A 56,226-nucleotide genomic window follows, 5' to 3' on the forward strand; every position below is an offset into this window, starting at 1 on the left:
AGTAGGACGTCGCCAAGCAAAATAAAAACACAAGTCTTTTGACTTGTGTTTTTTCGTGTTTCTTTTTACAATTCATAGTAATTTAAAAAATCTTTACTTAAAGAATCGTCCTTTTGATTAAAGACAGGGAAATGTGGCTAGGATAGTGAATAAGCAAAAGAGTTGCAAATTTTTTTAATACGTATATAATTAAAGTCAAAGATAGTCAAAGTCAATAAAGGTGGCGGATAAATGAGAAATATATCTGATATCATTGAGAAATATCTAAAGCAAGTTATTGACTTAAGCAATAATAATGCGATTGAAATCAAGAGGAATGAGGTCGCTGATCGATTCGATTGTGTGCCGTCTCAAATCAACTATGTAATCAATACCCGTTTTACGTTAGAAAGAGGATTTGTAGTAGAAAGTAAACGAGGTGGAGGAGGTTACATTCGCATTATAAAAGTCAAACTGCATGATGATATAGACATTATTGATCAAATGCTTCATATGATTGATCATAGCGTTGCACAAGGAAATGCTGAAAGTATGATTATACGTTTAATAGAAGAAGGAATTATAACAAATCGTGAAGCTAAACTTATGTTAAGCGTACTAGATCGTTCTGTATTATTAATGGATGTTCCTTCTCGAGATGAACTTAGGGCTCGAATATTATGCGCAATGTTAAGAACACTGAAATATAAATAAATATAACTTTTGTTAAGAATGATAGCTAAGATAATGCAGTTTAATATTGTAGGGATTTTGAAAGATGACATGTGCTTTTACTAAATGGATTAAGGAAAGAGAACAATCTAGTAATGTATGAAAAGTATCATGAGATAGATCGTTCCTGTTGTAAAGGTGGGGGATAGCGATGACTTGTCAAAACTGTAATATAAGACCAGCAACTTTACATTATACAAAAGTAATCAACGGAAAAAAGGCGGAAGTTCATCTTTGCGAGCAATGTGCAGAACAAAGTGGCTATACGTCTTTCTTTCAATCACCGCAGTCTAATTTTTCATTCCATGACCTATTAGCCGGATTATTGCATAGTGAACCGGCAATGTTTGAAGAAGGGCAAGATGCATTTTCAAATACAAATATATCAAGATGTCCGAATTGTAAGATGACATATGAACAATTTACAAAAGTGGGACGCTTTGGATGTGCTTCTTGTTACGATACATTTAAGGGGCATTTAAAACCGTTGTTAAAACGTCTTCACGGTGGGCATACGGATCATTGTGGAAAAATTCCTGAACGTATAGAAGGAAATATCTACTTAAAGAAAGAATTAGATGAACTAAAACTCAATCTGAAACAATATGTACAGAAAGAGGAATTTGAGAAAGCGGCTGAAGTACGAGATAAAATTCGAGGTCTTGTAAATCAGCTTAGTGAGCATAGAGAGGGGGAATAGTTCTATGTCACTGGACAGAATCATGAATGAAGCGATTAGTCCATGGATGAAGGGAGATGGCCCTGATTCTGATATTGTTTTAAGTAGTCGAATTCGTTTGGCTCGTAATTTTAAAAAATATCAATTCTCTACTATGCAAAACGAGGAAGAAGCTAAGCAGATTCATGAGTTATTTAAGAAGAAGTTTATAAAAAAACCTGTAGAACCTTTTGGGGAGTTTGAACTATTAAAAATGAATGAATTAAATCCTCTTCAAAGGAGAGTTTTAGTTGAGAAGCATTTAATTAGTCCAAATCTTGCAGGAACAGAATACGGAGCATGCCTACTATCAGAAAGTGAACATATAAGTATCATGCTTAATGAAGAGGATCATGTTAGGATTCAGTGCCTATTTTCAGGTTTACAGTTATCAGAGGCGCTTCAAAGTGCCAATCAAATAGATAATTGGATCGAGGAGCAGGTTGAATATGCTTTTGATGAATCGCTTGGATATATTACGAGTTGCCCCACTAACGTCGGTACAGGATTAAGGGCTTCGGTAATGATTCATTTGCCGGGACTGGTTTTAACGAAAAGAATTAACCGTATTATACAAGTAATTCAAAAATTAGGGTTAGTAGTAAGAGGAATATACGGTGAAGGTAGCGAAGCGTTAGGTAATATATTTCAAGTGTCAAATCAAATGACACTAGGGAAATCAGAAGAAGATATTATTGCAGATTTAAAGAGTGTCATTCAACAAATCATCCATCAAGAAAAAACGGCTAGAGAATTAATTGTACAAAATTCAAGCATTGAGCTTGAAGATAAAGTATATCGTTCTTACGGAATACTAGCTAACAGTCGTTTAATTCAATCTGCAGAAGCAGCCACTTGCTTATCAGATGTACGGCTTGGTATTGACTTAGGATATATACAAGGTATATCGAGAAATATTTTAACTGAGTTAATGGTTCTTACTCAGCCAGGCATTTTGCAACAATATGCAGGAGGACCTTTAGGACCAGAAGAAAGAGATTATCGAAGAGCAACCTTAATCCGTGAGCGATTACGAATTGAACAAAATTAAGCGCAAGTAGGAGGCGATTTCTATGATGTTTGGAAGATTTACAGAACGAGCACAGAAAGTATTAGCTTTATCTCAAGAGGAAGCAATTCGCATTGGGCATAATAATATTGGAACAGAACATATTTTACTTGGGCTTGTACGCGAAGGTGAAGGAATTGCAGCAAAAGCGTTAATTGCTCTTGGATTAAGTCCAGAGAAAGTTCAAAAAGAGGTAGAAGCATTAATTGGACGTGGAACAGAAGCTTCTCAAACAGTACATTACACACCTCGTGCTAAAAAAGTTATTGAGTTGTCTATGGACGAAGCTCGTAAGCTAGGCCATTCCTACGTTGGAACAGAACATATTTTACTTGGTTTAATCCGTGAAGGTGAAGGTGTAGCAGCACGCGTTTTAAATAATTTAGGTGTAAGCCTAAATAAAGCAAGACAACAAGTGTTACAACTCCTTGGAAGTAATGAAGCTAGTTCAGGTCACCAGGGTGGTTCATCAACAAATGCGAATACACCTACACTTGACAGTCTAGCACGTGATTTAACAGTTGTTGCACGTGAAAATCGTTTAGATCCTGTTATTGGACGTAGTAAAGAAATTCAACGTGTAATTGAAGTGTTAAGCCGTAGAACAAAAAACAATCCAGTATTAATTGGAGAACCTGGTGTAGGTAAGACAGCAATTGCGGAAGGATTAGCACAGCAAATTGTAAATAATGAAGTTCCTGAAACTTTAAGAGATAAGCGTGTTATGACATTAGATATGGGTACAGTTGTTGCTGGAACAAAATATCGTGGTGAATTTGAGGATCGTTTAAAGAAAGTGATGGATGAGATTCGCCAAGCTGGTAACATCATTCTATTTATTGATGAGCTTCATACGTTAATTGGTGCAGGAGGGGCGGAAGGTGCAATTGATGCATCGAATATTTTAAAACCATCTTTAGCACGTGGTGAATTACAATGTATTGGTGCAACAACTTTAGACGAATATCGTAAATATATTGAAAAGGATGCGGCATTAGAAAGACGTTTCCAACCAATTCATGTTGATGAACCAAACTTAGAAGAATCAGTTCAAATTTTAAAAGGTTTACGTGATCGTTATGAGGCGCATCACCGCGTATCTATTACAGATGATGCAATCGATGCGGCTGTAAAACTTTCAGATCGTTACATTACAGACCGTTTTTTACCTGATAAAGCAATCGATTTAATTGATGAGGCTGCATCAAAAGTGCGCTTACGTTCTTATACAACACCGCCAAACTTAAAAGAGCTTGAAGTGAAGCTTGAGGAAATTAGAAAAGAAAAAGATGCAGCTGTACAAAGCCAAGAATTTGAAAAAGCTGCTTCCTTACGTGATATGGAACAACGTTTACGTGAAAAGTTAGAAGATACAAAGCGTCAGTGGAAAGAGAAACAAGGACAAGAAAACTCAGAAGTAACAGTAGAAGATATTGCAAATGTCGTTTCCACATGGACACGTATTCCAGTTTCTAAACTTGCACAAACAGAGACAGATAAATTATTAAACTTGGAATCAATTTTACATGATCGTTTAATTGGGCAGGATGAAGCAGTTGTAGCTGTGGCAAAAGCTGTTCGTCGTGCGAGAGCGGGATTAAAAGATCCGAAACGTCCAATTGGCTCATTTATTTTCCTAGGACCTACTGGTGTAGGTAAAACAGAACTAGCAAGGGCATTAGCAGAATCTATGTTCGGTGATGAGGATGCAATGATCCGCATCGATATGTCTGAGTACATGGAAAAGCATTCTACTTCTCGTTTAGTTGGATCTCCTCCAGGATATGTTGGATATGAAGAAGGTGGACAATTAACAGAGAAAGTTCGTCGTAAGCCATATTCAGTTGTCTTATTAGATGAAGTAGAGAAAGCTCATCCTGATGTGTTTAATATTTTACTACAAGTATTAGAAGATGGCCGTTTAACAGATTCTAAAGGACGTACAGTTGATTTCCGTAATACAATTGTTATTATGACGTCTAATGTTGGTGCAGACGCATTAAAACGTAATAAACATCTTGGATTTAACGTACAAGATGAGAGCCGCGATTATTCAGATATGAAAGGTAAAGTAATGGATGAATTGAAAAAAGCATTTCGTCCAGAATTCTTAAACCGTATTGATGAAATTATCGTGTTCCATATGCTTGAGAAAAAACATATTCAAGAAATTGTAACTCTTATGGTGAATCAGTTAGTGAAACGCTTAAAAGAACAAGAGATTGAATTGCACTTAACAGAAGGAGCAATTTCAGCAATTGCTGATAAAGGATTTGATCGAGAGTACGGTGCTCGTCCGCTTCGTAGAGCAATTCAAAAACATGTAGAAGATAGACTATCAGAAGAACTGTTAAAAGGTGCTATTGAGAAAGGACAAAAAGTTATCTTTGATATAGAAGGAGAATCATTTGTCATTCATAGTGCGGAAAAGGTAAAATAAGTATAGACAAACAAAGAGGGCTACGCGATAGCCCTCTTTCTTGTACGAGAAGGATAAACGTTTGTAGATGAAAGTGAAGTGAACTATAAAAGATATGGCTAAAAAGAAAACAAAATTTACATGTCAAGAATGTGGTTATCAGTCGCCAAAATATATGGGGAAATGTCCTGGATGTGGTCAATGGAATACGCTTGTTGAAGAGATGGAACCAGTTGTATCATCAAGACGCCTTAATTATGCCAATGCAATTCAATCAGAAGTAACAAAACCAAGACGCTTAACAGAGGTAGAAACAAAGTCTGAGGCGCGTATTGAAACGAAATTTCAAGAGTTTAACCGTGTACTTGGTGGCGGGATTGTAGATGGATCTTTAGTACTTATTGGTGGAGACCCTGGGATTGGGAAATCAACATTGTTATTACAAATTTCATCGCAATTAGCAGATTCTTCATATGATGTACTATACATATCAGGTGAGGAGTCAGCAAAGCAGATCAAACTGCGTGCAGATCGTTTGCATGTAAAGGGTAGTAATCTATTTGTTGTAGCAGAGACTGATTTACAGAGAATTGCAGCGCACATTGAAGAGATGAATCCAGCTTTTGTTGTTATTGACTCCATTCAGACGATACATTTACCTGAAGTGACGTCAGCCCCAGGGAGTGTAACGCAAGTACGTGAATGTACAGCGGAATTAATGAAACTTGCAAAGACGAAAGGGATTCCTATTTTTATCGTCGGACATGTGACAAAAGAAGGGGCAATTGCAGGACCACGTATGCTAGAACATATGGTTGATGCAGTTCTTTATTTTGAAGGAGATCGTCACCATACATATCGTATTTTGCGAGCTGTGAAGAACCGTTTTGGTTCCACAAATGAAATGGGTATCTTTGAAATGAAGGAACTAGGTCTTGCAGAAGTACTAAATCCTTCTGAAATTTTCCTTGAGGAACGTCCAGTTGGAGTTGCAGGATCCACAGTGGTTGCTTCAATGGAAGGAACAAGACCGGTTTTAGTAGAAATACAAGCATTAATCTCCCCTACTAGTTTTGGAAATCCTCGAAGAATGGCGACGGGAATTGATCATAACCGCGTTTCACTTATTATGGCAGTGCTAGAAAAAAGAACAGGTTTATTGTTGCAAAATCAAGACGCATATTTAAAAGTTGCGGGTGGCTTGAAATTAGATGAACCAGCAATCGATTTAGCTGTCGCCTTAAGTATTGCTTCAAGTTTCAGAGATAAAGCTACTGCACCAGCCGATGCGGTAATAGGAGAAGTAGGCCTAACTGGAGAAATAAGAAGAGTATCAAGAATTGAACAACGTGTACAAGAAGCAGCGAAATTAGGATTTCAACGTGCTATTATTCCTAGAAAAAATTTGGGAGGATGGACAATTCCAGATGGGATTGAGGTAGTAGGTGTTTCTAATTTAGGAGAAGCGCTTCGTTTGACATTAGGAGGCTAGGCTATGGAGGAAAACAAGCAACGTGTCAAAAGTATGATTAATATTCTACAGCTTGTTGCCCCAGGAACACCACTACGCGAAGGGATAGATAACGTACTTCGTGCGCAAACTGGAGGGCTAATTGTTCTTGGGTATAATGAGCAGATTAAAAGTATTGTTGATGGAGGATTTCACATTAATTGTGCATTCTCACCGGCTAGTTTATATGAATTAGCAAAAATGGATGGGGCACTTATTTTAAATGAAACTGGGAGCAAAATTTTAATTGCAAATGCACAATTAGTTCCAGATCCATCCATTGATTCTATTGAAACAGGTATGCGTCACCGAACGGCAGAGCGTGTAGCAAAGCAGACGGCTAGCCTTGTTGTGGCTATTTCACAAAGACGTAACGTAATTACACTATATCAAGGGAACTTACGTTATACACTAAAAGATATAGGGGTAATTTTAACAAAGGCAAACCAAGCTATTCAAACGTTAGAAAAATATAAAGCTGTATGGAATGATGGGATTACGAATTTGGGCATTCTAGAATTTGAAGAGGTCGTTACAATGTCCGAGGTAGTCCACGTTTTACATAGTGTTGAAATGGTACTGCGTATTAAAAATGAAATAGTGAGCTACATTCATGAGTTAGGAACGGAAGGAAGGTTAATTCGTTTACAACTTACAGAATTACTAGCCGACTTAGAAGCAGAGGCAGCGTTATTAATTAAGGATTATTATCAAGAAAAAACGCAGGATCACCATCAAATTTTGAAAAAGTTACAAGATCTTGCAAATACACAGCTTTTAGAGGATAGCGATTTAGTTAAATTGCTCGGCTATCCAGGGCAAATGAGCTTAGAAGAAAGCGTGACACCGAGGGGATACCGAATCGCAAGCAAAATTTCTCGTGTTCCACCACTTATCATTGAAAATTTAATTAATCGATTTAAAACATTGCAAGGTGTTTGTCGTGCAACTATTAATGAATTGGATGATGTGGAAGGAATTGGGGAAGTTAGGGCGAAGAAAATACGAGAGGGCCTAAAAAGAATTCAAGAGCATCTCTATATGAGTAGACACAATTAAGAATATTACATTGATTCCATAATATAACGACACTAGAACATTTTTGTTATATGATATGGTATATTGGTAAATAAAACTATTTACAAAAAAACACGTCCGCTTTTGCATTCGGCGTTTTGATTAGCAAAACAATGGTTAATAATGAGTAGGAGGTGGTTGGATGTTAAAAAGGATCGTACAGCTCTTCTTTTTAGTGATCGGGGGAGCGTTAGGGATTTTTCTAATCCCAAAAGTTATTAATGTATTGGACGTTGGTGCTGTTCCTTTGCTTGAGGGATCGTATGTTCGTGCAATTATTGGTGCAATTATTTTATTTTTAACAACATTTTGGCTTGTGGATTATATTGTTCAACTTATTAAACATATCGAAGAAGCCCTTGTAAAGGCACCGGTAGCGGATGTTTTATTTGGTACATTAGGGTTGATCTCTGGTCTTATTGTTGCATATTTAATTTTGATACCAATTCGTGAATTCACGATTCCAGTCATTAGTACAGTATTACAAGTGTTCTTTACTCTTTTACTTGGTTATTTAGGATTCCAAGTAGGATTTAAAAAGAGAAATGAATTGCTAGGATTATTTACATTACCCCAGCGTGGAGGTAAGAAGAAAAACAATAGCGAGAACGAAGAGGTAGAGGTAGAAAAATCTACAACTCATTGGAAAATTCTCGATACAAGTGTAATTATTGATGGACGTATTGCGGATATTTGCCAAACGAAGTTTTTAGAAGGAACAATTGTGATTCCACAATTCGTATTAGAAGAGCTTCAGCATATTGCCGATTCTTCTGATGCTTTAAAGCGTAATCGTGGTCGCAGAGGATTAGACATTTTAAATCGTATTCAAAAAGAGCTACCAATTCCGGTGGAAATTTATGAAGGCGATTTTGAGGATATCCAAGAGGTGGATAGCAAGCTTGTAAAGTTAGCTAAAATCACTGGTGGAACTGTTGTAACAAATGATTTCAACTTAAACAAAGTTTCTGAATTACAAGGAGTAACAGTATTAAACATTAACGATTTAGCAAATGCAATTAAACCAGTCGTACTCCCTGGCGAAGAATTAAGTGTTTATGTTGTGAAAGATGGTAAAGAACAAAATCAAGGTGTGGCATATTTAGATGATGGCACGATGATTGTAGTAGAAGACGGTAGAGAATATGTCGGTTCGCAACTTAATGTACTAGTTACAAGTGTGTTGCAAACATCGGCTGGTCGTATGATTTTCGCAAAACGTAAATTATTAGAAAAAGCATTATAAGTAGAGGATTATTAATATGTATACGTTAATTATTCCAGCAGCGGGTCAAGGGAAACGGATGGGTGCTGGCAAAAACAAGTTGTTCTTACTTATAAATGGAGTACCTATCATTGTGCATACATTACGTGCTTTTGAAAAAGATAAAGCATGTAAACGTATTATCATGGCAATTAACGAAGAGGAACGCCCTTATTTTGAGGAGTTAATGCAGAAGTACCCGGTTGAAAAGCAGGTGCAATTTATTCAAGGCGGGGCCGAAAGACAAGATAGTGTGTATAATGCGCTTCAGTATGTGAGTGGTGTTGAATATGTTCTCGTACACGATGGTGCGCGCCCGTTCGTAACGAATAAGATGATGCAAGATGTATTAACTGCAGCAGAGAAATATGGTGCTTCCATTTGTGCGGTGCCAGTGAAGGATACCATTAAGAAAGTAGAACAGGGTGTTGTTGTTGAAACGGTAGAACGTTCTCAGCTTAAAGCGGTTCAAACACCGCAAGGATTTTCTGTTCTTCTTTTATTAGAAGCTCATAGAAGTGCAAAGCAAAGTTGTTTTCTTGGTACAGATGACGCAAGTCTCGTAGAACGTGTAGGGAAGAAAGTAGGCGTAGTAGAGGGGAGTTACTATAATATTAAAGTGACGACTCCAGAGGATTTACTAATTGCTGAAAGTTTCCTTCATGTTCAGAAGAAATAGAAGTGATGGTATTATAGTAAAGAAAAGCTCGGCAGTTGCCGGGCTTTTCTTTATAGAGATAGCAATATAATATAGAATTCATAAAGTAGTTTAGATTGAGGAGGATGTAAAGAATGTTTCGAATTGGACAAGGTTTTGATGTACATGAATTTGCGGAAGGTAGACCGTTAATTATCGGTGGAATTACAATTCCTCATGAAAAAGGATTAATCGGTCACTCGGATGCAGATGTATTGTTACATACGATTGCTGACGCATGTCTAGGAGCAATTGCAGCAGGAGATATTGGAAAACATTTTCCCGATACAGATCCTGCCTTTAAAGATGCGGATTCAGCCGTATTGTTAAAAAAGGTTTGGGAATTTGTGCGTGAACAAGGTTATGAGCTAGGGAACCTAGATTGTACAATTATTGCCCAAAAGCCAAAAATGGCACCGCATATTGAAAGCATGCGTAAACGCATTAGTGAACTATTAGAAACGTCTATTGATAATATTAATGTAAAGGCAACAACAACAGAAAAATTAGGATTTACAGGTAGAGAAGAAGGGATTGCTTCTCAAGCGGTTGTTTTATTACAGAAAAAATAGTGGTTTTTAATTCGTAAGATGGATAATCACGTTTTTTTGGTGTACAATTATAGAATGTGTTGACATTAAGATTGGAAGGTGTACCAACTATGGAAAAGCAAGTGAGAGTGCGCTATGCGCCAAGTCCAACAGGACACTTACATATCGGAAATGCGCGTACGGCATTATTTAATTATTTATTTGCTCGTCATCAAGATGGTAAGTTTATTATTCGTATTGAAGATACTGATGTGAAACGTAATGTTGCTGGTGGAGAAGAAAGCCAATTAAAATACTTGAAATGGCTCGGTATGGACTGGGATGAAGGTGTTGATGTTGGTGGTGAATTTGGACCATATCGTCAAACAGAGCGTTTAGATATTTATAAAAAATTATATAAAGATTTATTAGAGCGTGATTTAGCTTACAAATGTTATATGACAGAAGAAGAGCTAGAAGCAGAGCGTGAAGGTCAAATCGCTCGTGGTGAAACACCGCGTTATGCAGGAAACCACCGTGATTTAACTGAGGAGCAAATTAAAGGATTTGAGGCTGAAGGCCGTATTCCAAGTATTCGCTTCCGTGTGCCGGCTGATAGCGACTACACGTTTAAAGATCTCGTAAAAGATGAAGTTGCATTCCATTCAAATGATTTTGGTGATTTCGTTATCGTGAAAAAAGATGGAATTCCAACTTATAACTTTGCGGTAGCGGTAGATGATCACTTAATGGAGATTACACACGTACTTCGTGGTGATGATCATATTTCAAACACGCCAAAACAAATGATGATTTATGAAGCTTTCGGTTGGGATATCCCGAAGTTCGGTCATATGACTTTAATTGTAAACGAAAGCCGTAAAAAGCTAAGTAAGCGTGACGAATCTATTATTCAATTTATTGAGCAATATAAAGAGCTTGGATATCTTCCAGAAGCAATCTTTAACTTTATTGCATTACTAGGTTGGTCACCAGTAGGTGAAGAAGAAGTCTTCTCTCAAGATGAGTTTATCAAAATGTTTGATGCAGCTCGTTTATCAAAATCACCTGCATTATTTGATTCCCAAAAACTAAAATGGATGAACAACCAATATATGAAAAAACAAGATTTAGATACGGTTGTTGAACTAAGCTTACCGCATTTAGTGAAAGCGGGTCGCGTAGGTGAAAACTTAAGCGAACAAGAACAAGCGTGGGTTCGTGATGTAATTGCTTTATATCATGACCAAATGAGCTTTGGAGCTGAAATTGTAGAGCTTTCTGAAATGTTCTTTAAAGATCATGTTGATCATGAAGAAGAGGGACAAGAAGTATTGAAAGGTGAACAAGTACCTGAAGTACTTCGTGCATTTGCCGATCAATTAGAAGCTTTAGAAGTAATGGAGCCAGCGGCAGTTAAGGCGGCTATTAAAGCAGTTCAAAAAGAAACAGGGCATAAAGGTAAAAACCTATTTATGCCAATCCGTGTTGCTACTACTGGACAAACACATGGTCCAGAGCTTCCTAACGCTATTGCTCTTCTTGGAAAAGAAAAAGTTTTAAATCGTATTCAAAAAGTAATTGGTTAACATTTTCTAGGTTTAGCAATATAATAAGTATACCTAAAATCTAATAAGGAAAAGCGACGAGAAGGAGAAGTAGAAAATCAGGCTTTTTACAGAGAGAACCACCCTTAGGCTGGAAGTGGTTTATAAGCGGATTTTTGAAATGCCCCTTCGAGTCTTCTGTTGAACAGCGAAGTATTTCGCGGAACGTCTTAGGGCGCAAAGTAAACAGAAGCGGTGTAAACCGTTATCATGGATGAGTTTGAGGCTTCTTTAGCCTAAACAGAGTGGAACCGCGCTTATAAGGCGTCTCTGTCTATATGACAGAGGCGTCTTTTTTTTATACCATGTAAATGGTGTGAGTATAAGTTTTATCCCCTTGTATAAAGATTTAGGGGGAAGTGGGGAGTTAGTTCACTCGAAAAAAGCAGCCCATAAAGGGGAGGGAACATCGATGTTTAAGAGGCTTCGGGAAGATATTGAAGTCGTTTTTGAACAGGATCCAGCGGCAAGAAGTTATTTCGAAGTCATTTTAACTTACTCTGGATTACATGCAGTTTGGGCCCATCGAATTGCACATGCTTTTTATAAAAGGAATTTTTTCTTTATGGCACGTTGGATTTCGCAAGTTAGTCGTTTTTTTACTGGCATTGAGATTCATCCAGGAGCAACTATTGGTCGTCGTTTTTTCATTGATCATGGAATGGGGGTTGTAATTGGAGAAACGTGTGAAATTGGCGAAAACGTAACAATTTATCAAGGTGTCACATTAGGTGGTACAGGTAAAGAAAAAGGAAAGAGGCACCCTACAATTCAGGATAATGTATTAATTGCAACAGGTGCTAAAGTACTAGGTTCTATTACTATTGGAGAGAATTCTAAAATTGGAGCAGGATCTGTCGTGTTAAAGGAAGTTCCTGCGCATTCTACAGTTGTAGGTATACCTGGCCGAGTCGTTATTCAAAATGGAGTAAAGATTGGTCAAGAATTAAATCATTCTGATCTTCCGGATCCGATTTTTGATAAATTAAAGGTTATGGAAGTAGAACTTGATAAATTGAGAAAGCAACTTGAAGTAAAGGTAGGAAGGAAGGATAAAAATGACTATTCACATTTATAATACGTTAACGCGTCAAAAAGAAGAGTTTATGCCATTAGAAGAAAATAAGGTAAAGATGTATGTGTGCGGACCTACAGTGTATAACTACATTCACATTGGGAATGCAAGACCACCTATGGTGTTTGATACAGTACGCCGTTACTTAGAATATAAAGGATATGATGTGCAGTATGTATCTAACTTTACTGACGTGGATGATAAATTAATTAAGGCGGCAAACGAATTAGGTGAAGATGTGCCAACAATTGCAGATCGTTTTGTTGAAGCTTACTTTGAAGATGTAACGGCACTAGGTTGCAAACATGCAACGGTTCATCCACGTGTAACGGAAAATATGGATATCATTATTGAATTTATTCAAGAACTTGTGAATAAAGGGTATGCATATGAATCAGAAGGTGATGTGTACTTTAAAACGAAAGAATTCGAAGGTTACGGTAAATTATCACATCAACCGATTGCAGACTTACGTCACGGTGCACGTATTGAAGTAGGAGAAAAGAAACAAGACCCTCTTGATTTTGCTTTATGGAAAGCTGCGAAAGAAGGAGAAATCTTCTGGGAAAGCCCTTGGGGGAAAGGACGCCCAGGGTGGCATATTGAATGCTCAGCAATGGCGCGTAAATATTTAGGGGATACAATTGATATTCATGCTGGTGGTCAAGATTTAGCATTTCCTCATCATGAAAATGAAATTGCGCAGTCTGAGGCGTTGACTGGAAAAACATTTGCACGTTATTGGATGCATAACGGATATATTAATATTAATAACGAGAAGATGTCTAAGTCGCTTGGAAACTTCATTTTAGTTCACGATATCATTAAACAATATGATCCACAGTTAATCAGGTTCTTTATGCTATCGGTACATTACCGTCACCCAATTAACTTTAGCGAGGATTTATTGCAAAGTACTAATAATGGACTAGAAAGAATTAAAACAGCTTACGGTAACTTAAAGCATCGTATGGAAAGTAGTACGGATTTAACGGACCATAATGAAAAATGGTTAGCTGAAATGGAAAAGTTCCAGGTTGTATTCGAAGAAGCGATGGATGATGATTTCAATACGGCTAATGCGATTACTGAATTATATAACGTAGCAAATCACGCAAATCAATATTTGTTAGAAGAACATACTTCTAAAGTTGTAATTGAAGCGTATGTAAAACAACTTGAAACATTATTTAGTATTTTAGGATTAGAATTAGCACAAGAAGAGTTGCTTGATGAAGAAATTGAAGCACTAATCCAAAAGCGTATTGAAGCTCGTCAAAATCGTGACTTCGCACTATCTGATCAAATTCGCGATGATTTAAAAGGACGTAATATTATTTTAGAAGATACCGCTCAAGGTACAAGATGGAAAAGAGGATAAGAATGATTGATGCAAAGCAATTAAACAGCTTAGCTTTAGCATATATGGGTGATGCGGTATATGAGCAATATATCCGCTATCACCTCCTTCAAAAGGGGACAGTTCGCCCTAATCAATTACATCGCTTAGGGACGGGCTTTGTTTCGGCAAAAGCACAGGCGAAAGTTGTTTATCATTTATTAGAAACGGCATTTTTGACAGAAGAGGAAGAGGCGGTATTAAGAAGAGGGCGTAATGCGAATTCGGGTACTGTTCCAAAAAATACAGATGTACAAACATATCGACACAGTACAGCCTTTGAAGCGCTGATCGGTTATCATCACTTGTTGAATAATCGTGAAAGATTGGACGAGATTGTATATAAGGCGATTGACGTTTTGGAAGAAAAGGAAGGGAGCACATCATCATGAGTAGTGAATATATTATCGGACGTAACCCTGTAATTGAAGCTTTAAGAGCGGGGCGAGATATTAATAAAATTTTGGTAGCGGAAGGTGCTGCCAAAGGACAAGTGCAAATTGTACTAGCATTAGCAAAAGAGAATAAGGTTATTTTGCAACACGCACCAAAGAAGAAATTAGATCAATTGGTTGAGGGTAATCATCAAGGTGTAATTGCTCAAGTAGCTGCATATCAATATGCTGAGTTAGAGGATTTGTTTAAATTAGCAGAAAAACGCAATGAAGATCCGTTCTTCTTAATTTTAGATGAAATTGAAGACCCACATAACTTAGGCTCAATTATGCGTACTGCGGATGCAACAGGGGCTCATGGGGTTATTATTCCAAAAAGAAGAGCGGTGGGGCTTACAGCGTCAGTTGCGAAAGCGTCGACTGGGGCAATTGAATATATTCCTGTTGCACGTGTAACAAATTTATCGCGTACAATTGATGAATTAAAAGAACGTGGACTTTGGATTGCTGGTACAGATGCCAAAGGGAAAACAGATTACCGTAATTTAGATGGTAATATGCCAATCGGACTAGTAATTGGTAGTGAAGGAAAAGGTATGAGTCGTATTATTGGTGAAAAGTGTGATTTCCTAATTACTTTACCGATGGTCGGTAAAGTTACATCCTTAAATGCTTCAGTAGCCGCAAGTTTGTTAATGTATGAGGTATATCGTAAACGTCACGAAATTGGTAAATAAAAAATGAACGATATTTTAATCGTTGACGGTTACAACATTATCGGGGCTTGGGGAGACTTGAAGAAACTGCGGGATGTAGATTTACAGTCATCAAGAGACGCACTTATTGATAAGATGGCGGATTATCAAGGCTATACAGGCACAAAGGTAATGATTGTCTTTGATGCCTATACAGTCTATGGTATTGAAAAAAAGATGAAACAATCACGGGTGGAAGTAATATTCACGAGAAAAAATCAAACTGCAGATGAAAAGATAGAACAACTTGCGATTGAGCTTAGAAATATAAATACACAAATATACGTTGCAACTTCGGATTATACGGAGCAATGGATTATATTTGCGCAAGGTGCACTTCGAAAATCTGCGCGTGAATTAGAGTTAGAAGTGCAAGCGATGGAACAACAAGTAAGAAGGTGTACAAAAGACACGAAAGAAAAGCAACCCGCCATGCGAAAGATATTTAGTGAAGATATTACAGAAAAATTAGAAAAATTAAGAAGAGGAGAGCGTTGAAGCATTGACGCTCTTTATCTTTTTACTGTATAATATTGCTAAATATATAGCGGTCGGAGGGATCAGGGTGGAAGCAGGCTTCGTAAGTGTAGGCGACGTTACATTTCGTGATTTAGAGGATGAGGCAATCGTTGAGTTAGTTCGAAAAGGTAATACTGACGCTCTAGAATATTTAATTCACAAATATAAGAACTTTGTTCGCGCGAAATCAAGATCTTATTTCTTAGTGGGTGCCGATCGAGAAGATATTGTTCAAGAAGGCATGATTGGATTGTTTAAAGCTATTCGTGATTATAAAGGGGACAAGCTGTCTTCGTTCAAAGCATTTGCTGAACTGTGTATCACTCGACAAATTATTACCGCTATTAAAACAGCAACAAGGCAAAAACATATTCCGTTAAATTCGTATGTGTCTTTAGATAAGCCAATTTACGATGAGGAATCTGATCGAACATTATTAGATGTTATTTCGGAATCGAAAGTAACTGATCCAGAAGAGATGATTATAAGTCAGGAAGAATATACAGACATAGAATCTAAAATATCTGAATTATTAAGCGATTTAGAAAGAAAAGTGCTCTCTTTATACTTAGATGGTCGTTCCTATCAAGAAATTTCAGAACAGTTAAACAGGCACGTGAAATCTATTGATAACGCATTGCAGCGTGTAAAAAGGAAATTAGAAAGATATATGGAGATGAGAGAGAGCACAACTTTAAATTCATAGCAAGTGCCGCAGGTGTAAAATAATTCACCTGTTTTCTTTTTGTTAAGAGAGTGAAAGTCATGACATTGACATTGTCTTTTGTTGTATGATACATTTTTAGGGACAATGTTACAAGGTTGGTGTAACTAATGAGGAAAAAAGTTGTACTCTCATGTGAAGAGTGTAAAAATCGAAACTACTCTACGATGAAAGATACGAGCTCAGTAGAGCGACTTGAGATAAAGAAGTTTTGTAAAACATGCAATAAGCATACAGTTCACAAAGAAACAAAATAAATAATTGAAATAATAAACTGGAGGTCCCGTAGATGCGTTTAACGAACTTTTTCGGCGATGTAGGTCGCGAAATGAAAAAAGTAAGTTGGCCTAAAAAAGATGAATTACTCCGATCAACAACGACTGTTATCGCGACAGTTGTGTTCTTTGCGATTTTCTTCGCAGTGGTTGATATGGGCATTTCTTCTTTAATTCGGTTAATTCTTGGTTAATTCTTGAATAAGAAGCACTTATCCATGATATAATGTTATTTATAAGAACTGTGTAAAAGCCCGGTGAACGGGTTTTTTCATTTGCGCAAAAAAATGTACGTCAGGGAGGGAAGGACGCTCGTCCTAAATGAATGGAAAAAAGTTGGTATGTTGTCCATACTTATTCTGGATATGAAAATAAAGTAAAAGCAAACCTAGAGAAACGTGTAGAATCAATGGGTATGCAAGATAAAATTTTCCGTGTTGTTGTCCCGGAAGAAGTAGAAGTAGAAATGAAAAATGGTAAAGAAAAAATAACGAAAAGAAAAGTGTTCCCAGGTTACGTATTAGTAGAACTAATCATGACTGATGATTCTTGGTATGTTGTTCGTAATACGCCAGGTGTAACAGGCTTTGTCGGTTCTTCTGGTTCAGGATCTAAACCATCGCCTCTATTAGAAGAGGAAGTTGTTACCATCATGAAGCATATGGGAATGGACAATGAAGTGGTTGATTTCGAATTTGAACTTCATGAAACAGTGCGTGTAAACGAGGGGCCATTCGCGGATTATACAGGTGCGATTGAAGAAATTGATGTGGAAAAGAAAAAAGTTAGCGTGCTTGTAGACATGTTCGGTCGCGAGACTCCGGTTGAACTTGATTTCCATCAAATTGAAAAATTATAAAATGAAACTTGAAATGAATTGTAAAAAGTGATAATATCTTTTAAGTCAGTACGTCTTCGGTAACGGAGACGTTTTTTGAAAAAGATTTTATCATTATGATAAAATATGAAGTGGGAGGGCAAATCACTGCCCAATTGACCACATCACGGACTTAAGGAGGTGTGTCTCGTGGCTAAAAAGGTAATTAAAATGGTAAAACTTCAGATTCCTGCAGGTAAAGCTAATCCAGCTCCGCCGGTTGGTCCAGCATTAGGACAAGCAGGTGTTAACATCATGGGCTTCTGTAAAGAGTTTAACGCTCGTACAGCTGATCAAGCTGGTCTTATCATCCCTGTTGAAATTACGGTATTTGAGGACCGTTCATTCACTTTCATTACTAAAACTCCTCCTGCTGCTGTTCTTCTTAAGAAAGTAGCTGGTATTGAGTCTGGTTCTGGTGAACCAAACCGTAATAAAGTGGCAACTGTTAAGCGTGATAAAGTACGCGAAATCGCTGAAACTAAAATGCCTGACCTAAACGCTGCTAGCGTAGAAGCTGCAATGCGTATGGTTGAAGGTACTGCGCGCAGTATGGGCATCGTTATCGAAGACTAATTCGATTTGTTTTTTGTAAAAAAGGTTGCGGGTCTGGAATTCCAATTCGCAACCTTTATTATCGTAAATGATCATCATTTTTAAATAAATGGATGGGCGCACATCCTCGGGGGTTCCCGGAATGAAGGCGTAAACGTGGGAGGTTATTCCGCTAAAACCACATTCAAGGAGGAAACAAACATGGCTAAAAGAGGTAAAAAGTACGTTGAAGCTGCGAAGCTTGTTGATCGTGCATCTGCTTACTCTGCAACAGAAGCAGTAGAATTAGTAAAGAAAACAAACACAGCTAAATTTGATGCAACTGTAGAAGCTGCATTCCGTTTAGGTGTTGACCCTAAGAAAGCTGACCAACAAATTCGTGGTGCAGTTGTTCTTCCACACGGTACTGGTAAAGTACAACGTGTATTAGTATTCGCTAAAGGCGAAAAAGCAAAAGAAGCTGAAGCTGCTGGCGCTGAATTCGTAGGCGATGCTGATTACATCGGTAAAATCCAAAAAGGTTGGTTTGATTTCGATGTAGTAGTAGCAACTCCTGACATGATGGGTGAAGTTGGTAAACTTGGTCGTGTATTAGGACCTAAAGGTTTAATGCCAAACCCTAAAACTGGAACAGTTACTTTCGATGTAACTAAAGCTGTTAACGAAATCAAAGCTGGTAAAGTTGAATACCGCGTTGATAAAGCTGGTAACATCCACGTTCCAATCGGTAAAGTATCTTTCGAAGATGCTAAATTAGTAGAAAACTTCAAAACAATTGCTGACACGCTACAAAAAGCTAAGCCAGCTGCTGCAAAAGGTACTTACATGAAGAACGCAACTGTTGCTTCTACAATGGGACCTGGCGTACGCGTAGACGTTTCTACACTTGCGTAAAAATTGGAAGTTGACTTCATAAAGAAGTTTTAATATAATCATTTATGTTGTGAATTTTAATAGTGTACCGTAGACAGTAGGAGTCGATTCGACTTAATTTCCTACCTAGGTGTTAATATACGAAGCGGAATCTTTTTTCTGTGACTATATGCCTCCATGTCTACAAGTTGGGCATGGAGGTTTTTAGTGCACTTTCGGTACATCTTCTATATAATCTACAGGAGGTGTAATAACATGAGCAAAGTAATCGAAACTAAACAACAAGTTGTAACTGAAATCGCTGAAAAACTTCGCGCGAGTAAATCTACAATTGTTGTTGACTACCGTGGTTTAACAGTTTCTGAAGCAACAGAATTACGTAAAAACTTACGTGAAGCTGGCGTTGAGTTCAAAGTTTACAAAAACTCTTTAACTCGTCGTGCTGCAGAGTCTGCTGAAATGGCTGAGTTAAACGAATTCTTAACAGGACCAAACGCAATCGCGTTCAGTAACGAGGATGTAGTTGCTCCTGCGAAAGTATTAAACGACTTCGCTAAAAATCATGAAGCTTTAGAAATTAAAGCGGGCGTAATCGAAGGTAAACTTGTAACACTTGATGAGGTTAAAGCTATCGCTACTCTTCCGTCACGTGAAGGCTTACTTTCTATGCTTCTTAGCGTTCTTCAAGCTCCGATCCGTAACCTTGCACTTGCTACTAAAGCAGTTGCAGATCAAAAGGAAGAGCAAGGCGCTTAATTTTTTAAAAGATAATTACTTGTTATCTATAAAACAATACAAACCTATTTAAGGGAGGATATTTACAATGACTAAAGAACAAATCATTGAAGCAGTTAAATCTATGACTGTATTAGAACTTAACGACTTAGTAAAAGCTATCGAGGAAGAATTCGGCGTAACTGCTGCTGCTCCTGTAGCTGTAGCTGGTGGCGCTGGTGAAGCTGCTGCTGAGCAAACTGAATTTGACGTAGTACTTGCAAGTGCTGGCGCTCAAAAAATCAAAGTTATCAAAGCTGTACGTGAAATCACTGGTCTTGGCTTAAAAGAAGCTAAAGAATTAGTTGACAACACTCCAAAAGCAATCAAAGAAGGCGTTACTAAAGAGGAAGCTGAAGAAATGAAAGCTAAACTTGAAGAAGTTGGCGCTGCTGTAGAAGTTAAGTAATTAACTTTTGGTGCTTTAAAAAAAGCTCGCTCTTATGCGAGCTTTTTTTTTAACTGTAAAGAAAAGAGGTGGCCATATGGCAGACCATTATTTTTCTAACGACCCTTCTAGTAAAAGTGATCGTAAACGATGGGAAGTTACACTTCGTGAATCTCGATTTACTTTTTTATCTGACCATGGGGTGTTCTCGAAAAACGAAGTGGACTTTGGTTCTCGTCTTTTAATTGAAGCGTTTCAAATGCCAGATGTTAAAGGTAATGTGTTAGACGTAGGATGTGGGTACGGTCCAATCGGTTTGTCGTTAGCGAAAGAGTTTCAAAATCGTGAAATTCACATGGTGGATGTGAATGAAAGGGCCTTGGGACTTGCAAAAGAAAATGCCGCTAATAACAGAATTGAAAATATACGTATTTTGCAAAGTAGTGTCTATGAAAATGTAGATGGCAAGTATGCTGTTATTCTATCTAATCCTCCAATTCGTGCTGGTAAAGATATCGTGCATGAGATTTTAGAAAAGGCTGTGGAGTATTTAGTTTCAGGTGGAGAATTGTGGATTGTTATTCAAAAGAAACAAGGTGCGCCATCTGCGATGAAAAAACTAGAAGAAGTATTTTCTGAAGTTGAAGTTGTAGAAAAGAAAAAAGGATATTATATCATAAAATCAAAAAAGCGTTGACGGTTATTTTTGGCTATGTTAACATTATACAATGCCAATATATGATTTTCTGCGTTGAGAAAGATGTATATTTTTGCTTCTCTTGGAAAAGATAGTAAAATCAGCAGATTATGAAACAGAATGATGGTTTTCTTATAGAAGCCATTTTTCTTTTTTGAGCAGGTAGAAAGACTCAACGTATCTATCTTTAAGAGAAAAAAACTACGCTAATAGCAGTAGTTGTATTTATTTGTGATTTTGCACAAATTTTTTTGTGCATTTATAATACTCATGATTTGAGGGGTGAAGCAGTTGACAGGTCAACTAGTTCAATACGGACGCCACCGCCAACGAAGAAGTTATGCCCGTATTAGTGAAGTATTAGAGTTACCAAATCTTATCGAAATTCAAACCTCTTCTTATCAGTGGTTTCTTGATGAGGGTTTGCGAGAAATGTTCCAAGACATTTCTCCGATCGAAGACTTTACGGGAAATCTATCGCTTGAATTTATCGACTACAGCTTGGGTGAACCTAAATACTCTGTAGAAGAATGCAAAGAGCGTGATGTGACGTATGCAGCACCACTTCGTGTAAAAGTGCGTCTAATCAACAAGGAAACTGGTGAAGTAAAAGAACAAGATGTGTTCATGGGAGATTTCCCACTCATGACAGAGACTGGAACATTCGTAATTAACGGTGCAGAACGTGTTATCGTTTCCCAGTTAGTTCGCTCTCCAAGCGTATACTATAGTGGCAAAGTGGATAAAAACGGAAAACGTGGTTTTACTGCTACTGTAATTCCAAACCGCGGAGCTTGGTTAGAGTATGAAACAGATGCTAAGGATGTTGTATATGTGCGTATTGACCGTACGCGTAAACTTCCTGTAACTGTTTTGTTACGCGCATTAGGGTTTGGCTCTGATCAAGAAATCACCGAGCTTTTAGGTGATAACGAATACTTAAGCAATACGTTAGAAAAAGACAACACAGATAGCACAGAGAAAGCATTGCTTGAAATTTATGAGCGTCTACGCCCTGGTGAACCACCAACAGTAGAAAATGCAAAGAGCTTACTTGTGTCTCGTTTCTTTGATCCGAAGCGCTACGATTTAGCAAATGTAGGTCGCTATAAGATCAACAAAAAGCTACACATTAAAAACAGATTGTTTAACCAACGTTTAGCTGAAACACTGGTGGATCCAGAAACTGGTGAAATTTTAGCGGCAGAAGGAACAGTCTTAGATCGTCGTACACTGGATCGCATTCTACCTTACTTAGAGAAAAACATTGGATTCAAAACAGCGAAACCAATGGGTGGAGTGGTAGCAGGCGATGTTGAGCTGCAATCTATTAAGATTTATGCTCCAGAATCAGAAGGCGAACGATCTATAAACGTAATTGGGAATGCAAATATTACTCGTGATATAAAACACATCACACCAGGTGATATTCTTGCTTCTATTAGCTACTTCTTTAACTTGTTATATAAAGTAGGGGATACAGATGATATTGACCACTTAGGAAATCGTCGTCTGCGTTCTGTAGGAGAGTTACTACAAAACCAATTCCGTATCGGTCTTTCTCGTATGGAACGTGTTGTTCGTGAGAGAATGTCGATTCAAGATACAAATGCAATTACACCACAAGCGTTAATTAACATTCGCCCGGTTATTGCATCTATTAAAGAGTTCTTCGGAAGTTCTCAGTTATCTCAGTTCATGGATCAAACAAACCCATTAGCAGAGTTAACTCACAAACGAAGACTATCTGCATTAGGACCCGGTGGTTTAACGCGTGAGCGCGCAGGCTTTGAAGTACGTGACGTTCACTACTCTCACTATGGTCGTATGTGTCCAATTGAAACGCCAGAGGGACCAAACATCGGTTTGATTAACTCATTATCTTCGTTTGCGAAAGTAAATGAGTTTGGTTTCATTGAAACGCCATACCGTCGTGTTGACCCAGAAACTGGTCTTGTAACAGGGCAGGTTGATTATTTAACAGCAGATGAAGAAGATAACTATGTTGTAGCCCAAGCGAATATGAAATTATCTGAAGTAGGGGAATTCCTTGATGAAGATATCGTAGCTCGTTTCCGTGGTGAAAACATTGTCACAAATAAAGAACGCATCGACTACATGGATGTATCTCCAAAACAAGTAGTGTCGGCAGCGACAGCTTGTATTCCGTTCTTAGAAAACGATGACTCTAACCGCGCACTTATGGGAGCGAACATGCAACGTCAGGCGGTTCCGTTAATAAATCCGGAATCTCCGATTGTAGGTACAGGTATGGAGTACGTATCAGCAAAAGACTCAGGTGCTGCAGTAATCTGTAAACAGCCTGGTGTTGTTGAGCGCGTAGAAGCACGTGAAGTTTGGGTACGTCGCTATGTAGACGTTGACGGTCAAACAGTAAAAGGCGACTTAGATCGCTACAAAATGCAAAAATTCATTCGTTCTAACCAAGGAACTTGCTACAACCAACGTCCAATCGTAAGTGTTGGAGACCAAGTTGTAAAAGGTGAAATCCTTGCGGATGGTCCTTCTATGGAACTAGGTGAACTGGCGCTTGGACGTAACGTGCTTGTTGGCTTTATGACATGGGACGGTTATAACTATGAGGATGCGATCATCATGAGTGAGCGCCTTGTAAAAGATGATGTGTACACTTCTATCCATATTGAAGAATATGAATCAGAAGCTCGTGATACGAAGCTTGGACCAGAAGAAATTACACGTGATATCCCGAATGTTGGAGAAGATGCACTTCGTAATCTTGACGAGCGCGGTATTATTCGCGTCGGTGCTGAAGTAAAAGATGGAGATCTACTTGTTGGTAAAGTAACGCCAAAAGGTGTAACAGAATTAACGGCAGAAGAACGTCTATTACATGCAATCTTCGGTGAAAAAGCACGTGAAGTACGTGATACATCACTACGTGTACCACACGGTGGTGGCGGTATTATCTTAGACGTAAAAGTGTTTAACCGTGAAGATGGCGATGAATTGCCACCAGGCGTGAATCAACTTGTACGTGCATATATCGTTCAAAAGCGTAAAATTTCTGAAGGTGACAAAATGGCCGGTCGTCATGGTAACAAAGGTGTTATCTCCCGTATTTTACCGGAAGAAGATATGCCTTACTTACCAGATGGTACGCCAATCGATATCATGTTAAACCCATTAGGGGTACCATCTCGTATGAATATCGGTCAGGTATTAGAGCTTCATCTTGGTATGGCAGCAAGATACCTTGGTATTCACATTGCAACACCGGTATTCGATGGTGCTCGTGAGGAAGATGTATGGGGCACAATTGAAGAAGCTGGTATGGCAAATGACGCGAAAACAATCCTGTATGACGGACGTACTGGTGAGCCATTCGATAACCGTGTATCTGTTGGTGTCATGTATATGATCAAACTTGCGCACATGGTTGACGATAAACTTCATGCTCGTTCTACTGGACCATACTCACTTGTAACGCAGCAACCTCTTGGAGGTAAAGCTCAGTTCGGTGGACAGCGTTTCGGTGAGATGGAGGTTTGGGCACTTGAAGCTTATGGTGCTGCTTATACTCTTCAAGAAATCTTAACAGTGAAGTCTGATGATGTTATTGGACGTGTTAAGACGTATGAAGCAATTGTTAAAGGTGAAAATGTTCCAGAACCAGGCGTTCCTGAATCATTCAAAGTATTGATTAAAGAACTGCAAAGTTTAGGTATGGACGTTAAAATGATGTCTATCAACGATACAGAAATTGAAATGCGTGATACGGAAGATGACGATGATCATCAATCAGCAGATAAATTGAATGTTGAAGTTGAGACAACTAAGGAATAATTGGGATAACCTGTAGACTAAAAGGGAGGTAGGCCCCTTGATAGATGTAAATAACTTTGAATATATGAAGATTGGACTTGCTTCACCTGACAAGATTCGTTCTTGGTCATACGGTGAAGTTAAGAAACCAGAAACAATTAACTATCGTACGTTAAAGCCTGAAAAAGATGGCTTGTTCTGTGAGCGTATTTTCGGACCACAAAAGGACTGGGAATGTCATTGCGGGAAATATAAACGTGTACGTTATAAAGGTGTAGTTTGTGATCGATGTGGCGTTGAAGTAACGCGTGCAAAAGTTCGTCGTGAACGTATGGGTCATATCGAATTAGCTGCTCCTGTATCTCATATTTGGTATTTCAAAGGTATCCCGAGCCGCATGGGACTTGTCTTAGACATGTCCCCTCGCGCGCTTGAAGAAGTAATTTATTTCGCTTCTTATGTTGTAACAGAAAGTGGAGATACACCACTTGATAAGAAGCAATTACTTTCTGAAAAAGAATACCGTGCATATCGTGATCGATATGGCAGTACATTCCATGCTGCTATGGGTGCAGAAGCGATTAAAAAATTACTGCAAGACATCGATTTAGATAAAGAAGTAGACTTCTTAAAAGAAGAATTAAAAACAGCACAAGGACAACGCCGTACTCGTGCTATTAAACGTCTAGAAGTATTAGAAGCATTCCGTAACTCTGGAAATCACCCATCTTGGATGATCTTAGAGGTTCTTCCAGTTATCCCACCAGAACTACGCCCAATGGTACAGTTAGATGGTGGACGTTTTGCTACTTCTGACTTAAACGACTTATATCGTCGTGTAATTAACCGTAACAACCGTTTAAAACGTCTATTGGACTTAGGTGCACCAAGCATTATCGTTCAAAACGAAAAACGTATGTTACAAGAAGCTGTAGACGCATTAATCGATAATGGTCGCCGTGGCCGTCCAGTTACTGGACCAGGTAACCGTCCATTAAAATCACTATCTCACATGCTTAAAGGTAAACAAGGACGTTTCCGTCAAAACTTATTAGGTAAACGTGTTGACTACTCTGGCCGTTCTGTAATCGTTGTAGGACCGAACTTAAAGATGTACCAATGTGGATTGCCGAAAGAAATGGCACTTGAATTGTTTAAACCTTTCGTTATGAAAGAGTTAGTTGGAAAAGGATTAGCACACAACATTAAGAGTGCTAAACGTAAAATCGAGCGTGTACACCCTGAAGTTTGGGACGTTTTAGAATCTGTGATCAAAGAGCATCCAGTACTTCTAAACCGCGCACCAACACTTCACCGTCTTGGTATCCAGGCGTTTGAACCTACACTAGTAGAAGGTCGTGCAATCCGTCTTCACCCACTTGTATGTACTGCATACAACGCGGACTTTGACGGTGACCAAATGGCGGTTCACGTTCCGTTATCATCAGAGGCACAAGCAGAAGCTCGTATCCTTATGTTAGCGGCACAAAACATCTTGAATCCAAAAGACGGAAAACCAGTTGTTACTCCATCTCAGGATATGGTATTAGGTAACTATTACTTAACACTTGAGCGCGAGGGTGCAATCGGTGAAGGTATGGTCTTCAAAGATGCAAACGAAGCAATACTTGCATACCAAAATGGATATGTACATCTGCACACACGTGTTGCAGTTGCTGCGAGTTCGGTAAATAATGTAACGTTTACTGAAGAGCAAAAGAGTAAGCTTCTATTAACAACAGTTGGTAAATTAATATTTAACGAAATCTTACCAGAGTCGTTCCCTTATATTAATGAACCAACAAACTCAAACCTTGAAAAAGAAACACCAGCGGAATATTTCGTTGAAAAAGGTGCGAACATTAAAGAAATTATTGCTAGTCGCGAAGAAGTGGCACCATTTAGCAAGAAAATCCTTGGTAATATTATTGCGGAAGTATTCAAACGTTTCCAAATTACAGAAACGTCTCGCATGCTTGACCGTATGAAAAACTTAGGATTTAAATACTCTACAAAAGCTGGTATTACAGTTGGGGTATCAGATATTCTTGTATTAGGTGAAAAAGATGAAATTCTCCATGAAGCACAAGCAAAAGTAGATAATGTAATTAAACAATTCCGTCGCGGTTTAATCACGGAAGAAGAACGTTACGATCGCGTTATCTCTATTTGGAGTAATGCAAAAGATGTTATCCAAGGAAAGCTGATGAAATCCTTGAATAAACGCAACCCAATCTTCATGATGAGTGATTCCGGTGCCCGTGGTAACGCATCGAACTTTACTCAGCTTGCTGGTATGCGTGGTCTGATGGCCAATCCATCTGGTCGTATCATTGAGCTTCCGATCAAATCGAGTTTCCGTGAAGGTTTAACAGTACTTGAGTACTTCATCTCTACGCATGGTGCGCGTAAAGGTCTTGCCGATACAGCACTTAAAACTGCCGATTCTGGTTACTTAACACGTCGTCTTGTAGACGTTGCACAAGATGTAATTGTTCGTCAAGATGATTGTGGAACAGATCGCGGTTTACTAATTGGTGCGATTAAAGAGGGTAATGAAGTTATTGAGTCACTATATGATCGTCTTGTTGGACGTTTTGCAAGAAAAACTGTAAAACATCCTGAAACAGGTGAAGTATTAGTTGTTGAAAATCAATTAATTACTGAAGATATTGCTCATATCGTTGAAAAGTCGGGTGTTGAAACTGTAAACATTCGTTCAGCGTTTACGTGTAATACTCGCCATGGTGTGTGTAAGAAGTGTTACGGTCGTAACTTAGCAACTGGTACAGACGTAGAAGTAGGAGAAGCGGTAGGTATTATCGCAGCTCAATCTATCGGTGAGCCAGGTACACAGTTAACGATGCGTACGTTCCATACAGGTGGGGTTGCCGGGGATGATATCACACAAGGTTTACCTCGTATCCAAGAGATCTTCGAAGCTCGTAATCCGAAGGGTCAGGCAGTTATCAGTGAAATTGACGGTGTTATCGCAGCGATCAACGATGTTAAAGATCGCCAAGAAGTAGTTGTACAGGGTGAAGTTGAAGCTCGTACGTATGCTATTCCTTACGGTGCTCGTCTGAAAGTAACTCTAGGACAGCCAATTAGCCACGGTAAAGAGTTAACAGAAGGTTCTATTGATCCGAAGGAATTACTAAAAGTAACGGACATTACAGCAGTTCAAGAATACTTATTACGTGAAGTTCAAAAAGTATACCGTATGCAAGGGGTAGAAATTGGTGACAAACACGTAGAAGTAATGGTACGTCAAATGCTACGTAAAGTTCGTGTAAGTGATGCGGGTGAAACAGATGTATTACCAGGAACATTACTAGATATCCATCAGTTTACTGATGCGAATGCGAAGGTGTTACTGAAAGGTAAACAACCAGCAACGGCTAGACCAGTTCTACTTGGTATTACAAAAGCTTCACTTGAGACAGATTCGTTCTTATCTGCGGCGTCATTCCAAGAAACAACTCGTGTTCTAACAGATGCAGCAATTAAGGGTAAACGCGATGAGCTTCTAGGATTGAAAGAGAATGTTATTATCGGTAAGCTTGTTCCTGCTGGAACAGGTATGAATCGTTATCGCAAAGTGGATCTTGTAAAAACAACACAAGATAACATGAATGTAGAAAACGATGAAGTTTATGTGGAACAGTAAAATTTTCCGTCGTAAATTTTGTATAAAAACAGCTGATCCTAGTTGACATTGTATGAGACAAAATGTTACTATAATCAAGGTTGCTCCTGAATGATGCTTTGGAGGATATTTAAATGTCTTATCAAAAAGTGTCAAATGCTGAAAATGTAGTCGTTGGTCATAAACGAACATTGGAAGCAATCAAAAATGGTATAGTTAAAGAAGTTGTTATTGCGGAAGATGCTGATGTGCGGTTAACCCATGTTATCATTCGTACTGCCTTGCAACATAACATACCCATAACCAAAGTTGAATCAGTTCGTAAGCTTGGAAAAGTTTCGGGGATTCAAGTGGGAGCTTCAGCAATAGGAATAATAAGTTAAAACTGTTTTTGTGAGGAGAGAGCATTTGCTCTTCCTTGCAAAAACTTTGTTTTCAACTAATAATGAACCACCTGGATATGTGGTCATACAAACATGCGAAGGGAGGATAATCAAATGCCTACTATTAACCAATTAGTGAGAAATGGTCGTACTGATAAAGTATGGAAGTCTAAATCACCTGCGTTAAACAAAGGTTTTAATTCTTTAAAGAAAAAATCAACTGATATCTCTGCACCTCAAAAACGTGGTGTGTGTACTCGTGTTGGTACAATGACTCCGAAGAAACCGAACTCAGCGTTACGTAAATACGCTCGTGTACGTTTAACAAACGGTATTGAAGTTACAGCTTACATCCCAGGTATCGGTCATAACCTACAAGAGCATAGCGTAGTATTAATTCGCGGTGGTCGAGTAAAGGATTTACCAGGGGTACGTTACCACATCGTTCGTGGTGCGCTTGATACAGCTGGTGTTGACAAACGTATGCAAGGACGTTCTAAATATGGTACTAAGCGACCAAAACCTGCTAAAAAATAATAAACTTATAATGAAAGGAGGAACTCAATATGCCTCGTAAAGGACCTGTTGCGAAACGTGACGTGTTACCAGATCCAATGTACAATTCTAAACTTGTAACACGCCTAATCAACAAAATGATGGTTGACGGTAAAAAAGGTAAATCTCAAACAATTCTTTATAACGCTTTCGATATCGTTCGTGAACGTTCAGATAAAGAACCAATGGAAGTATTCGAGCAAGCTCTTAAGAACATCATGCCTGTTCTTGAAGTACGCGCTCGTCGTGTTGGTGGTGCTAACTACCAAGTTCCAGTTGAGGTTCGTCCAGAACGCCGTACAACTTTAGGTCTTCGCTGGTTAGTAAACTATGCTCGTCTTCGTGGTGAAAAAACTATGGAAGAGCGTCTAGCTTACGAAATCTTAGATGCAGCTAACAACGCTGGTGCATCTGTTAAGAAACGTGAAGACACTCATAAAATGGCAGAAGCTAACAAAGCATTTGCTCATTACCGTTGGTAGGATTCAACGTAAAATAAATGTAAGCATAAACCGCTTTATTTGTCGCTTATGGAAGTGTGGAGAGGGAGAATGCCTCTCCCTTTCGTTGGGCGCTCGTTTTACATAATGAGGGTACTGGACACTGGCATATGTAACAATATAAAGTGGCTTTTTTGCTACTTAAAATAAAATAATCCAATCCATATATGGAAGGAGCAAGACACCAAATGACTAGAGAGTTCTCTTTAGAAAACACTCGTAATATTGGTATCATGGCTCACATCGATGCTGGTAAAACAACAGCAACTGAGCGTATTCTGTATTACACAGGACGTATTCATAAAATCGGTGAAACTCATGAAGGTGCATCTCAGATGGACTGGATGGAGCAAGAGCAAGAACGTGGTATCACAATTACTTCTGCTGCAACTACAGCACAATGGAAAGGTCACCGTGTAAATATCATTGACACTCCAGGACACGTAGATTTCACAGTAGAAGTAGAACGTTCTTTACGCGTACTTGATGGCGCAGTAGCAGTACTTGATGCACAATCTGGTGTAGAACCACAAACAGAAACTGTTTGGCGTCAGGCTACTACTTATGGTGTACCTCGTATCGTATTCGTTAACAAAATGGATAAGATTGGTGCAGATTTCTTATACTCTGTAGGAACAATCCACGATCGTTTACAAGCAAACGCACATCCAATTCAGTTACCAATCGGTGCTGAAGATGAGTTCAATGGTATCATTGACCTTGTTGAAGAGTGTGCTTACATGTACGCTAACGATTTAGGAACAGACATCGAGCGTGTCGAAATTCCTGAAGAGCATAAAGAATTAGCTGAAGAATACCGTGGAAAACTTATTGAAGCGGTAGCTGAGCTTGATGAAGAAATGATGATGAAGTACCTAGAAGGTGAAGAAATCACTGTAGAAGAGCTTAAAGCTGGTATCCGTAAGGCTACAACTTCTGTAGAATTCTTCCCAGTAATCTGTGGTTCTGCATTCAAAAATAAAGGTGTTCAAATTCTGTTAGACGCAGTTATCGACTACCTACCATCTCCATTAGATGTACCTGCTATTAAAGGTACTCTTCCGGATACAGATGAAGCTATCGAGCGTAAGTCTAGCGATGAAGAACCATTCGCAGCTTTAGCATTCAAAATCATGACTGATCCTTATGTTGGTAAGTTAACGTTCTTCCGTGTGTACTCTGGTGTGTTAAACTCTGGATCATACGTGAAAAACTCAACTAAAGGTAAGCGTGAGCGTGTAGGTCGTATCCTACAAATGCACGCTAACAGCCGTGAAGAGATTTCAACAGTTTACGCTGGTGATATCGCTGCTGCTGTAGGTTTAAAAGATACTACTACTGGTGATACTCTTTGTGACGAGAAGAGCCTTGTTATCCTTGAGTCTATGGAATTCCCAGAACCAGTTATCTCTGTAGCTATCGAACCAAAATCTAAAGCTGACCAAGATAAAATGGGTACAGCATTATCTAAGCTTTCTGAAGAAGATCCAACATTCCGTGCTCACACTGACCAAGAAACTGGCCAAACAATCATCGCTGGTATGGGTGAACTTCACCTTGATATCATCGTTGACCGTATGCGCCGTGAATTCAAAGTGGAAGCAAACGTTGGTGCTCCTCAGGTAGCATACCGTGAGACTTTCCGCGCTGCTGCGAAAGTTGAAGGTAAGTTCGCTCGTCAATCTGGTGGTCGTGGACAATTCGGTCACGTTTGGATTGAGTTTGAACCTAATGAAGAAGGTAAAGGTTTTGAATTCCAAAACAAAATCGTCGGCGGTGTAGTTCCACGTGAATACATCCCAGCTGTTGGAGCGGGTCTTGAAGACTCACTTAAAAATGGTGTACTAGCTGGTTATCCACTAGTTGACATCAAAGCTGCGTTAGTTGACGGATCTTACCATGATGTCGATTCATCTGAGATGGCGTTCAAAATCGCTGCATCTATGGCGCTTAAAGCTGCGGTTTCTAAATGTAGCCCAGTAATTCTTGAGCCAATGATGAAAGTTGAAGTTGTAATTCCTGAAGAGTACATGGGTGACATTATGGGCGACGTAACATCTCGTCGTGGACGTGTAGAAGGTATGGAAGCTCGCGGTAACGCTCAAGTTGTTCGCGCTATGGTTCCACTTTCTGAAATGTTCGGTTATGCAACGGCATTACGTTCTAACACTCAAGGACGCGGAACATTCTCAATGACATTTGATCATTATGAAGAAGTACCGAAGTCTGTTTCTGAAGAAATTATTAAAAAAAATAAAGGTGAATAATTGATTTTTATCGATTGTTCAAGTATAACTACTTATGTAAGCTTAGAAAGTGAGACGCAAGTTTCACTTTCTAGTCTAAATATAAAATAACCCATATAAACTAAGGAGGAATTTAGAATGGCTAAAGCTAAATTCGAACGTTCTAAACCCCATGTTAACATCGGTACAATCGGCCACGTTGACCATGGTAAAACTACATTAACTGCTGCGATCACTACAGTTCTTGCAAAAGCTGGTGGTGCTGAAGCACGCGGATACGATCAAATCGACGCTGCTCCAGAAGAAAGAGAGCGCGGAATCACAATCTCAACTGCACACGTTGAGTACGAAACTGAAACTCGTCACTATGCACACGTTGACTGCCCAGGTCATGCTGACTATGTTAAAAACATGATCACTGGTGCTGCTCAAATGGACGGCGGTATCTTAGTAGTATCTGCTGCTGATGGTCCAATGCCTCAAACACGTGAGCACATCCTTCTTTCTCGTCAAGTAGGTGTTCCTTACATCGTTGTATTCTTAAACAAATGCGACATGGTAGATGACGAAGAATTATTAGAATTAGTAGAAATGGAAGTTCGCGACCTATTATCTGAATACGGATTCCCAGGCGACGATATTCCTGTAATTAAAGGTTCTGCTCTTAAAGCTCTTCAAGGAGAAGCTGAGTGGGAAGAAAAAATCATCGAATTAATGACTGAAGTTGATGCTTACATCCCAACTCCAGAACGTGAAACTGACAAACCATTCTTAATGCCTATCGAGGATGTATTCTCTATCACAGGTCGTGGTACAGTTGCAACTGGTCGTGTTGAGCGTGGAATCGTTAAAGTTGGTGACGTAGTAGAAATCATCGGTCTTGCTGAAGAGAATGCTACTACAACTGTAACTGGTGTAGAAATGTTCCGTAAGCTTCTTGACCAAGCTCAAGCTGGAGACAACATCGGTGCTCTACTTCGTGGGGTTGCTCGTGAAGACATCCAACGTGGACAAGTTCTTGCTAAAACTGGCTCTGTAAAAGCACACGCTAAATTCAAAGCTGAGGTTTTCGTATTATCTAAAGAAGAAGGTGGACGTCATACTCCATTCTTCGCTAACTACCGTCCACAGTTCTACTTCCGTACAACTGACGTAACTGGTATCATCCAATTACCAGAAGGTACTGAAATGGTAATGCCTGGTGACAACATCGAAATGACTATCGAACTTATCGCTCCAATCGCTATCGAAGAGGGAACTAAATTCTCTATTCGTGAAGGTGGACGTACAGTAGGTTACGGTGTAGTTGCTACAATCGTTGCTGAGTAGTCTTTAATTAGATTATTAAAAACTCAAGGGATTCTCCCTTGAGTTTTTTTTATTGCTTATTACTATAGAAGAAAGAGATGTATTTTCTATTTTTGGATGAGTTTCTTCTATAGTATATAAAACGAAAACAACACCCAAAAACTGTAAGTTGAATAAGAGTAGATGAAAACTTGATATTCTTTAAAGTGCCATGTATAATAGCAAAAGTAGAGAAAAGCAGATGCGAACAAAAATATGCTTGCATCTAGACGAATAACATTGTATAATAGACAATGTTGGTCTTTGACTGCGATGAAGTGGAAGGTTGCTGACACACCCGGCCGCTTTGCCATGGCATGGTGTGGGGAAATTTCCATGGAGAAGGTCTATTTTAGAAATAGGCGAACGAAGGAGGGAAAATAATGGCAAAAGAAAAAATTCGTATCCGTTTAAAAGCTTATGATCACCGTATTCTTGATCAATCAGCTGAGAAAATTGTAGAAACAGCTAAGCGTTCTGGGGCAACAGTTTCTGGTCCGATCCCATTACCAACTGAGAAGACTATTTACACAATTCTTCGTGCTGTTCATAAGTACAAAGATTCTCGTGAACAATTCGAAATGCGCACACACAAACGTCTAATCGACATCGTGAGTCCTACTCCGCAAACAGTAGATTCATTAATGCGTTTAGATTTACCATCTGGTGTAGATATCGAAATCAAACTATAATTCATATAACTTAAAAATGTAGGAGGTGTAACTCATGACCAAAGGAATCTTAGGAAGAAAGATCGGTATGACTCAAGTATTTGCTGAGAACGGTGAGTTAATCCCAGTAACGGTAATCGCTGCTAATCCAAACGTTGTTCTTCAAAAGAAAACAACTGAAACTGATGGCTACAACGCAATTCAGTTAGGATTTGAAGATAAACGTGAAAAGTTAACTAACAAACCTGAACAAGGCCACACTGCTAAAGCATCTACAACTCCTAAGCGCTTCATTCGCGAAATCCGCGATGCAGACGTGGACGGATTAGAGGTTGGTCAAGAGGTAAAAGTTGAAGTTTTCGCTGTAGGTGAAATCGTTGACGTAACAGGAATTTCTAAAGGTAAAGGTTTCCAAGGTGTTATTAAACGCCACGGACAATCTCGCGGACCTATGTCTCATGGTTCTCGCTATCACCGTCGTCCAGGTTCAATGGGGCCAGTTGCTCCGAACCGTGTATTCAAAGGCAAAAAACTTGCTGGACGTATGGGTGGAGACCAAGTTACTATCCAAAACTTAGAAATCGTTCAAGTTGACACTGAGCGCAACTTATTACTAGTAAAAGGTAACGTTCCAGGTGCTAAGAAATCTCTTGTAGTTGTTCAAGGCGCTGTGAAGGTTAGCAAATAATTCACAATAGGAAGGAGGAATTCCAATGCCAAAAGTTACTGTATATAACCAAACTGGTTCACAGGTTGGTGAAATCGAATTAGCTGAAGCTATTTTCGGTATCGAACCAAATGAAGCTGTACTATTTGAAGCTGTAATGATGCAACGTGCATCTTTACGTCAAGGTACACACAAAGTAAAAACTCGCTCTGAAGTTCGTGGTGGTGGTCGTAAACCATGGCGTCAAAAAGGAACTGGACGTGCTCGTCAAGGTTCTATCCGCTCTCCTCAATGGCGTGGTGGTGGTACGGTATTCGGACCTACACCAAGAAGCTATGCGTACAAACTTCCTAAGAAAGTTCGTCGTTTAGCAATCAAATCTGCATTAGCTACTAAAGTAGTTGAGAACAACATTGTAGTTCTTGAGGACCTAGTGTTAAATGCACCAAAAACAAAAGACATGGTAGCAGTACTTAAAGGATTAACTGTTGAGAAGAAAGCTCTTATCGTAACTGCTGATGCAAACGAATCTGTAGAGTTATCTGCTCGCAATATCCCTGGAGTAACAGTAATCACTGCTGATGGCGTAAACGTGCTAGATGTGCTTCATCATGATAAGCTAATCATGACAAAAGCGGCAGTGGAAAAAGTAGAGGAGGTGCTTGCATAATGAGAGATCCTCGTGATATCATTAAGCGCCCAGTTATCACTGAACGTTCTATGGAAATGATGGCTGAAAAAAAATACACGTTCGACGTGGACGTTAAATCTAATAAAACAGAGGTTAAAGACGCTATAGAAGCGATCTTTGGTGTTAATGTAGACAAAGTAAATATCATGAACTACAAGCCGAAAGCAAAACGTGTTGGTCGTCACGCTGGTTTTACTAGCCGTCGTCGTAAAGCAATCGTTAAGCTAACTGCTGACAGCAAAGAAATCGAAATCTTCCAAGGCGTTTAATTCTTACTAAAGAAGGAGGGAAATTGAGATGGGAATTAAAAAGTATAATCCAACTACTAACGGTCGTCGTAACATGACTACGAATGATTTCGCTGAAATCACGACTGACAGACCAGAAAAGTCTTTACTTGCTCCTTTAAGCAAAAAGGCTGGTCGTAATAACCAAGGTAAAATTACTGTACGTCATCAAGGTGGCGGACATAAGCGTCAATACCGTATCATCGACTTTAAGCGTAACAAAGATGGAATTCCAGGACGCGTTGCTACGATCGAATACGATCCAAACCGCTCTGCGAATATCGCATTAATTAACTACGTTGACGGTGAAAAACGTTACATTCTTGCTCCTAAAACTTTAGAAGTAGGTATGGAAGTTATGTCTGGCCCTGAAGCTGACATTAAAATCGGTAACGCATTACCATTAATCAACATTCCAGTAGGTACTGTTGTTCATAATATCGAGCTTAAGCCTGGTCGTGGAGGACAATTAGTCCGTTCTGCTGGTACGTCTGCTCAAGTACTTGGTAAAGAAGGAAAATACGTACTTGTACGTTTAACTTCTGGTGAAGTACGTTTAGTATTATCTGCTTGTCGCGCTTCAATCGGTCAAGTTGGTAACGAACAACACGAACTTATCAAAATCGGTAAAGCAGGTCGCTCTCGCTGGTTAGGTAAGCGCCCAACAGTTCGTGGTTCTGTAATGAACCCGGTTGATCACCCACACGGTGGTGGTGAAGGACGCTCTCCAATCGGACGTAAGTCTCCAATGTCTCCATGGGGTAAACCAACTCTTGGATTCAAGACTCGTAAGAAAAACAAAGCGTCTGATAAATTTATCGTTCGTCGTCGTAAAAAATAATGGGATTGTAGTACGGTTCATTTCAAGAACCGTACGCCAATCACGAAGGGAGGCACCAAAATGGCTCGTAGCTTAAAAAAAGGACCATTTGTCGATGATCACTTAATGAACAAAATGGAAAAATTAGTTGCATCTGAGCAAAAACAAGTTGTTAAAACTTGGTCTCGCCGTTCAACAATCTTCCCTCAGTTCATCGGACATACAATTGCTGTATATGATGGTCGTAAACACGTACCTGTGTACATCACTGAGGATATGGTTGGCCATAAGTTAGGTGAATTCGCACCAACTCGTACGTATAAAGGTCACCTTGCTGACGATAAGAAAACTAGAAGATAATGAGAGGAGGCACTTCAATGCAAGCTAAAGCAGTAGTGAGAACAGTTCGTATTGCTCCTCGTAAGGTTCGTTTAGTAGTAGACTTAATCCGAGGTAAGCAAGTGGGTGAAGCGATTGCTATCCTTAACCACACACCAAAAACTGCTTCTCCAGTTGTAGAAAAAGTTTTAAAATCTGCAATCGCAAATGCAGAGCACAATTATGAGATGGATATTAACAACCTAGTTGTTGAAAAAGTCTTCGTTGACGAAGGTCCAACGTTGAAACGTTTCCGTCCACGTGCAATGGGTCGTGCAAGCCAAATTAACAAACGCACAAGCCACATCACAGTTGTGGTATCAGAAAAGAAGGAGGGATAATCGATGGGTCAGAAGGTTAATCCAATTGGTCTTCGTGTCGGTATTATCCGCGACTGGGAATCTCGTTGGTTCGCTGAGAAAGATTATGCTACGTTATTACATGAAGACATCAAAATCCGTGAGTACATTACTGTACGCTTAAAAGATTCTGCTGTTGCTAAAGTAGAAATCGAACGTGCAGCAAATCGTGTAAATGTTACAATTCACACTGCAAAACCTGGTATGGTAATTGGTAAAGGTGGTACTGAAGTTGAAGCACTTCGTAAAGCTCTTAACCAATTAACAGGCAAGCGTGTACACATTAACATTTTAGAAGTTAAGAGAGCTGATCTTAACGCTAAATTAGTGGGCGAAAACATCGCTCGTCAATTAGAAAACCGTGTATCATTCCGTCGTGCACAAAAGCAAGTTATTCAACGTGCTATGCGTGCAGGAGCAAAAGGTATTAAAACACAGGTTTCTGGTCGTCTTGGCGGGGCTGATATCGCTCGTGCAGAATCTTACAGTGAAGGAACTGTTCCACTTCATACACTTCGCGCTGATATTGACTATGCAGCAGTTGAAGCTGATACAACATACGGTAAATTAGGCGTAAAAGTATGGATCTACCGTGGAGAAGTCCTTCCTACAAAAAAGAAAGCTTCTGAGGAAGGAGGAAAATAATATGTTAATGCCAAAACGCGTAAAATATCGTAGAGAGCATCGTGGTAAAATGCGTGGTCGTGCAAAAGGTGGAACTGAAATTGCTTTCGGTGAATTCGGTTTACAAGCACAAGCTGCTTCATGGATTACAAACCGTCAAATCGAAGCTGCTCGTCGTGCAATGACTCGTTACATGAAACGTGGCGGTAAAGTATGGATTAAAATTTTCCCTTCTAAACCTTACACTGCAAAACCTCTAGAAGTACGTATGGGTTCCGGTAAAGGGGCACCAGAAGGCTGGGTAGCAGTAGTAAAACCTGGGAAAATTATGTTTGAAATCGCGGGTGTATCTGAAGAGGTAGCACGCGAAGCATTACGTCTTGCAGCTCACAAACTACCTGTGAAATGTAAGTTCGTAAAACGTGAAGAAAATGGTGGTGAATCTAATGAAAACTAATGATATTCGTGAATTAACCACTGCCGAAATCGAAACAAAAGTTAAAGCTTTAAAGGAAGAATTGTTCAATCTTCGCTTCCAACTTGCTACAGGACAATTAGAGAATCCAACTCGCATCCGTGAAGTGCGTAAAGCGATTGCTCGTATGAAAACTGTAGTTTGTGAAAGAGAGATCGGAATTAATCGATAAATTGAGGGGAGGTTTGCATAGTGAGCGAACGTAACCAACGCAAAGTTTATACTGGTCGTGTTGTGTCTGATAAAATGGACAAAACGATTACAGTTTTAGTTGAAACTTACAAAACTCATTCCTTGTACGGAAAACGTGTTAAGTATTCTAAAAAGTACAAAGCCCATGATGAGCAAAACCAAGCAAAACTTGGCGATATCGTTAAAATCATGGAAACTCGCCCGCTTTCTGCTACTAAGCGTTTCCGTTTAGTTGAAATCGTTGAAGAAGCGGTTGTTATCTAAATAGACGAATCGGAATTTTTAGTCCGAAGGGAGGTTTCATAACATGATCCAACAAGAATCTCGTTTGAAAGTTGCTGACAACTCTGGTGCACGTGAACTTTTAACAATTAAAGTATTAGGCGGCTCTGGTCGTAAATATGCTAATATTGGTGATATTATCGTTGCTACGGTAAAACAAGCAACACCAGGTGGCGTTGTTAAAAAAGGTGACGTTGTTAAGGCAGTAGTGGTACGTACGAAGAGCGGAGCTCGTCGTCCGGACGGTTCTTATATTAAATTTGATGAAAACGCAGCGGTTATCATCAAAGACGATAAGAGCCCACGTGGTACTCGTATCTTCGGACCAGTAGCTCGTGAATTACGTGATAGCAACTTCATGAAGATCGTTTCTTTAGCTCCAGAAGTTCTATAATTTAAGGTATTGCCTTGCTAAGGAGGTGCAGAATTAAGATGCATGTAAAAAAAGGTGATAAAGTTCAGGTAATCACTGGTAAAGACAAAGGAAAACAAGGCGTTATCCTTGTGGCTTTCCCAAAGCAAAACCGTGTTATCGTTGAGGGTGTTAACATCGTTAAAAAACACTCTAAGCCATCTCAATTAAATCCACAAGGTGGAATTATTACGAAAGAAGCACCTATTCACGTTTCTAATGTTATGGTATTAGATCCGAAAACAGGCGAACCTACTCGCGTAGGCTTCAAAGTAGAAGATGGTAAAAAAGTTCGTATTGCAAAAAAATCTGGTGAATTATTAGATAAATAATTTTCTTAAGAAAGGAGGTCACTTCATTGAATCGCCTTAAAGAGAAGTTCCAAAAGGAAATTACTCCTGCTCTAATGAGCAAGTTTAACTATAAATCTGTGATGGAAGTACCGAAAATCGAAAAGATCGTAATCAACACTGGTGTTGGTGACGCGGTATCTAACTCAAAAGCTTTAGACAATGCAGTAGAAGAATTAACGCAAATCGCAGGTCAAAAACCTGTTGTAACTCGCGCTAAAAAATCAATCGCTGGTTTCCGTCTTCGTGAAGGTATGCCAATCGGTGCGAAAGTAACTTTACGCGGACAACAAATGTATGAGTTCTTCGACAAATTAGTATCAGTTTCTTTACCACGTGTACGTGATTTCCGTGGTGTTTCTAAGAAATCATTCGATGGTCGTGGGAACTACACATTAGGTGTTAAAGAGCAACTAATTTTCCCTGAGATTGATTATGATAAAGTAAGTAAAGTCCGCGGTATGGACATCGTAATCGTTACTACAGCGAAAACTGATGAAGAAGCTCGTGAACTTTTAACACAATTCGGTATGCCATTCCAAAAATAATGGAAGCCAACGCTAAGTAGAGGAGGCGAAAACGTGGCTAAAAAATCTATGATCGCGAAACAAAAGCGTACTCCTAAGTTTAAAGTACAAGAGTATACACGTTGCGAACGCTGCGGTCGTCCGCATTCTGTATACCGCAAATTTAAGCTTTGCCGTATTTGTTTCCGTGAACTTGCATATAAAGGTCAAATTCCTGGTGTTAAAAAAGCTAGTTGGTAAAACCCACAAATGGGAAGGAGGTAAAACACATGGTGATGACAGATCCAATTGCAGACATGCTTACTCGCATCCGTAATGCGAACATGGTACGTCATGAGAAATTAGAGGTTCCTGCTTCTAAAATCAAAAAAGAGATCGCTGAACTTTTAAAACGTGAAGGTTTCATTCGTGATGTAGAATACATTGGGGATAACAAACAAGGTATCCTTCGTATTTTCCTGAAATATGGTGCAAACAATGAACGTGTAATCACTGGATTAAAACGTATCAGTAAACCTGGCTTACGCGTTTACGCAAAAGCTGATGAAGTACCACGTGTACTTAACGGATTAGGTATCGCTCTTGTTTCTACATCTAAGGGAGTAATGACAGACAAAGACGCTCGTCAATTACAAACTGGTGGAGAAGTAGTAGCATACGTTTGGTAATATATATTTAAAACGAACGGAGGTGTGACCACATGTCTCGTATTGGTAAAAAGATTCTTGAAATCCCTGCAGGTGTTACTATTACAGTTGCAGAAGACAATACTGTAACAGTAAAAGGCCCTAAAGGTGAATTAACTCGTACTTTCAAAACTGATATGTCTATCAAAATTGAAGAAAATACACTAACAGTTGAGCGTCCATCTGAACAGAAGGAACACCGTGCATTACACGGTACAACTCGTGCTTTAATCGGAAACATGGTTGAAGGTGTAACTACAGGTTTCGTACGCGGACTTGAATTAGTCGGTGTTGGTTACCGTGCTCAAAAACAAGGAGATAAACTTGTTTTAAGCGTAGGTTATTCTCATCCAGTAGAAATGACTCCAGAAGCAGGACTTGAAGTTGAAGTACCTGTACCAACTAAAATCGTAATTAAAGGTATCGACAAGCAACGTGTTGGCGAATTTGCTGCTAACATCCGCGCTGTACGTGCTCCTGAACCATATAAAGGTAAAGGTATTCGTTACGAAGGCGAAGTTGTTCGTCGTAAAGAAGGTAAAACTGCTAAGTAAACCCGTTAGGTGAAAGAAAGGAGTGACAAGAATGATCACTAAAGCTGCTAAAAATGCGACTCGTAAGAAAAGACATGCACGTGTACGTGCTAAACTTACTGGTACTGCAGAACGTCCACGTTTAAACGTGTACCGTTCTAACCAACATATTTACGCTCAAGTTATTGATGATGTAAATGGTGTAACATTAGTAAGTGCATCTACTCTTGATAAAGACCTTGCTCTTAACGGTACTAGCAATACTGAAGCTGCTACGAAAGTTGGAGAATCAGTTGCTAAGCGTGCTGTAGAGAAAGGCGTTAAAGAAGTAGTATTTGATCGCGGTGGTTACTTATACCATGGCCGTGTTAAAGCTCTAGCTGAAGCTGCTCGTGAGGCTGGATTACAATTTTAATGGTCAAAGGAGGGAAAATTGATGCAACGCATTGACCCAAGTAAATTAGAACTTGAAGAACGTGTAGTTACGATAAATCGTGTCGCGAAAGTTGTTAAGGGTGGTCGTCGTTTCCGCTTTGCTGCACTAGTTGTAGTTGGCGATAAAAACGGTCATGTTGGATTCGGTACTGGTAAAGCACAAGAGGTACCAGACGCAATCCGTAAAGCTATCGAAGACGCTAAGAAAAACCTAATCGCTGTACCATTAGTTGGTACAACAATTCCTCACACAATCAACGGTCATTTTGGAGCTGGTGAAGTATTCTTAAAACCTGCTGCTGAGGGTACTGGTGTTATTGCTGGTGGACCTGTTCGTGCGGTACTAGAATTAGCTGGTGTACAAGATATTCTTTCGAAATCTCTTGGTTCTAACACACCAATCAACATGATTCGCGCTACTGTGAACGGATTAAGCGAACTTAAGCGCGCTGAAGATGTTGCAAAATTACGCGGTAAATCTGTAGAAGAGCTACTAGGTTAAGGAGGGAAAACAAATGGCGAAAAAGTTAGAAATTACCCTCACTCGTAGTGTAATTGGTCGTCCGCAAGATCAACGTGCGACGGTAGAAGCTTTAGGTCTTAAAAAGTTGAATTCAACTGTAGTTAAGGAAGAAACTCCTGCTATTCTTGGTATGATCAACAAAGTTTCTCACCTTATCTCTGTAAAAGAAGCTTAAGGATAACTCATTAATATAAGGAGGTGCCTGGGAATGAAACTTCATGAATTAAAACCTGCAGAAGGTTCTCGTAAAGTACGTAACCGTGTCGGTCGTGGTATCGGTTCTGGTAACGGTAAAACTGCTGGTAGAGGTCATAAAGGACAAAACGCACGTTCTGGCGGCGGTGTTCGTCTTGGCTTCGAAGGTGGTCAAACTCCACTATTCCGTCGTTTACCAAAACGCGGCTTCACAAACATTAACCGTAAAGAGTTTACTATTGTAAACTTATCAACGTTAAATCGTTTTGAAGATGGTACAGAAGTAACACCTGAATTATTGCTGGAAACTGGCGTTATCAGCAAATTAAACGACGGTGTTAAAATTCTTGCAAGCGGAGCAGTAGAGAAAAAATTAACTGTTAAAGCGCACAAGTTCTCTTCAAGTGCTAAAGAAGCAATTGAAGCAGCTGGCGGATCAGTTGAGGTGATCTAATGTTTCGTACAATCTCCAACTTTATGCGCGTTGCTGAGATAAGACGTAAAATATTATTCACTTTAGCGATGTTAGTCGTATTCAGGATTGGCACGTTTATCCCAGTGCCATTTACAAATGGAGACGTACTGAAAGCACAAGATCAATTAAATGCCTTAGGTATCCTAAATACATTTGGCGGTGGCGCCTTGAAAAACTTCTCCATCTTCGCGATGGGAATCATGCCGTATATTACAGCATCCATCATCGTGCAATTATTGCAGATGGATGTTGTTCCTAAATTTTCGGAATGGTCGAAGCAAGGCGAAATGGGCCGTCGTAAACTAACGCAATTCACGCGTTACTTTACAATTGTTCTTGCGTTTATTCAGGGGTTTGGTATGTCAATCGGTTTTAACGGTATGGTAGGTGGGCAATTAATTTTGAATCCAGGTTGGAGCACTTATTTATACATTGCTACGGTACTGACTGCTGGTACTGCATTTTTAATGTGGTTAGGTGAACAGATTACAGCTAAAGGTGTAGGTAATGGTATTTCCATTCTTATCTTTGGCGGTATTGCCGCAGCGATCCCAAGTGTTATATCTCAAGTGTATCAACAACAGTTTCAAAATATCGGAGATCAATTGTTCATGAGTATCGTTAAAGTTGCATTGATTTTACTAGCTGTGCTAGCGGTTATTGTTGGTGTTATTTTCATTCAACAGGCTGTTAGAAAGATCCCAATTCAATACGCGAAGCGTGTAACAGGAGGGAATGGGAATCATGCTGGAGCACAAAACACTCATTTACCACTTAAGGTAAATAGTGCGGGTGTTATTCCAGTCATTTTTGCTGTTTCATTCTTAATTACGCCTCCAACTATTGCACAGTTCTTCCCGAAACATGATGTGTCGCAGTGGATTATTGCAAACTTTAACTATTCTCACCCAGTGGGAATGATCATATATGTTGCGCTCATTGTAGCCTTCACATATTTCTATGCATTTGTTCAGGTTAATCCAGAGCAAATGTCAGAGAATCTAAACAAGCAAGGTGGATATGTTCCGGGTATTCGTCCGGGTAAGAATACAGAACAATATCTAACAAAAATCTTGTATCGTTTGACCTTTGTGGGATCAATTTTCCTAGCAGCGATTGCAATCTTACCAGTTATCTTTACGAAATTGGGAAATCTTCCTCCATCTGCACAGATTGGTGGAACGAGTATGTTAATCGTTGTCGGCGTTGCTTTAGAAACAATGAAGCAGCTAGAAAGCCAATTGGTAAAACGCCATTACAAAGGGTTTATCAAGCAGTGAGTAAGTGGGAAGAACTGTCTTCCCTACATGCTCATGTACTGAGGGGGAACAAGGATGAACTTGATTTTAATGGGGCTTCCTGGTGCTGGTAAAGGTACACAAGCCGAACAGATTATTGCCAAGTATAACATCCCTCACATCTCAACAGGAGATATGTTCCGTGCAGCTATGAAGGCTGAAACTGAACTTGGTTTACAAGCAAAATCTTTTATTGATAAAGGTGCGCTTGTTCCAGATGAAGTTACAATTGGAATTGTTCGTGAACGTTTAAGCCAAGAAGACTGTATTAAAGGCTTCTTATTAGATGGTTTCCCACGAACTGTTGCACAAGCATCAGCTCTTGAAGAGATTATGAAAGATCTTGGCAAAAAAATCGACTATGTTTTAAACATTAATGTGGATTCAGGGTTGTTATTAAAACGCCTTACAGGCCGTCGCATTTGTAAAGAATGCGGTGCGACTTACCACTTAGAATTCAATCCGCCAGCAAAAGCTGATGTGTGCGATAAATGTGGTGGCGAATTATATCAACGCTCTGATGACAATGAAGAAACTGTAGCAAATCGTTTAGATGTAAATATTAAGCAAACAAAACCTTTGCTTGATTTCTACGAGGAGCTTGGCTACTTACAAAGCATTAATGGTGAGCAAGATATCAATAAAGTATTTGCTGATATCGATGTTCTCATCGGAGACTTAGCGTAATGATCATCTGCAAAACTCCTCGCGAGATAGAAATCATGCGAGAAGCTGGCAGGATCGTTGCTTTAACTCATCAAGAGTTGAAACAACATATTACTCCAGGAATTACAACGAAAGAGCTCGATCAAATAGCGGAAAAGACGATTCGAAAATATGGTGCTACGCCATCTTTTAAAGGATACAACGGATTTCCGGGGAGCATTTGTGCTTCTGTAAATGAAGAGCTTGTACACGGGATTCCAGGGAAGCGTAAGCTCGAAGAGGGCGATATCATCAGTATCGATATTGGTGCGAAATACAATGGGTACCATGGTGATTCTGCATGGACGTATCCAGTTGGAAACATTTCTGAATCTGTTCAAAAGCTACTTGATGTCACAGAAAAATCGTTGTATCTTGGTCTAGAACAAGTAAAACCAGGCGAAAGATTATCAAATATCTCGCATGCGGTTCAAACACATGCTGAAGAGAATGGGTTCTCGATCGTTAGGGAGTATGTTGGTCACGGAATCGGGCAAGACTTACATGAGGACCCTCAAATCCCGCACTATGGTCCACCAAATAGAGGCCCTAGATTAAAGCCGGGAATGGTCATCTGTGTTGAGCCGATGGTGAATCAAGGAAGACGATATGTAAAAACACTATCTGATGACTGGACAGTGGTAACGGTAGATGGTAAATGGTGTGCCCATTTTGAGCACACGATTGCTCTTACAGAAGCAGGATACGAAATCCTTACCACTTTATAAGTAGCTGGCTCTCCGGGATTTCAGAGCAGTGTAAAATGTTACTGATTTGAAGAAGGGAGAACTATTGAATGGCTAAAGATGATGTAATTGAAGTCGAAGGTACCGTTCTTGAAACGTTGCCAAATGCTATGTTCAAAGTAGAATTAGAGAATGGGCATGTCGTATTGGCTCACGTTTCTGGTAAAATCCGTATGAACTTCATTCGTATTTTACCAGGAGACAAAGTTACGGTAGAATTATCTCCGTACGATTTAAATCGTGGTCGTATTACGTACCGTTTTAAATAATATAGCACTCCGTAATCTTTAAGGAGGTTCGAGACATGAAAGTAAGACCGTCAGTTAAACCAATCTGCGAAAAATGTAAAGTTATTCGTAGACGTGGAAAAGTAATGGTTATTTGTGAAAACCCTAAACATAAACAAAAACAAGGTTAATCAGAAGGAGGTGCATTCAAAATGGCACGTATCGCAGGTGTAGATATTCCTCGTGACAAGCGCGTTGTTATTTCTTTAACTTACGTATTCGGCATTGGTCGCACAACTGCTGAAAAAATTCTTACAGAAGCTGGTATTTCTTCGGAAACACGAGTTCGTGATTTATCGGAAGATGAATTAGGACGTATCCGTGATATCATCGATCGTATTAAAGTTGAGGGAGACCTTCGTCGTGAAGTATCTCTTAACATTAAACGTCTAATGGAGATCGGTTCTTACCGTGGTCTTCGTCACCGTCGTGGTTTACCAGTTCGTGGTCAAAACTCTAAAAACAATGCTCGTACACGTAAAGGTCCACGTCGTACAGTAGCAAATAAAAAGAAATAATAAGTAAAGGAGGTTGAACTAACAATGGCACGTAAAACAAACACTCGTAAAAAACGTGTGAAAAAGAATATTGAAGCTGGTATAGCTCATATTCGTTCTACTTTCAACAACACAATCGTAACACTTACAGATACTCATGGTAACGCACTTTCTTGGTCTAGTGCTGGTGCACTTGGTTTCCGTGGATCTCGTAAATCTACTCCATTCGCTGCGCAAATGGCTGCTGAAGCTGCTTCTAAAGTTGCAATGGAGCATGGTTTAAAAACTTTAGAGGTTACTGTTAAAGGTCCTGGTGCTGGTCGTGAAGCTGCAATTCGTGCTCTTCAAGCGGCAGGTCTAGAAGTAACAGCAATTAGAGATGTTACTCCAGTTCCTCATAATGGATGTCGTCCACCAAAACGTCGTCGTGTGTAATTTTTCTGTATAGAATTTTCCCTTTTGTCTATAATGGATATGATGCATTATCGAGAAATTTCGTACAGAAACATCGCTTGTTGTGCACAATCGGGAACTGCCTAAGGGGGACTTTCGGTTAAACAGAGGTTCTTCCTTTGTTTAACCGGGGTTTCGACGTTTTGAAGGAGGGTTTAGTTAATGATTGAAATCGAAAAACCGAAAATCGAAACGGTTGAACTTAACGAAGATGCTAAGTATGGCAAATTCGTGATTGAACCGCTTGAGCGTGGATATGGTACTACTTTGGGTAACTCCTTACGTCGTATTCTTTTATCCTCACTCCCTGGTGCCGCTGTAACTGCTATCCAAATCGATGGCGTTTTACACGAATTTTCAACAGTTGAGGGCGTAGTAGAAGACGTTACGACGATGATCTTAAACTTGAAAAAGTTAGCTCTTAAAATCTACTCTGATGAAGAGAAGACGTTGGAAATCGATGTACAGGGCGAAGGTATTGTCACAGCTGCTGATATTACTCACGATAGTGATGTTGAAATCTTAAATCCAGATTTACACATTGCGACGTTAGCAAAAAATGCGCATTTCCGCATGCGTTTAACTGCAAAGCGTGGCCGTGGGTATACGCCAGCTGATGCAAATAAAAGCGAAGATCAACCAATAGGAGTAATTCCTATTGATTCTATTTATACTCCAGTATCACGTGTGACTTACCAAGTGGAAAAGACACGTGTCGGACAAGTGGCTAATTATGATAAGCTTACGCTTGATGTATGGACGGATGGAAGCATCGGGCCAAAAGAAGCTATCTCTTTAGGTGCCAAAATCTTAACTGAGCATTTAAATATCTTTGTTGGTTTAACTGACGAAGCACAAAATGCTGAGATTATGGTCGAGAAGGAAGAAGATCAAAAAGAAAAAGTTCTTGAGATGACTATCGAAGAACTAGATCTTTCTGTTCGTTCTTATAATTGCCTAAAACGTGCAGGAATTAATACTGTACAAGAGCTTGCGAACAAAACAGAAGAAGATATGATGAAAGTTCGTAACTTAGGACGTAAATCCTTAGAAGAAGTTAAACATAAACTTGAGGAATTAGGTTTAGGTTTACGTAAAGACGACTGAGGATTTAAACCCATCAACAAAGGAGGGAACTACGAATGGCATACAGAAAATTAGGCCGTACAAGTGCGCAACGTAAAGCTATGCTACGTGATTTAGCTACTGATTTAATTATCAACGAGCGCATCCAAACGACAGAAACTCGTGCAAAAGAACTTCGTTCTGTAGTGGAAAAAATGATCACTTTAGGTAAACGCGGAGATCTTCATGCTCGTCGTCAAGCAGCAGCTTTCATCCGTAATGAGGTTGCTAACGCTGAGACTGGTCAAGATGCACTTCAAAAATTATTCGCTGATGTAGCTCCACGCTATGCTGAGCGCCAAGGCGGATACACTCGTATTGCAAAAATTGGTCCACGTCGCGGAGACGCAGCACCAATGGTAATTATCGAGTTAGTATAATGATGATTAAAAGGGCAGGACAGTTCTTTTCAAGTAACTGGTCATGGCCCTTTTTTTTTAAGTATAAAAATAGGCTAACTTGACGAAAGAAAGGGTGCCTTGTATTGAAAAAAGAGAAACTTCGGACAGAAAATATATCATTTCAATATCCTGGGGCAGCCTCTTATGCATTAAAAGATGTTTCGTTTTCCTTATATGAAGGAGAATGGGTATCTGTTATTGGACAAAATGGTTCAGGGAAGTCTACACTTGCAAAATTATTGAATGGCTTATTTTTACCGGAATCAGGGAAAATTACTTTAAATGATACAATGATTTTATCAGAGGAAACAGTATGGGATGTTCGAAAGCAAATTGGCATGGTATTTCAAAATCCAGATAATCAATTTGTTGGAACGACAGTACAAGATGACGTTGTATTCGGCCTAGAGAACATCGGAATGCCAAGGGAGCAGATGATAGAAAGACTAGAACAAGCTCTGCAACTTGTCCGTATGGAAGATTTTTTAAATGAAGAACCCCATTCGTTATCTGGTGGACAAAAGCAGCGAGTCGCAATAGCAGGTGTTCTAGCACTTCAACCATCTATTTTAATACTAGATGAAGCAACTTCAATGTTAGACCCTCAGGGGAGACGTGAAGTAGTAGAAACGGTCAGACAACTTGTTGATCAAAAGGGTATTACGGTATTATCGATTACGCACGATTTAGAAGAAGCGGCACAGTCAGACCGTATTATTATTTTGAACAAGGGAGAAATATTAGAGGAAGGTACTCCAGAGCAAATTTTCAAATCCTCTCATATGCTCCAAGAGATTGGATTAGATGTACCTTTTTCGGTGAAAATAGCAGAATTATTAAAAAGAAATGAAATTCACTTGCAAAATACGCATCTTACAACGGAAAGCTTGGTGAACGAACTTTGGAGATTACATTCCAAAAAGTAGAACATCGTTATCAATATAAAACTCCATTTGAAAGACGCGCACTTTATGATGTAGACGTGTCGTTTCCAAGTGGGGGCTATTATGCCATTATCGGTCATACTGGTTCAGGTAAGTCGACGATGATTCAACATTTAAATGGTTTATTGCAGCCGACAAATGGTACGGTTCAAATTGGTGAACATTTAATTTCAGCAGGGAAGAAAGAGAAAAAGCTTAAGCCGCTACGAAAAAAAGTAGGGGTTGTCTTTCAGTTTCCAGAACATCAACTATTTGAAGAAACAGTTGAAAAGGACATTTGTTTTGGACCGACTAATTTTGGTGTATCTGAAGAAGAGGCAAAACAAAAGGCGAAAGATGCAATCCAGCTTGTTGGATTGGACATAGAGTTATTAGCACGTTCTCCGTTTGAATTAAGCGGTGGGCAAATGAGGCGTGTTGCAATAGCAGGCGTACTTGCGATGGAACCCGAAGTGCTTGTGTTAGATGAACCTACAGCAGGGCTTGATCCAAAAGGACAGCACGAGCTCATGGAGATGTTTTACAATTTGCATAAGGAACAGGGGCTTACAGTCATTCTTGTTACCCATAATATGGAGGATGCCGCTAAGTATGCAGATCAAATAGTGGTCATGCATAAAGGAACGGTCTTTTTGCAAGGAAGAGCAGAGGAAGTATTTTCATATGCTGATGAATTAGAACAAATCGGTGTGGATCTTCCAATGTCTTTAAAGTATAAACGTGCAATTGAAGAGAAGTTTGGTATTTCAATTTCGAAGGCTACCTTATCTTTAGAGGATCTTACTCATGAAGTTGTACAGGTGTTACGAAAAGGTGGTCATGAATCATGCAGCAGTTGATTATTGGGAGATATATTCCAGGTCAGTCACTCATTCATCAACTTGATCCTCGTACGAAGCTGTTGATTGTCTTTTTATATGTATTTGTTGTTTTCTTAGCAAATAATGCGATTTCATATGGATTTTTATTTTTATATGCACTCATTGCTTTATTTTTTGCAAAAGTGCCGATTCGTTATGTACTTTCGGGCTTAAAACCAATTCTGTGGATTTTTCTTTTTACATTTTTCCTGCATATTTTTACAAATAAAGAAGGGGAAGTACTATTCCAGCTTGGTTGGTTTTCGATACATGAAAAAGGATTAGAGCAAGGGATATACATTTCTATACGATTCTTCGTTATTATTTTAATGACGACATTATTAACGTTAACGACGACACCTATTGAAATTACAGATGGGTTGGAGACGTTATTAAAGCCGTTCAAGCGTATAAAAGTTCCTGTTCATGAAATCGCATTAATGATGTCAATTTCACTACGTTTTATCCCGACATTAATGGATGAAACGAGTAAAATTATGAAAGCACAAGCGTCACGTGGCATTGATTTCGCCGGGGGACCGATAAAAGATAGGATGAAAGCTATTATCTCACTACTCGTTCCATTATTTATCAGTGCTTTTAAGCGTGCAGAGGACTTAGCGATTGCGATGGAATCTCGTGGATATAAAAGTGGCGAAGGACGTACTAAATTTAGGCAACTACGCTGGAAAATAAGTGATACAGTAACAATTGTAAGCTTACTTTGTTTAGCTTGTATTTTGGCATGGGTGCGGTCGTAATGGAGAATAGAGAAATGGAAAGAATAAAATGTACAGTTGCATATGATGGCATTCATTTTTGTGGTTACCAAATTCAACCACAGCATCGGACTGTTCAACAAGAAATAGAGAAAGCATTGCAGAAGTTGCATAAAGGAGAACTTGTTCGTGTGCAGGCATCAGGCAGAACGGATTCTACCGTTCACGCCAAAGGACAAGTGATACACTTTGATACACCTTTGTCTCTTGAAGAGTGGCAATGGAGTAATGCTTTAAATACAATGTTGCCGGATGATATTATTATCAGGCGGGTAGAGAAGAAAACAGAAGAATTTCATGCACGTTACGGTGTCGAGAAAAAAGAATATCGCTATCGTGTATTATTATCAAAGACTGCGGATGTATTCCGTAGAAATTACGTATATCAATATCCATATCCGCTCGAAATAAACTCTATAAGAAAAGCGATTCCTTATTTTATTGGAACGCATGACTTTACTTCTTTTTGTTCGGCAAAAACTGACAAAAAAGATAAAGTACGAACAATTTATGAAATCGAATTAATTGAGCAAGACGATGAATTAATTTTTCGCTTTGTAGGTAATGGATTTTTATATAATATGGTCAGAATTATTGTTGGTACGTTACTTAGCGTAGGTCAAGGAAAGCTTGATCCGGATAGTATTCCAGAGATTTTAGCGAAACAAAATCGCCAGTTTGCTGGAAAGATGGCTCCAGGTCATGGACTTTACTTATGGCAGGTAAACTATAACAACTAATCCTGGTGTAACATTTGCTTGACATTAGAAACTCAAAAGTATATCATAACATATGGTATTGTTTCTAAAACCACGATTAGCCCCGGAAGGAAATCGTGTTTAAGATAAACAATAGATTTTTTCTATGGAAAAGATAACGAGGAGGGAAACACATGCGTACGACTTTTATGGCAAAAGCTAACGAAGTTGAGCGTAAATGGTATGTGGTTGATGCTGAAGGTCAAACTTTAGGTCGCCTATCTACTGAAGTAGCATCCATTTTACGTGGTAAACACAAACCAACATTTACACCACACGTTGACACGGGTGATCATGTAATTATTATTAACGCTGAGAAAATTCATTTAACAGGTAATAAATTAAACGATAAAATTTACTACCGTCACACTAACCACCCAGGTGGACTTAAGCAAAGAACAGCTCTAGAAATGCGTACAAACTACCCTGTACAAATGTTAGAGCTTGCAATTAAAGGCATGCTTCCAAAAGGACGTTTAGGACGTCAAGTGTCTAAGAAATTAAACGTGTATGCTGGAGCAGAGCATCCACACCAAGCACAACAACCAGAAGTTTACGAACTTCGCGGATAATTAATTAAAGGAGGGCTTACTTTGGCACAGGTTCAATACTATGGCACTGGACGTCGTAAGAGTTCAGTAGCGCGCGTACGCCTAGTTCCAGGCGAAGGACGCGTTATTATTAACGGTCGTGATTTTGAAAACTATATCCCATTTGCTGCATTACGTGAAGTAGTGAAACAACCTCTAGTTGCAACAGAAACTTTAGGTAACTACAATGTACTTGTAAACGTAAATGGTGGTGGATACACTGGTCAAGCTGGTGCTATTCGTCACGGTATTTCTCGCGCTTTATTAAAAGCTGATCCAGAATACCGTCTAACATTAAAACGTGCGGGTCTATTAACTCGTGACGCACGTATGAAAGAGCGTAAAAAATACGGTCTTAAAGGCGCACGTCGTGCACCTCAGTTCTCAAAACGTTAATTTTTGCGAACTACAAACCCCAACCATTTTGGTTGGGGTTTTTTTATGTTTAATTCTTCTTTTGTAATTTTTTTAGCTTGGAATATTTTAGTGCTACCGTCCTGCGTATGCTTCTTCTTTAGAAGTTTAGACTAATACGTATTAGGGAGGTTTATAAGTACTATGAATGTCATTGTCAGCTTACAAGAAAAACAAAAAGAAAAGCAGTTAAAATACGAGCGGAAGATGCTGCGAGAATTATCATTAAAAACATTGCGTTTAAATATTCGTGATGCCTTTCAGATGCAAGAACTTCATCGTCAGTATGAAGATTATTGCATTGAACTAGGGATAGAATCTTATTTATTAGGAGCGAGATACAGTAAATTTGGTTATCATGGCGAATCATTCTTTGATGTAAAATATAGGGCTTTAGAAGAAGAACAACAATTAACTGAAACGTTATTTCAATTTTTAACGAGTATGACTATACGTGAAATTAAGTTGCAAGACGAGGAATTGCTTTTTGAATCTTGCCAGCAGTTTATCGGCTTGTGGTGGCAGGAAGGCTATGAAAAAGGCGAAAGAAGATATCGATTAAAGCTACACTAAGACAAGCATAAACTTTCCTCTTGTCCCATATAAGTAATTAGAGGGACTAGCTGGAGGAGGAAAGGTATGAAGAGAATTCGAATTATCTCTTTTGCGCTCGCTGCGGTTGTTTTGTTTTTTTTAGTTAAACAAGAATTTCAAATTACAAAATCGTGGCGAGCTTGGAATTTACCCTTATCAGGGAAAGTGATTGTACTAGATGCTGGGCATGGTGGGCCAGACGGAGGGGCTGTTGGTGGAAAGGATATTGTAGAAAAAGATATTACACTTGAGATTACAAAAAAGGTACAAGATTATTTACAAGAACAAGGTGCTTTAGTTATTTTAACGCGTGAAGGAGATTATGATTTAGCTAATAAAGATACAAAGTCATATAGTAGACGTAAAGCAGAGGATTTAAAAAAGCGTGTTGAGATCATTAATAAGCCTGATGTAGACTTTTTTGCGAGTATTCATTTAAATGCCCTAACTAGTAGTGGATCTAAGGGCGCACAAACGTTCTACTATCGTTCTTCGATTGAAAATGAACGGGCTGCGAAATTTATACAAGCTGAATTGAGAACAAGCTTAGAAAATACGAATCGTTCTGCTAAAACAATTCCTCACGTGTATTTATTGAAGTATGCCAAAACACCAGGTGCTTTAATTGAGGCTGGCTTTTTATCGAATGTGAATGAAAGATATATGTTAAATTCGGAGAAATACCAACAAAAAGTAGCTGCTGCAATATATCGTGGTATATTACGTTATTTTACGGAAAAAGGAAATCCTCCAGAATAAGGAGGATTTTTTCGAGTTTCTCTCGTTAACGAAGTTTTCCGAAAATATGTTATACTGGAAATGTAAACGCATTTATTTCAAAAATAAAGAGAGATAAATTTAATTAACAATACGTTATTTTTCATACAGGGGGCTGGGCTAATTATGGTAACAAAAGAGCAGGTAGTGGAAGCATTGGAAGGGATTGTAGATCCGTTTATACATAAAACGTTAAAAGAAACAAATGCAATTAAAGAGGTGACAGTCAAGCCTGAGAAGGAACATGTAAGTGTTAAAATTGCAATTGTAAAGACGGGTACAGCGGAACAAATGCAGTTGCAGTCTGGAATTGTAAAGTTAGTAAAAGAACTTGGAGCAACAACAGTTGGACTTCGTTTTGCAGAATTTACAGAAGAGGAATTAGCTCAGTTTGCACCACCGAAAGAGGAAGAGAAAAGTGAATCCTTATTATCACCGAACTCAAATACAACATTTTTAGCAGTGGCAAGTGGAAAAGGTGGAGTAGGGAAATCAACTGTTTCTGTTAACCTTGCAATTGCTTTAGCTCGTTTAGGCAAAAAGGTTGGTATCATTGACGCGGATATTTACGGTTTTAGTGTACCGGATATGATGGGTATAGAAAAACGTCCAATCGTAAGAGGTGATAAGATAATACCAGTGGAGCGTCTAGGCGTGAAAGTAATCTCAATGGGATTCTTTGTAGAAGATAACGCACCTGTTATTTGGAGAGGACCGATGCTTGGGAAAATGTTAAATCACTTTTTCACAGAAGTAGAGTGGGGTGATTTAGATTACTTAGTATTGGACCTACCACCAGGTACAGGTGATGTTGCTTTAGATGTACATTCGATGTTGCCGGCTTGTAAAGAGATTATTGTAACAACGCCGCATCCAACAGCGGCATTTGTAGCAGCGCGCGCTGGAGCTATGGCTTTACGTACAGAACATAATATTCTTGGTGTTGTTGAAAATATGGCGTATTTTGAAAGTAAAGCAACTGGTGAAAAAGAGTATGTGTTTGGAAGAGGTGGAGGAGATAAATTGGCTACGGAACTCCAAACGGATATACTTGGCCGAATTCCACTTCAACAACCTGATTGGAATAAAGAGGACTTTGCGCCGTCAGTATATGAAGATACACATACAACGGGTCTCATTTATCGTACGATAGCTGAGACAGTTATTGATAAAACAGCTGTTACACAAAAGTAAAGTAGTAATGAGTGGACAATATATACATTGTCCACTCATTGCTATAATTTTTATTATTGTTCTTTGTTCCCATCTTGAGAACCGCCTTTACCACCTGCGCCTTTCTTATCAGACCCACCTTTTTCGGCTTTTTGTACACCTTTACTAATGATGTCAATCATCTTAGCTTGGAAGAGAGGACTTTCGGCAGTTTCAGTTAGTACTTGCTGTAAATATTGACGATATTCTTTACTCTTCATTGTTTGTAACATGATTTTCTCTACTTCAGGATTTTTCATAATCTCTATAACACCTGATTGGTATTCAGGATCTTTTAGTAAAGTTTTCATTAAGTTTGTTTGTTCTTTTCCCATACTTTTAGCAAATTTCGATGAGAACTCAGGGTCTTTAAAGAGCTTTTCCCAGAATTGTTGCCCTTTTTCAGATACCAGTGCATCTTCAATCGTTTTCTTTACTACTGTTTCATCTAGTATGAGTGCTTGTTTCATTTTTTCATCAGTTAATACATCTTGGATCGCTTTTTTTCCTTGATCGGTTTTTAAAATATCAACAATCATTTTTTTTGTTTGATCATAATCAAGTTCGGATTTTGCTTCTTTTTCTTGTGCACATGCCGCTAGTGCTATAAATAGAAAAGAAGAAATCAAAACGAGCAGCATCCGTTTCATAAGTTGGAGCTCCTTTCAGCAAAGTTCTCTTTTTTTAATATAAATCTCTTTAAGGAATTTATACATTAACATGGCTAGCTTTTTGAAATTTTCATTGTTACAATTTAATTAGAAATATAAGAATAATGGGGGATGTGTTGTGAATAGCCGCAAGTGGGTACG

Annotated in this window: 72 protein-coding genes and 2 other annotated features (1 of these 74 only partly in view); of the genes, 71 read left to right on the forward strand and 1 reads right to left on the reverse strand. The window is 39.1% G+C overall.

Annotated elements, in window-relative coordinates; translation table 11 throughout:
* The first annotated feature begins 231 nt into the window (after positions 1-231).
* From ctsR to B5P40_RS25545, 70 genes are all read left to right on the forward strand, one after another.
* Positions 232-693, forward strand: a complete 462-nt coding sequence (gene ctsR / locus B5P40_RS25200; RefSeq protein WP_002029353.1) for a transcriptional regulator CtsR — start codon at positions 232-234, stop codon at positions 691-693.
* Between the two features lie 169 nt (positions 694-862).
* A complete protein-coding gene (gene mcsA / locus B5P40_RS25205) occupies positions 863-1,411 on the forward strand; it encodes a protein-arginine kinase activator protein McsA (RefSeq protein WP_002009823.1) in 549 nt (182 codons plus the stop codon).
* Positions 1,412-1,415: 4 nt separating this feature from the next.
* On the forward strand, positions 1,416-2,480 hold the full coding sequence (gene mcsB, locus B5P40_RS25210; protein ID WP_002169332.1) for a protein-arginine kinase McsB: 1,065 nt from the start codon (positions 1,416-1,418) through the stop codon (positions 2,478-2,480).
* Between the two features lie 22 nt (positions 2,481-2,502).
* Positions 2,503-4,938, forward strand: a complete 2,436-nt coding sequence (gene clpC, locus B5P40_RS25215) for an ATP-dependent protease ATP-binding subunit ClpC (protein ID WP_002009819.1) — start codon at positions 2,503-2,505, stop codon at positions 4,936-4,938.
* Between the two features lie 94 nt (positions 4,939-5,032).
* Positions 5,033-6,409, forward strand: a complete 1,377-nt coding sequence (gene radA / locus B5P40_RS25220) for a DNA repair protein RadA (RefSeq protein WP_002009817.1) — start codon at positions 5,033-5,035, stop codon at positions 6,407-6,409.
* Between the two features lie 3 nt (positions 6,410-6,412).
* Positions 6,413-7,486 (forward strand): DNA integrity scanning diadenylate cyclase DisA, encoded by a 1,074-nt coding sequence (gene disA, locus B5P40_RS25225; protein ID WP_000392162.1) that lies wholly within the window; start codon positions 6,413-6,415, stop codon positions 7,484-7,486.
* A 160-nt stretch (positions 7,487-7,646) separates the two neighbouring features.
* Entirely contained in the window at positions 7,647-8,750 is a 1,104-nt protein-coding gene (locus B5P40_RS25230) for a PIN/TRAM domain-containing protein (protein WP_002063406.1), read from the forward strand.
* Positions 8,751-8,766: 16 nt separating this feature from the next.
* Complete coding sequence (ispD, locus tag B5P40_RS25235; RefSeq protein WP_002167153.1) at positions 8,767-9,447, forward strand: 2-C-methyl-D-erythritol 4-phosphate cytidylyltransferase; 681 nt, start codon at positions 8,767-8,769, stop codon at positions 9,445-9,447.
* Between the two features lie 113 nt (positions 9,448-9,560).
* On the forward strand, positions 9,561-10,037 hold the full coding sequence (gene ispF / locus B5P40_RS25240) for a 2-C-methyl-D-erythritol 2,4-cyclodiphosphate synthase (protein WP_113710116.1): 477 nt from the start codon (positions 9,561-9,563) through the stop codon (positions 10,035-10,037).
* Between the two features lie 89 nt (positions 10,038-10,126).
* A complete protein-coding gene (gltX, locus tag B5P40_RS25245) occupies positions 10,127-11,584 on the forward strand; it encodes a glutamate--tRNA ligase (protein WP_002191704.1) in 1,458 nt (485 codons plus the stop codon).
* Positions 11,585-11,631: 47 nt separating this feature from the next.
* Positions 11,632-11,877: a binding site (T-box leader), on the forward strand.
* 137 nt (positions 11,878-12,014) lie between these two features.
* Entirely contained in the window at positions 12,015-12,680 is a 666-nt protein-coding gene (gene cysE, locus B5P40_RS25250) for a serine O-acetyltransferase (protein ID WP_002091498.1), read from the forward strand.
* Positions 12,661-14,058: a cysteine--tRNA ligase gene (gene cysS, locus B5P40_RS25255; RefSeq protein WP_113710117.1), complete on the forward strand. Its 1,398-nt coding sequence runs from the start codon at positions 12,661-12,663 to the stop codon at positions 14,056-14,058. The genes cysE and cysS overlap by 20 nt, the downstream gene beginning before the upstream one ends.
* A 2-nt stretch (positions 14,059-14,060) precedes the next feature.
* Positions 14,061-14,468 (forward strand): Mini-ribonuclease 3, encoded by a 408-nt coding sequence (locus B5P40_RS25260; protein ID WP_002009804.1) that lies wholly within the window; start codon positions 14,061-14,063, stop codon positions 14,466-14,468.
* Complete coding sequence (rlmB, locus tag B5P40_RS25265; protein ID WP_002091503.1) at positions 14,465-15,208, forward strand: 23S rRNA (guanosine(2251)-2'-O)-methyltransferase RlmB; 744 nt, start codon at positions 14,465-14,467, stop codon at positions 15,206-15,208. The genes B5P40_RS25260 and rlmB overlap by 4 nt, the downstream gene beginning before the upstream one ends.
* 3 nt (positions 15,209-15,211) lie before the next feature.
* Positions 15,212-15,724 (forward strand): NYN domain-containing protein, encoded by a 513-nt coding sequence (locus B5P40_RS25270; protein WP_002009801.1) that lies wholly within the window; start codon positions 15,212-15,214, stop codon positions 15,722-15,724.
* 67 nt (positions 15,725-15,791) lie between these two features.
* Positions 15,792-16,451 (forward strand): RNA polymerase factor sigma-70, encoded by a 660-nt coding sequence (locus B5P40_RS25275; protein WP_002009799.1) that lies wholly within the window; start codon positions 15,792-15,794, stop codon positions 16,449-16,451.
* Between the two features lie 128 nt (positions 16,452-16,579).
* On the forward strand, positions 16,580-16,726 hold the full coding sequence (rpmG, locus tag B5P40_RS25280; RefSeq protein WP_012260172.1) for a 50S ribosomal protein L33: 147 nt from the start codon (positions 16,580-16,582) through the stop codon (positions 16,724-16,726).
* 32 nt (positions 16,727-16,758) lie between these two features.
* Complete coding sequence (gene secE / locus B5P40_RS25285) at positions 16,759-16,938, forward strand: preprotein translocase subunit SecE (RefSeq protein ID WP_002009797.1); 180 nt, start codon at positions 16,759-16,761, stop codon at positions 16,936-16,938.
* A 131-nt stretch (positions 16,939-17,069) separates the two neighbouring features.
* Entirely contained in the window at positions 17,070-17,603 is a 534-nt protein-coding gene (gene nusG / locus B5P40_RS25290; RefSeq protein WP_002009795.1) for a transcription termination/antitermination protein NusG, read from the forward strand.
* Positions 17,604-17,771: 168 nt separating this feature from the next.
* Positions 17,772-18,197: a 50S ribosomal protein L11 gene (gene rplK, locus B5P40_RS25295; RefSeq protein ID WP_001085872.1), complete on the forward strand. Its 426-nt coding sequence runs from the start codon at positions 17,772-17,774 to the stop codon at positions 18,195-18,197.
* A 180-nt stretch (positions 18,198-18,377) separates the two neighbouring features.
* Positions 18,378-19,070, forward strand: a complete 693-nt coding sequence (gene rplA / locus B5P40_RS25300; RefSeq protein ID WP_002009792.1) for a 50S ribosomal protein L1 — start codon at positions 18,378-18,380, stop codon at positions 19,068-19,070.
* A 49-nt stretch (positions 19,071-19,119) separates the two neighbouring features.
* Positions 19,120-19,265 (forward strand) — a sequence feature (ribosomal protein L10 leader region).
* 39 nt (positions 19,266-19,304) lie between these two features.
* Positions 19,305-19,805: a 50S ribosomal protein L10 gene (gene rplJ / locus B5P40_RS25305; RefSeq protein ID WP_002009790.1), complete on the forward strand. Its 501-nt coding sequence runs from the start codon at positions 19,305-19,307 to the stop codon at positions 19,803-19,805.
* Between the two features lie 67 nt (positions 19,806-19,872).
* Positions 19,873-20,232, forward strand: coding sequence for a 50S ribosomal protein L7/L12 (gene rplL, locus B5P40_RS25310; RefSeq protein WP_002009788.1), 360 nt, complete (start codon positions 19,873-19,875; stop codon positions 20,230-20,232).
* A 76-nt stretch (positions 20,233-20,308) separates the two neighbouring features.
* Positions 20,309-20,908 (forward strand): class I SAM-dependent methyltransferase, encoded by a 600-nt coding sequence (locus tag B5P40_RS25315; protein ID WP_002124684.1) that lies wholly within the window; start codon positions 20,309-20,311, stop codon positions 20,906-20,908.
* A 291-nt stretch (positions 20,909-21,199) separates the two neighbouring features.
* Entirely contained in the window at positions 21,200-24,733 is a 3,534-nt protein-coding gene (gene rpoB, locus B5P40_RS25320; RefSeq protein WP_002113316.1) for a DNA-directed RNA polymerase subunit beta, read from the forward strand.
* Between the two features lie 37 nt (positions 24,734-24,770).
* Positions 24,771-28,382: a DNA-directed RNA polymerase subunit beta' gene (gene rpoC, locus B5P40_RS25325; protein ID WP_002009783.1), complete on the forward strand. Its 3,612-nt coding sequence runs from the start codon at positions 24,771-24,773 to the stop codon at positions 28,380-28,382.
* 113 nt (positions 28,383-28,495) lie between these two features.
* Positions 28,496-28,744 carry a 50S ribosomal protein L7ae-like protein gene (locus tag B5P40_RS25330; protein WP_000121833.1) on the forward strand — a complete coding sequence of 83 codons (249 nt, stop codon included), beginning with the start codon at positions 28,496-28,498 and terminating at the stop codon, positions 28,742-28,744.
* 114 nt (positions 28,745-28,858) lie between these two features.
* Positions 28,859-29,281, forward strand: coding sequence for a 30S ribosomal protein S12 (gene rpsL, locus B5P40_RS25335; protein ID WP_001142341.1), 423 nt, complete (start codon positions 28,859-28,861; stop codon positions 29,279-29,281).
* A 29-nt stretch (positions 29,282-29,310) separates the two neighbouring features.
* Complete coding sequence (gene rpsG / locus B5P40_RS25340; protein WP_001137492.1) at positions 29,311-29,781, forward strand: 30S ribosomal protein S7; 471 nt, start codon at positions 29,311-29,313, stop codon at positions 29,779-29,781.
* Positions 29,782-29,987: 206 nt separating this feature from the next.
* The gene (gene fusA / locus B5P40_RS25345; RefSeq protein WP_002113318.1) at positions 29,988-32,066 is read left to right on the forward strand and encodes an elongation factor G; all 2,079 of its coding nucleotides are present in this window, start codon (positions 29,988-29,990) and stop codon (positions 32,064-32,066) included.
* Positions 32,067-32,183: 117 nt separating this feature from the next.
* Positions 32,184-33,374, forward strand: coding sequence for an elongation factor Tu (tuf, locus tag B5P40_RS25350; RefSeq protein WP_002009778.1), 1,191 nt, complete (start codon positions 32,184-32,186; stop codon positions 33,372-33,374).
* A 401-nt stretch (positions 33,375-33,775) separates the two neighbouring features.
* Positions 33,776-34,084, forward strand: a complete 309-nt coding sequence (gene rpsJ, locus B5P40_RS25355; protein ID WP_001040595.1) for a 30S ribosomal protein S10 — start codon at positions 33,776-33,778, stop codon at positions 34,082-34,084.
* Between the two features lie 34 nt (positions 34,085-34,118).
* A complete protein-coding gene (rplC, locus tag B5P40_RS25360) occupies positions 34,119-34,751 on the forward strand; it encodes a 50S ribosomal protein L3 (RefSeq protein WP_098886925.1) in 633 nt (210 codons plus the stop codon).
* 25 nt (positions 34,752-34,776) lie between these two features.
* Positions 34,777-35,400: a 50S ribosomal protein L4 gene (gene rplD, locus B5P40_RS25365; protein WP_001127261.1), complete on the forward strand. Its 624-nt coding sequence runs from the start codon at positions 34,777-34,779 to the stop codon at positions 35,398-35,400.
* Positions 35,400-35,690, forward strand: coding sequence for a 50S ribosomal protein L23 (gene rplW, locus B5P40_RS25370; RefSeq protein WP_001205557.1), 291 nt, complete (start codon positions 35,400-35,402; stop codon positions 35,688-35,690). The genes rplD and rplW overlap by 1 nt, the downstream gene beginning before the upstream one ends.
* A gap of 28 nt (positions 35,691-35,718) precedes the next feature.
* Positions 35,719-36,549, forward strand: coding sequence for a 50S ribosomal protein L2 (gene rplB / locus B5P40_RS25375; RefSeq protein ID WP_000511584.1), 831 nt, complete (start codon positions 35,719-35,721; stop codon positions 36,547-36,549).
* Positions 36,550-36,609: 60 nt separating this feature from the next.
* Positions 36,610-36,888, forward strand: coding sequence for a 30S ribosomal protein S19 (gene rpsS / locus B5P40_RS25380; RefSeq protein WP_000124452.1), 279 nt, complete (start codon positions 36,610-36,612; stop codon positions 36,886-36,888).
* Positions 36,889-36,905: 17 nt separating this feature from the next.
* Positions 36,906-37,247 carry a 50S ribosomal protein L22 gene (gene rplV / locus B5P40_RS25385; RefSeq protein ID WP_002009773.1) on the forward strand — a complete coding sequence of 114 codons (342 nt, stop codon included), beginning with the start codon at positions 36,906-36,908 and terminating at the stop codon, positions 37,245-37,247.
* Positions 37,248-37,250: 3 nt separating this feature from the next.
* A complete protein-coding gene (gene rpsC, locus B5P40_RS25390; protein ID WP_002009771.1) occupies positions 37,251-37,910 on the forward strand; it encodes a 30S ribosomal protein S3 in 660 nt (219 codons plus the stop codon).
* A 1-nt stretch (position 37,911) separates the two neighbouring features.
* On the forward strand, positions 37,912-38,346 hold the full coding sequence (rplP, locus tag B5P40_RS25395; protein WP_000928969.1) for a 50S ribosomal protein L16: 435 nt from the start codon (positions 37,912-37,914) through the stop codon (positions 38,344-38,346).
* On the forward strand, positions 38,336-38,536 hold the full coding sequence (gene rpmC, locus B5P40_RS25400) for a 50S ribosomal protein L29 (RefSeq protein ID WP_002091523.1): 201 nt from the start codon (positions 38,336-38,338) through the stop codon (positions 38,534-38,536). Before rplP ends, rpmC begins: the two co-directional genes overlap by 11 nt.
* A 20-nt stretch (positions 38,537-38,556) precedes the next feature.
* Complete coding sequence (gene rpsQ, locus B5P40_RS25405) at positions 38,557-38,820, forward strand: 30S ribosomal protein S17 (RefSeq protein WP_002091526.1); 264 nt, start codon at positions 38,557-38,559, stop codon at positions 38,818-38,820.
* A gap of 43 nt (positions 38,821-38,863) precedes the next feature.
* Positions 38,864-39,232 (forward strand): 50S ribosomal protein L14, encoded by a 369-nt coding sequence (gene rplN, locus B5P40_RS25410; protein WP_000615912.1) that lies wholly within the window; start codon positions 38,864-38,866, stop codon positions 39,230-39,232.
* Positions 39,233-39,270: 38 nt separating this feature from the next.
* Positions 39,271-39,582 carry a 50S ribosomal protein L24 gene (gene rplX, locus B5P40_RS25415; RefSeq protein ID WP_000558201.1) on the forward strand — a complete coding sequence of 104 codons (312 nt, stop codon included), beginning with the start codon at positions 39,271-39,273 and terminating at the stop codon, positions 39,580-39,582.
* Between the two features lie 26 nt (positions 39,583-39,608).
* Positions 39,609-40,148 carry a 50S ribosomal protein L5 gene (gene rplE, locus B5P40_RS25420; RefSeq protein ID WP_002091528.1) on the forward strand — a complete coding sequence of 180 codons (540 nt, stop codon included), beginning with the start codon at positions 39,609-39,611 and terminating at the stop codon, positions 40,146-40,148.
* Positions 40,149-40,181: 33 nt separating this feature from the next.
* Positions 40,182-40,367 (forward strand): 30S ribosomal protein S14, encoded by a 186-nt coding sequence (gene rpsN, locus B5P40_RS25425; protein ID WP_001085700.1) that lies wholly within the window; start codon positions 40,182-40,184, stop codon positions 40,365-40,367.
* Positions 40,368-40,396: 29 nt separating this feature from the next.
* Complete coding sequence (rpsH, locus tag B5P40_RS25430) at positions 40,397-40,795, forward strand: 30S ribosomal protein S8 (protein WP_002009764.1); 399 nt, start codon at positions 40,397-40,399, stop codon at positions 40,793-40,795.
* A gap of 32 nt (positions 40,796-40,827) precedes the next feature.
* Positions 40,828-41,367, forward strand: a complete 540-nt coding sequence (gene rplF, locus B5P40_RS25435; RefSeq protein ID WP_002009762.1) for a 50S ribosomal protein L6 — start codon at positions 40,828-40,830, stop codon at positions 41,365-41,367.
* A gap of 31 nt (positions 41,368-41,398) precedes the next feature.
* Complete coding sequence (rplR, locus tag B5P40_RS25440) at positions 41,399-41,761, forward strand: 50S ribosomal protein L18 (RefSeq protein WP_002009761.1); 363 nt, start codon at positions 41,399-41,401, stop codon at positions 41,759-41,761.
* A 21-nt stretch (positions 41,762-41,782) separates the two neighbouring features.
* Positions 41,783-42,283 carry a 30S ribosomal protein S5 gene (rpsE, locus tag B5P40_RS25445; RefSeq protein WP_002009759.1) on the forward strand — a complete coding sequence of 167 codons (501 nt, stop codon included), beginning with the start codon at positions 41,783-41,785 and terminating at the stop codon, positions 42,281-42,283.
* A gap of 13 nt (positions 42,284-42,296) precedes the next feature.
* Positions 42,297-42,479 (forward strand): 50S ribosomal protein L30, encoded by a 183-nt coding sequence (gene rpmD, locus B5P40_RS25450; RefSeq protein WP_002009757.1) that lies wholly within the window; start codon positions 42,297-42,299, stop codon positions 42,477-42,479.
* Positions 42,480-42,512: 33 nt separating this feature from the next.
* The gene (gene rplO / locus B5P40_RS25455) at positions 42,513-42,953 is read left to right on the forward strand and encodes a 50S ribosomal protein L15 (RefSeq protein WP_002009754.1); all 441 of its coding nucleotides are present in this window, start codon (positions 42,513-42,515) and stop codon (positions 42,951-42,953) included.
* On the forward strand, positions 42,953-44,254 hold the full coding sequence (secY, locus tag B5P40_RS25460; protein WP_002124688.1) for a preprotein translocase subunit SecY: 1,302 nt from the start codon (positions 42,953-42,955) through the stop codon (positions 44,252-44,254). Before rplO ends, secY begins: the two co-directional genes overlap by 1 nt.
* A 54-nt stretch (positions 44,255-44,308) precedes the next feature.
* Positions 44,309-44,959, forward strand: coding sequence for an adenylate kinase (locus B5P40_RS25465; RefSeq protein WP_002009751.1), 651 nt, complete (start codon positions 44,309-44,311; stop codon positions 44,957-44,959).
* On the forward strand, positions 44,959-45,705 hold the full coding sequence (map, locus tag B5P40_RS25470) for a type I methionyl aminopeptidase (protein WP_000582542.1): 747 nt from the start codon (positions 44,959-44,961) through the stop codon (positions 45,703-45,705). The genes B5P40_RS25465 and map overlap by 1 nt, the downstream gene beginning before the upstream one ends.
* A gap of 68 nt (positions 45,706-45,773) precedes the next feature.
* Positions 45,774-45,992, forward strand: a complete 219-nt coding sequence (infA, locus tag B5P40_RS25475) for a translation initiation factor IF-1 (RefSeq protein WP_001029884.1) — start codon at positions 45,774-45,776, stop codon at positions 45,990-45,992.
* A gap of 35 nt (positions 45,993-46,027) precedes the next feature.
* Entirely contained in the window at positions 46,028-46,141 is a 114-nt protein-coding gene (rpmJ, locus tag B5P40_RS25480) for a 50S ribosomal protein L36 (protein WP_000868344.1), read from the forward strand.
* 21 nt (positions 46,142-46,162) lie between these two features.
* On the forward strand, positions 46,163-46,528 hold the full coding sequence (gene rpsM / locus B5P40_RS25485; protein WP_002009746.1) for a 30S ribosomal protein S13: 366 nt from the start codon (positions 46,163-46,165) through the stop codon (positions 46,526-46,528).
* Positions 46,529-46,552: 24 nt separating this feature from the next.
* Entirely contained in the window at positions 46,553-46,942 is a 390-nt protein-coding gene (gene rpsK, locus B5P40_RS25490; RefSeq protein WP_002009745.1) for a 30S ribosomal protein S11, read from the forward strand.
* Positions 46,943-47,122: 180 nt separating this feature from the next.
* A complete protein-coding gene (locus tag B5P40_RS25495) occupies positions 47,123-48,067 on the forward strand; it encodes a DNA-directed RNA polymerase subunit alpha (RefSeq protein WP_002029340.1) in 945 nt (314 codons plus the stop codon).
* A gap of 35 nt (positions 48,068-48,102) precedes the next feature.
* Positions 48,103-48,465: a 50S ribosomal protein L17 gene (gene rplQ, locus B5P40_RS25500; protein ID WP_000331490.1), complete on the forward strand. Its 363-nt coding sequence runs from the start codon at positions 48,103-48,105 to the stop codon at positions 48,463-48,465.
* A gap of 104 nt (positions 48,466-48,569) precedes the next feature.
* Positions 48,570-49,412 (forward strand): energy-coupling factor ABC transporter ATP-binding protein, encoded by an 843-nt coding sequence (locus tag B5P40_RS25505; protein WP_113710118.1) that lies wholly within the window; start codon positions 48,570-48,572, stop codon positions 49,410-49,412.
* Positions 49,388-50,269, forward strand: a complete 882-nt coding sequence (locus B5P40_RS25510; RefSeq protein ID WP_002124690.1) for an energy-coupling factor ABC transporter ATP-binding protein — start codon at positions 49,388-49,390, stop codon at positions 50,267-50,269. The genes B5P40_RS25505 and B5P40_RS25510 overlap by 25 nt, the downstream gene beginning before the upstream one ends.
* Positions 50,257-51,051 carry an energy-coupling factor transporter transmembrane component T family protein gene (locus tag B5P40_RS25515; protein WP_002124692.1) on the forward strand — a complete coding sequence of 265 codons (795 nt, stop codon included), beginning with the start codon at positions 50,257-50,259 and terminating at the stop codon, positions 51,049-51,051. Before B5P40_RS25510 ends, B5P40_RS25515 begins: the two co-directional genes overlap by 13 nt.
* 14 nt (positions 51,052-51,065) lie before the next feature.
* Entirely contained in the window at positions 51,066-51,809 is a 744-nt protein-coding gene (gene truA / locus B5P40_RS25520; RefSeq protein WP_113710120.1) for a tRNA pseudouridine(38-40) synthase TruA, read from the forward strand.
* A 152-nt stretch (positions 51,810-51,961) separates the two neighbouring features.
* Positions 51,962-52,399 (forward strand): 50S ribosomal protein L13, encoded by a 438-nt coding sequence (gene rplM, locus B5P40_RS25525; RefSeq protein WP_002029337.1) that lies wholly within the window; start codon positions 51,962-51,964, stop codon positions 52,397-52,399.
* 21 nt (positions 52,400-52,420) lie between these two features.
* Positions 52,421-52,813, forward strand: coding sequence for a 30S ribosomal protein S9 (gene rpsI, locus B5P40_RS25530; RefSeq protein WP_002009728.1), 393 nt, complete (start codon positions 52,421-52,423; stop codon positions 52,811-52,813).
* A gap of 162 nt (positions 52,814-52,975) precedes the next feature.
* Entirely contained in the window at positions 52,976-53,404 is a 429-nt protein-coding gene (locus tag B5P40_RS25535; protein ID WP_002029335.1) for a DUF2521 family protein, read from the forward strand.
* 66 nt (positions 53,405-53,470) lie between these two features.
* Entirely contained in the window at positions 53,471-54,184 is a 714-nt protein-coding gene (gene cwlD / locus B5P40_RS25540) for an N-acetylmuramoyl-L-alanine amidase CwlD (protein ID WP_002009721.1), read from the forward strand.
* A 144-nt stretch (positions 54,185-54,328) separates the two neighbouring features.
* Positions 54,329-55,396, forward strand: a complete 1,068-nt coding sequence (locus B5P40_RS25545) for an Mrp/NBP35 family ATP-binding protein (protein ID WP_078176851.1) — start codon at positions 54,329-54,331, stop codon at positions 55,394-55,396.
* 53 nt (positions 55,397-55,449) lie between these two features.
* On the opposite strand, the gene gerD is transcribed toward B5P40_RS25545, so the two are convergent.
* Positions 55,450-56,064 (reverse strand): spore germination lipoprotein GerD, encoded by a 615-nt coding sequence (gene gerD, locus B5P40_RS25550; protein WP_113710119.1) that lies wholly within the window; start codon positions 56,062-56,064, stop codon positions 55,450-55,452.
* 139 nt (positions 56,065-56,203) lie between these two features.
* Here gerD and kbaA point away from each other — a divergent pair, with 139 nt between their 5' ends.
* Positions 56,204-56,226 carry the 5' end (the start) of a KinB signaling pathway activation protein KbaA gene (kbaA, locus tag B5P40_RS25555; RefSeq protein WP_002124701.1) on the forward strand. The gene runs 589 nt beyond the window's last position, so only the first 23 of its 612 coding nucleotides appear in the window; it begins with the start codon at positions 56,204-56,206; its stop codon lies beyond the right edge, outside the window.

It is taken from the genome of Bacillus sp. SRB_8 (assembly GCF_003264205.1).
Taxonomy (GTDB): Bacteria; Bacillota; Bacilli; order Bacillales; family Bacillaceae_G; genus Bacillus_A; species Bacillus_A mycoides.

Excerpts from the sequence above, each read along its gene's own strand:
- ctsR (WP_002029353.1), top strand. The coding sequence starts at position 232 with ATGAGAAATATATCTGATATCATTGAGAAATATCTAAAGCAAGTTATT.
- mcsA (WP_002009823.1), top strand. The coding sequence starts at position 863 with ATGACTTGTCAAAACTGTAATATAAGACCAGCAACTTTACATTATACA.
- mcsB (WP_002169332.1), top strand. The coding sequence starts at position 1,416 with ATGTCACTGGACAGAATCATGAATGAAGCGATTAGTCCATGGATGAAG.
- clpC (WP_002009819.1), top strand. The coding sequence starts at position 2,503 with ATGATGTTTGGAAGATTTACAGAACGAGCACAGAAAGTATTAGCTTTA.
- radA (WP_002009817.1), top strand. The coding sequence starts at position 5,033 with ATGGCTAAAAAGAAAACAAAATTTACATGTCAAGAATGTGGTTATCAG.
- disA (WP_000392162.1), top strand. The coding sequence starts at position 6,413 with ATGGAGGAAAACAAGCAACGTGTCAAAAGTATGATTAATATTCTACAG.
- B5P40_RS25230 (WP_002063406.1), top strand. The coding sequence starts at position 7,647 with ATGTTAAAAAGGATCGTACAGCTCTTCTTTTTAGTGATCGGGGGAGCG.
- ispD (WP_002167153.1), top strand. The coding sequence starts at position 8,767 with ATGTATACGTTAATTATTCCAGCAGCGGGTCAAGGGAAACGGATGGGT.
- ispF (WP_113710116.1), top strand. The coding sequence starts at position 9,561 with ATGTTTCGAATTGGACAAGGTTTTGATGTACATGAATTTGCGGAAGGT.
- gltX (WP_002191704.1), top strand. The coding sequence starts at position 10,127 with ATGGAAAAGCAAGTGAGAGTGCGCTATGCGCCAAGTCCAACAGGACAC.
- cysE (WP_002091498.1), top strand. The coding sequence starts at position 12,015 with ATGTTTAAGAGGCTTCGGGAAGATATTGAAGTCGTTTTTGAACAGGAT.
- cysS (WP_113710117.1), top strand. The coding sequence starts at position 12,661 with ATGACTATTCACATTTATAATACGTTAACGCGTCAAAAAGAAGAGTTT.
- B5P40_RS25260 (WP_002009804.1), top strand. The coding sequence starts at position 14,061 with ATGATTGATGCAAAGCAATTAAACAGCTTAGCTTTAGCATATATGGGT.
- rlmB (WP_002091503.1), top strand. The coding sequence starts at position 14,465 with ATGAGTAGTGAATATATTATCGGACGTAACCCTGTAATTGAAGCTTTA.
- B5P40_RS25270 (WP_002009801.1), top strand. The coding sequence starts at position 15,212 with ATGAACGATATTTTAATCGTTGACGGTTACAACATTATCGGGGCTTGG.
- rpmG (WP_012260172.1), top strand. The coding sequence starts at position 16,580 with ATGAGGAAAAAAGTTGTACTCTCATGTGAAGAGTGTAAAAATCGAAAC.
- secE (WP_002009797.1), top strand. The coding sequence starts at position 16,759 with ATGCGTTTAACGAACTTTTTCGGCGATGTAGGTCGCGAAATGAAAAAA.
- nusG (WP_002009795.1), top strand. The coding sequence starts at position 17,070 with ATGGAAAAAAGTTGGTATGTTGTCCATACTTATTCTGGATATGAAAAT.
- rplA (WP_002009792.1), top strand. The coding sequence starts at position 18,378 with ATGGCTAAAAGAGGTAAAAAGTACGTTGAAGCTGCGAAGCTTGTTGAT.
- rplJ (WP_002009790.1), top strand. The coding sequence starts at position 19,305 with ATGAGCAAAGTAATCGAAACTAAACAACAAGTTGTAACTGAAATCGCT.
- rplL (WP_002009788.1), top strand. The coding sequence starts at position 19,873 with ATGACTAAAGAACAAATCATTGAAGCAGTTAAATCTATGACTGTATTA.
- B5P40_RS25315 (WP_002124684.1), top strand. The coding sequence starts at position 20,309 with ATGGCAGACCATTATTTTTCTAACGACCCTTCTAGTAAAAGTGATCGT.
- B5P40_RS25330 (WP_000121833.1), top strand. The coding sequence starts at position 28,496 with ATGTCTTATCAAAAAGTGTCAAATGCTGAAAATGTAGTCGTTGGTCAT.
- rpsL (WP_001142341.1), top strand. The coding sequence starts at position 28,859 with ATGCCTACTATTAACCAATTAGTGAGAAATGGTCGTACTGATAAAGTA.
- rpsG (WP_001137492.1), top strand. The coding sequence starts at position 29,311 with ATGCCTCGTAAAGGACCTGTTGCGAAACGTGACGTGTTACCAGATCCA.
- fusA (WP_002113318.1), top strand. The coding sequence starts at position 29,988 with ATGACTAGAGAGTTCTCTTTAGAAAACACTCGTAATATTGGTATCATG.
- tuf (WP_002009778.1), top strand. The coding sequence starts at position 32,184 with ATGGCTAAAGCTAAATTCGAACGTTCTAAACCCCATGTTAACATCGGT.
- rpsJ (WP_001040595.1), top strand. The coding sequence starts at position 33,776 with ATGGCAAAAGAAAAAATTCGTATCCGTTTAAAAGCTTATGATCACCGT.
- rplC (WP_098886925.1), top strand. The coding sequence starts at position 34,119 with ATGACCAAAGGAATCTTAGGAAGAAAGATCGGTATGACTCAAGTATTT.
- rplD (WP_001127261.1), top strand. The coding sequence starts at position 34,777 with ATGCCAAAAGTTACTGTATATAACCAAACTGGTTCACAGGTTGGTGAA.
- rplW (WP_001205557.1), top strand. The coding sequence starts at position 35,400 with ATGAGAGATCCTCGTGATATCATTAAGCGCCCAGTTATCACTGAACGT.
- rplB (WP_000511584.1), top strand. The coding sequence starts at position 35,719 with ATGGGAATTAAAAAGTATAATCCAACTACTAACGGTCGTCGTAACATG.
- rpsS (WP_000124452.1), top strand. The coding sequence starts at position 36,610 with ATGGCTCGTAGCTTAAAAAAAGGACCATTTGTCGATGATCACTTAATG.
- rplV (WP_002009773.1), top strand. The coding sequence starts at position 36,906 with ATGCAAGCTAAAGCAGTAGTGAGAACAGTTCGTATTGCTCCTCGTAAG.
- rpsC (WP_002009771.1), top strand. The coding sequence starts at position 37,251 with ATGGGTCAGAAGGTTAATCCAATTGGTCTTCGTGTCGGTATTATCCGC.
- rplP (WP_000928969.1), top strand. The coding sequence starts at position 37,912 with ATGTTAATGCCAAAACGCGTAAAATATCGTAGAGAGCATCGTGGTAAA.
- rpmC (WP_002091523.1), top strand. The coding sequence starts at position 38,336 with ATGAAAACTAATGATATTCGTGAATTAACCACTGCCGAAATCGAAACA.
- rplN (WP_000615912.1), top strand. The coding sequence starts at position 38,864 with ATGATCCAACAAGAATCTCGTTTGAAAGTTGCTGACAACTCTGGTGCA.
- rplX (WP_000558201.1), top strand. The coding sequence starts at position 39,271 with ATGCATGTAAAAAAAGGTGATAAAGTTCAGGTAATCACTGGTAAAGAC.
- rpsH (WP_002009764.1), top strand. The coding sequence starts at position 40,397 with ATGGTGATGACAGATCCAATTGCAGACATGCTTACTCGCATCCGTAAT.
- rplF (WP_002009762.1), top strand. The coding sequence starts at position 40,828 with ATGTCTCGTATTGGTAAAAAGATTCTTGAAATCCCTGCAGGTGTTACT.
- rplR (WP_002009761.1), top strand. The coding sequence starts at position 41,399 with ATGATCACTAAAGCTGCTAAAAATGCGACTCGTAAGAAAAGACATGCA.
- rpsE (WP_002009759.1), top strand. The coding sequence starts at position 41,783 with ATGCAACGCATTGACCCAAGTAAATTAGAACTTGAAGAACGTGTAGTT.
- rpmD (WP_002009757.1), top strand. The coding sequence starts at position 42,297 with ATGGCGAAAAAGTTAGAAATTACCCTCACTCGTAGTGTAATTGGTCGT.
- rplO (WP_002009754.1), top strand. The coding sequence starts at position 42,513 with ATGAAACTTCATGAATTAAAACCTGCAGAAGGTTCTCGTAAAGTACGT.
- secY (WP_002124688.1), top strand. The coding sequence starts at position 42,953 with ATGTTTCGTACAATCTCCAACTTTATGCGCGTTGCTGAGATAAGACGT.
- B5P40_RS25465 (WP_002009751.1), top strand. The coding sequence starts at position 44,309 with ATGAACTTGATTTTAATGGGGCTTCCTGGTGCTGGTAAAGGTACACAA.
- map (WP_000582542.1), top strand. The coding sequence starts at position 44,959 with ATGATCATCTGCAAAACTCCTCGCGAGATAGAAATCATGCGAGAAGCT.
- infA (WP_001029884.1), top strand. The coding sequence starts at position 45,774 with ATGGCTAAAGATGATGTAATTGAAGTCGAAGGTACCGTTCTTGAAACG.
- rpmJ (WP_000868344.1), top strand. The coding sequence starts at position 46,028 with ATGAAAGTAAGACCGTCAGTTAAACCAATCTGCGAAAAATGTAAAGTT.
- rpsM (WP_002009746.1), top strand. The coding sequence starts at position 46,163 with ATGGCACGTATCGCAGGTGTAGATATTCCTCGTGACAAGCGCGTTGTT.
- rpsK (WP_002009745.1), top strand. The coding sequence starts at position 46,553 with ATGGCACGTAAAACAAACACTCGTAAAAAACGTGTGAAAAAGAATATT.
- B5P40_RS25495 (WP_002029340.1), top strand. The coding sequence starts at position 47,123 with ATGATTGAAATCGAAAAACCGAAAATCGAAACGGTTGAACTTAACGAA.
- rplQ (WP_000331490.1), top strand. The coding sequence starts at position 48,103 with ATGGCATACAGAAAATTAGGCCGTACAAGTGCGCAACGTAAAGCTATG.
- B5P40_RS25515 (WP_002124692.1), top strand. The coding sequence starts at position 50,257 with ATGCAGCAGTTGATTATTGGGAGATATATTCCAGGTCAGTCACTCATT.
- truA (WP_113710120.1), top strand. The coding sequence starts at position 51,066 with ATGGAAAGAATAAAATGTACAGTTGCATATGATGGCATTCATTTTTGT.
- rplM (WP_002029337.1), top strand. The coding sequence starts at position 51,962 with ATGCGTACGACTTTTATGGCAAAAGCTAACGAAGTTGAGCGTAAATGG.
- B5P40_RS25535 (WP_002029335.1), top strand. The coding sequence starts at position 52,976 with ATGAATGTCATTGTCAGCTTACAAGAAAAACAAAAAGAAAAGCAGTTA.
- cwlD (WP_002009721.1), top strand. The coding sequence starts at position 53,471 with ATGAAGAGAATTCGAATTATCTCTTTTGCGCTCGCTGCGGTTGTTTTG.
- B5P40_RS25545 (WP_078176851.1), top strand. The coding sequence starts at position 54,329 with ATGGTAACAAAAGAGCAGGTAGTGGAAGCATTGGAAGGGATTGTAGAT.
- gerD (WP_113710119.1), bottom strand. The coding sequence starts at position 56,064 with ATGAAACGGATGCTGCTCGTTTTGATTTCTTCTTTTCTATTTATAGCA.